This window comes from Sulfurimonas denitrificans DSM 1251 (assembly GCF_000012965.1).
In the GTDB taxonomy this organism is placed as follows: Bacteria; Campylobacterota; Campylobacteria; order Campylobacterales; family Sulfurimonadaceae; genus Sulfurimonas; species Sulfurimonas denitrificans.
Genome location: NC_007575.1, coordinates 922,747 through 980,417, shown reverse-complemented (window position 1 = coordinate 980,417; position 57,671 = coordinate 922,747). Strand labels below are relative to the sequence as shown.

General features: G+C 34.8%; 48 protein-coding genes (2 of these 48 only partly in view). 10 read left to right on the top strand and 38 right to left on the bottom strand.

Annotated elements, in window-relative coordinates:
• The 18 genes from SUDEN_RS04925 to SUDEN_RS04840 all read right to left on the bottom strand — a co-directional run.
• Window positions 1-1,120, bottom strand: partial view of a type II toxin-antitoxin system HipA family toxin gene (locus SUDEN_RS04925; protein ID WP_011372569.1) — the 5' portion only. It extends 464 nt beyond the left edge of the window; only the first 1,120 of its 1,584 coding nucleotides appear in the window; it begins with the start codon at window positions 1,118-1,120; the stop codon falls past the left edge of the window.
• A gap of 266 nt (window positions 1,121-1,386) precedes the next feature.
• The gene (locus SUDEN_RS04920) at window positions 1,387-2,568 is read right to left on the bottom strand and encodes a tyrosine-type recombinase/integrase (protein ID WP_011372568.1); all 1,182 of its coding nucleotides are present in this window, start codon (window positions 2,566-2,568) and stop codon (window positions 1,387-1,389) included.
• Window positions 2,561-2,821: a hypothetical protein gene (locus SUDEN_RS04915; protein ID WP_148153539.1), complete on the bottom strand. Its 261-nt coding sequence runs from the start codon at window positions 2,819-2,821 to the stop codon at window positions 2,561-2,563. The genes SUDEN_RS04920 and SUDEN_RS04915 overlap by 8 nt, the downstream gene beginning before the upstream one ends.
• A gap of 59 nt (window positions 2,822-2,880) precedes the next feature.
• Complete coding sequence (locus tag SUDEN_RS04910; protein WP_158301040.1) at window positions 2,881-3,207, bottom strand: hypothetical protein; 327 nt, start codon at window positions 3,205-3,207, stop codon at window positions 2,881-2,883.
• A 545-nt stretch (window positions 3,208-3,752) separates the two neighbouring features.
• Window positions 3,753-4,451: a LytR/AlgR family response regulator transcription factor gene (locus SUDEN_RS04905; protein ID WP_011372565.1), complete on the bottom strand. Its 699-nt coding sequence runs from the start codon at window positions 4,449-4,451 to the stop codon at window positions 3,753-3,755.
• Entirely contained in the window at window positions 4,432-5,442 is a 1,011-nt protein-coding gene (locus SUDEN_RS04900) for a sensor histidine kinase (RefSeq protein ID WP_011372564.1), read from the bottom strand. The genes SUDEN_RS04905 and SUDEN_RS04900 overlap by 20 nt, the downstream gene beginning before the upstream one ends.
• Entirely contained in the window at window positions 5,435-6,856 is a 1,422-nt protein-coding gene (locus tag SUDEN_RS04895) for a phytoene desaturase family protein (protein ID WP_148153535.1), read from the bottom strand. Before SUDEN_RS04895 ends, SUDEN_RS04900 begins: the two co-directional genes overlap by 8 nt.
• A 75-nt stretch (window positions 6,857-6,931) precedes the next feature.
• On the bottom strand, window positions 6,932-8,476 hold the full coding sequence (locus SUDEN_RS04890) for an ABC1 kinase family protein (RefSeq protein WP_011372562.1): 1,545 nt from the start codon (window positions 8,474-8,476) through the stop codon (window positions 6,932-6,934).
• Between the two features lie 4 nt (window positions 8,477-8,480).
• Window positions 8,481-8,747, bottom strand: coding sequence for a hypothetical protein (locus tag SUDEN_RS04885; RefSeq protein ID WP_011372561.1), 267 nt, complete (start codon window positions 8,745-8,747; stop codon window positions 8,481-8,483).
• Between the two features lie 146 nt (window positions 8,748-8,893).
• Window positions 8,894-11,284 carry an HD domain-containing phosphohydrolase gene (locus tag SUDEN_RS11555; RefSeq protein ID WP_011372560.1) on the bottom strand — a complete coding sequence of 797 codons (2,391 nt, stop codon included), beginning with the start codon at window positions 11,282-11,284 and terminating at the stop codon, window positions 8,894-8,896.
• 1 nt (window position 11,285) lies between these two features.
• Window positions 11,286-13,502: a CHASE2 domain-containing protein gene (locus SUDEN_RS04875; protein ID WP_011372559.1), complete on the bottom strand. Its 2,217-nt coding sequence runs from the start codon at window positions 13,500-13,502 to the stop codon at window positions 11,286-11,288.
• Window positions 13,503-13,506: 4 nt separating this feature from the next.
• On the bottom strand, window positions 13,507-14,802 hold the full coding sequence (locus SUDEN_RS04870) for a porin family protein (protein ID WP_011372558.1): 1,296 nt from the start codon (window positions 14,800-14,802) through the stop codon (window positions 13,507-13,509).
• On the bottom strand, window positions 14,799-18,545 hold the full coding sequence (locus tag SUDEN_RS11025) for a FecR domain-containing protein (protein ID WP_011372557.1): 3,747 nt from the start codon (window positions 18,543-18,545) through the stop codon (window positions 14,799-14,801). The genes SUDEN_RS04870 and SUDEN_RS11025 overlap by 4 nt, the downstream gene beginning before the upstream one ends.
• A 139-nt stretch (window positions 18,546-18,684) precedes the next feature.
• Window positions 18,685-19,557, bottom strand: a complete 873-nt coding sequence (locus SUDEN_RS04860; RefSeq protein WP_011372556.1) for a sulfate/molybdate ABC transporter ATP-binding protein — start codon at window positions 19,555-19,557, stop codon at window positions 18,685-18,687.
• The gene (modB, locus tag SUDEN_RS04855) at window positions 19,554-20,234 is read right to left on the bottom strand and encodes a molybdate ABC transporter permease subunit (RefSeq protein ID WP_011372555.1); all 681 of its coding nucleotides are present in this window, start codon (window positions 20,232-20,234) and stop codon (window positions 19,554-19,556) included. Before modB ends, SUDEN_RS04860 begins: the two co-directional genes overlap by 4 nt.
• A 19-nt stretch (window positions 20,235-20,253) precedes the next feature.
• Window positions 20,254-20,658, bottom strand: coding sequence for a hypothetical protein (locus tag SUDEN_RS04850; protein ID WP_011372554.1), 405 nt, complete (start codon window positions 20,656-20,658; stop codon window positions 20,254-20,256).
• On the bottom strand, window positions 20,655-21,401 hold the full coding sequence (gene modA / locus SUDEN_RS04845) for a molybdate ABC transporter substrate-binding protein (protein WP_011372553.1): 747 nt from the start codon (window positions 21,399-21,401) through the stop codon (window positions 20,655-20,657). The genes SUDEN_RS04850 and modA overlap by 4 nt, the downstream gene beginning before the upstream one ends.
• A 91-nt stretch (window positions 21,402-21,492) precedes the next feature.
• Window positions 21,493-22,404 carry a cation diffusion facilitator family transporter gene (locus SUDEN_RS04840; protein ID WP_011372552.1) on the bottom strand — a complete coding sequence of 304 codons (912 nt, stop codon included), beginning with the start codon at window positions 22,402-22,404 and terminating at the stop codon, window positions 21,493-21,495.
• Between the two features lie 56 nt (window positions 22,405-22,460).
• On the opposite strand from SUDEN_RS04840, the gene SUDEN_RS04835 reads away from it, so the two are divergent.
• A complete protein-coding gene (locus tag SUDEN_RS04835) occupies window positions 22,461-22,850 on the top strand; it encodes a hypothetical protein (protein ID WP_011372551.1) in 390 nt (129 codons plus the stop codon).
• Here the strand turns inward: SUDEN_RS04835 and SUDEN_RS04830 are convergent.
• The 13 genes from SUDEN_RS04830 to efp all read right to left on the bottom strand — a co-directional run bounded on the left by SUDEN_RS04830 (window position 22,839) and on the right by efp (window position 39,737).
• A complete protein-coding gene (locus SUDEN_RS04830) occupies window positions 22,839-24,083 on the bottom strand; it encodes a hypothetical protein (RefSeq protein ID WP_011372550.1) in 1,245 nt (414 codons plus the stop codon). The genes SUDEN_RS04835 and SUDEN_RS04830 overlap by 12 nt on opposite strands.
• Window positions 24,084-24,127: 44 nt before the next feature.
• Window positions 24,128-24,757 (bottom strand): HAD family hydrolase, encoded by a 630-nt coding sequence (locus SUDEN_RS04825; RefSeq protein WP_011372549.1) that lies wholly within the window; start codon window positions 24,755-24,757, stop codon window positions 24,128-24,130.
• Between the two features lie 8 nt (window positions 24,758-24,765).
• Window positions 24,766-25,716, bottom strand: coding sequence for a ferrochelatase (gene hemH / locus SUDEN_RS04820; protein ID WP_011372548.1), 951 nt, complete (start codon window positions 25,714-25,716; stop codon window positions 24,766-24,768).
• 2 nt (window positions 25,717-25,718) lie between these two features.
• Window positions 25,719-26,420 carry a DUF2461 domain-containing protein gene (locus SUDEN_RS04815; protein WP_011372547.1) on the bottom strand — a complete coding sequence of 234 codons (702 nt, stop codon included), beginning with the start codon at window positions 26,418-26,420 and terminating at the stop codon, window positions 25,719-25,721.
• Between the two features lie 11 nt (window positions 26,421-26,431).
• Complete coding sequence (ccsA, locus tag SUDEN_RS04810) at window positions 26,432-29,557, bottom strand: cytochrome c biogenesis protein CcsA (RefSeq protein WP_011372546.1); 3,126 nt, start codon at window positions 29,555-29,557, stop codon at window positions 26,432-26,434.
• Between the two features lie 76 nt (window positions 29,558-29,633).
• Complete coding sequence (locus tag SUDEN_RS04805) at window positions 29,634-29,921, bottom strand: hypothetical protein (RefSeq protein WP_011372545.1); 288 nt, start codon at window positions 29,919-29,921, stop codon at window positions 29,634-29,636.
• A gap of 55 nt (window positions 29,922-29,976) precedes the next feature.
• Entirely contained in the window at window positions 29,977-30,960 is a 984-nt protein-coding gene (locus tag SUDEN_RS04800; RefSeq protein ID WP_011372544.1) for a sensor histidine kinase, read from the bottom strand.
• The gene (locus SUDEN_RS04795) at window positions 30,960-32,219 is read right to left on the bottom strand and encodes a M18 family aminopeptidase (RefSeq protein ID WP_011372543.1); all 1,260 of its coding nucleotides are present in this window, start codon (window positions 32,217-32,219) and stop codon (window positions 30,960-30,962) included. The genes SUDEN_RS04800 and SUDEN_RS04795 overlap by 1 nt, the downstream gene beginning before the upstream one ends.
• A 24-nt stretch (window positions 32,220-32,243) precedes the next feature.
• Window positions 32,244-32,549, bottom strand: coding sequence for a DUF167 domain-containing protein (locus SUDEN_RS04790; protein WP_011372542.1), 306 nt, complete (start codon window positions 32,547-32,549; stop codon window positions 32,244-32,246).
• A complete protein-coding gene (locus tag SUDEN_RS04785; RefSeq protein ID WP_011372541.1) occupies window positions 32,549-32,860 on the bottom strand; it encodes a hypothetical protein in 312 nt (103 codons plus the stop codon). The genes SUDEN_RS04790 and SUDEN_RS04785 overlap by 1 nt, the downstream gene beginning before the upstream one ends.
• Window positions 32,861-32,869: 9 nt before the next feature.
• Window positions 32,870-36,430: a DNA polymerase III subunit alpha gene (dnaE, locus tag SUDEN_RS04780; protein WP_011372540.1), complete on the bottom strand. Its 3,561-nt coding sequence runs from the start codon at window positions 36,428-36,430 to the stop codon at window positions 32,870-32,872.
• A gap of 55 nt (window positions 36,431-36,485) precedes the next feature.
• Window positions 36,486-39,032 (bottom strand): putative bifunctional diguanylate cyclase/phosphodiesterase, encoded by a 2,547-nt coding sequence (locus SUDEN_RS04775; RefSeq protein ID WP_011372539.1) that lies wholly within the window; start codon window positions 39,030-39,032, stop codon window positions 36,486-36,488.
• 138 nt (window positions 39,033-39,170) lie between these two features.
• A complete protein-coding gene (gene efp, locus SUDEN_RS04770; RefSeq protein ID WP_011372538.1) occupies window positions 39,171-39,737 on the bottom strand; it encodes an elongation factor P in 567 nt (188 codons plus the stop codon).
• Between the two features lie 328 nt (window positions 39,738-40,065).
• Between efp and tgt the strand changes: the two genes are divergently transcribed.
• Window positions 40,066-41,184 (top strand): tRNA guanosine(34) transglycosylase Tgt, encoded by a 1,119-nt coding sequence (gene tgt, locus SUDEN_RS04765; protein ID WP_011372537.1) that lies wholly within the window; start codon window positions 40,066-40,068, stop codon window positions 41,182-41,184.
• A gap of 17 nt (window positions 41,185-41,201) precedes the next feature.
• On the opposite strand, the gene SUDEN_RS04760 is transcribed toward tgt, so the two are convergent.
• A complete protein-coding gene (locus tag SUDEN_RS04760) occupies window positions 41,202-41,438 on the bottom strand; it encodes a YdcH family protein (RefSeq protein ID WP_011372536.1) in 237 nt (78 codons plus the stop codon).
• Window positions 41,439-41,474: 36 nt separating this feature from the next.
• Window positions 41,475-42,674 (bottom strand): metal-dependent hydrolase, encoded by a 1,200-nt coding sequence (locus SUDEN_RS04755; RefSeq protein ID WP_011372535.1) that lies wholly within the window; start codon window positions 42,672-42,674, stop codon window positions 41,475-41,477.
• Window positions 42,675-42,742: 68 nt separating this feature from the next.
• Here SUDEN_RS04755 and SUDEN_RS04750 point away from each other — a divergent pair, with 68 nt between their 5' ends.
• From SUDEN_RS04750 to SUDEN_RS04730, 5 genes are read left to right on the top strand one after another with little or no spacing between them, the layout of a single operon-like run.
• A complete protein-coding gene (locus SUDEN_RS04750; protein WP_011372534.1) occupies window positions 42,743-43,105 on the top strand; it encodes a c-type cytochrome in 363 nt (120 codons plus the stop codon).
• Entirely contained in the window at window positions 43,102-44,148 is a 1,047-nt protein-coding gene (lpxB, locus tag SUDEN_RS04745) for a lipid-A-disaccharide synthase (RefSeq protein WP_011372533.1), read from the top strand. Before SUDEN_RS04750 ends, lpxB begins: the two co-directional genes overlap by 4 nt.
• A gap of 30 nt (window positions 44,149-44,178) precedes the next feature.
• Window positions 44,179-45,270, top strand: coding sequence for a DegT/DnrJ/EryC1/StrS family aminotransferase (locus SUDEN_RS04740; RefSeq protein WP_011372532.1), 1,092 nt, complete (start codon window positions 44,179-44,181; stop codon window positions 45,268-45,270).
• Window positions 45,271-45,273: 3 nt separating this feature from the next.
• A complete protein-coding gene (locus tag SUDEN_RS04735) occupies window positions 45,274-46,182 on the top strand; it encodes a Gfo/Idh/MocA family protein (protein ID WP_011372531.1) in 909 nt (302 codons plus the stop codon).
• On the top strand, window positions 46,182-46,934 hold the full coding sequence (locus SUDEN_RS04730) for an acyl-ACP--UDP-N-acetylglucosamine O-acyltransferase (protein WP_011372530.1): 753 nt from the start codon (window positions 46,182-46,184) through the stop codon (window positions 46,932-46,934). The genes SUDEN_RS04735 and SUDEN_RS04730 overlap by 1 nt, the downstream gene beginning before the upstream one ends.
• A 46-nt stretch (window positions 46,935-46,980) precedes the next feature.
• On the opposite strand, the gene metE is transcribed toward SUDEN_RS04730, so the two are convergent.
• Together metE and dsbD are read right to left on the bottom strand one after the other, a co-directional pair.
• Window positions 46,981-49,260 (bottom strand): 5-methyltetrahydropteroyltriglutamate--homocysteine S-methyltransferase, encoded by a 2,280-nt coding sequence (gene metE, locus SUDEN_RS04725; RefSeq protein WP_011372529.1) that lies wholly within the window; start codon window positions 49,258-49,260, stop codon window positions 46,981-46,983.
• A 306-nt stretch (window positions 49,261-49,566) separates the two neighbouring features.
• Entirely contained in the window at window positions 49,567-51,336 is a 1,770-nt protein-coding gene (gene dsbD / locus SUDEN_RS04715) for a protein-disulfide reductase DsbD (RefSeq protein WP_011372528.1), read from the bottom strand.
• 173 nt (window positions 51,337-51,509) lie between these two features.
• On the opposite strand from dsbD, the gene SUDEN_RS04710 reads away from it, so the two are divergent.
• From SUDEN_RS04710 to pdxA, 3 genes are all read left to right on the top strand, one after another.
• Window positions 51,510-53,444, top strand: coding sequence for a thioredoxin domain-containing protein (locus SUDEN_RS04710; protein ID WP_011372527.1), 1,935 nt, complete (start codon window positions 51,510-51,512; stop codon window positions 53,442-53,444).
• A gap of 132 nt (window positions 53,445-53,576) precedes the next feature.
• Window positions 53,577-54,359: a pyridoxine 5'-phosphate synthase gene (locus SUDEN_RS04705; protein ID WP_011372526.1), complete on the top strand. Its 783-nt coding sequence runs from the start codon at window positions 53,577-53,579 to the stop codon at window positions 54,357-54,359.
• Complete coding sequence (pdxA, locus tag SUDEN_RS04700) at window positions 54,356-55,279, top strand: 4-hydroxythreonine-4-phosphate dehydrogenase (RefSeq protein WP_011372525.1); 924 nt, start codon at window positions 54,356-54,358, stop codon at window positions 55,277-55,279. Before SUDEN_RS04705 ends, pdxA begins: the two co-directional genes overlap by 4 nt.
• Window positions 55,280-55,290: 11 nt before the next feature.
• Here the strand turns inward: pdxA and SUDEN_RS04695 are convergent, their stop codons facing one another.
• From SUDEN_RS04695 to SUDEN_RS04685, 3 genes are all read right to left on the bottom strand, one after another.
• A complete protein-coding gene (locus tag SUDEN_RS04695; protein ID WP_011372524.1) occupies window positions 55,291-56,340 on the bottom strand; it encodes an NAD-dependent epimerase in 1,050 nt (349 codons plus the stop codon).
• An 82-nt stretch (window positions 56,341-56,422) separates the two neighbouring features.
• Entirely contained in the window at window positions 56,423-57,052 is a 630-nt protein-coding gene (locus tag SUDEN_RS04690) for a YceI family protein (protein WP_011372523.1), read from the bottom strand.
• 53 nt (window positions 57,053-57,105) lie between these two features.
• Window positions 57,106-57,671: the 3' portion of a class I SAM-dependent methyltransferase gene (locus SUDEN_RS04685; protein WP_011372522.1), read on the bottom strand. Its footprint extends 79 nt past the window's final position; 566 of the gene's 645 nt are visible here — the last part of the coding sequence; its start codon lies off the right edge, out of view; it ends in the stop codon at window positions 57,106-57,108.

The following is a 57,671-nucleotide window of genomic DNA, read 5'->3' as shown; positions in this document are numbered from 1 at the left end:
AATAGTATTCTAACATTCTTAGTCTATCACTAACTCTTGGAAATATTTTTGCAGCAGTTTCAAAAAGTTTTTCAGAGCTTGTTTTATATTTGTTGTCACTATTTAATCCCATAAAAGTTGAAAACTCTTTTCTTTGAAATTTATAGCTTCCAACTCTATCAAAATACTTTATAAAGTAGTGATACTCTCTGTCTCTCTCTCTTTTAAAAATACCACTCATAGGAACATCAAAGCCTAGTTCATTTTTAGCAAAACTCATATGAAGATGTTCATTGATAGCGATATGTGGAAAGTAATATTCACTATTCTCATCAGCCTTTATAGGGTCATATGGCTTTATAAAAAAGTTTGCATCCTCACCGTTTTTTGGAGTTCTGATTGTATCCCCATCAACCACCACTTGAAGTTTGTGCTGATAACCAGATAAACTCATGGTTCGTACATGTTTTAATTCTTCGGTTTCATCCATATGAAGAGTAGGAAAAAGTGAAATATCATCAATATCTATGTCATACTTTAAAATATTTGGAAATTTGTTTTTACCTAGAATTTTCTCTTTGTTGACTAGATAACTTTGAGCTCTTAGCTCTCCTGTAAATATTAGAGGTTTAGAAGAAAAAATCAAATCATTTTTACTATAGTCATTGTGAGCCAATAAAAAAAACTCTGTGGCATTTCCAACTTTATCAATCAATATTTTTCTATCAATCCCCTCTGGAAGACACTCTTCAAAATCTATAAAACATGATTCTTGAACAAATGTTTCTAAGCTAAAGGGCATTTGAAATTTCGCGATATATTTGCCACTAGTTAAATAGTTGGTGTCGTAAGTAAAATAGTAAGCTTGATAATTAAATCCAAGATAACCAACTAAAATTTGATTTTGATAGATATAAAGAAGTTCCGGATACTCTTCATAATAAGCATTTGATATTTTATATGCTGTTTGTGAACTTTGTCCAACAATTTTGACTCTTTTTTGAGTAAGAAGAAGTTTTAACTCATTTAAAATAGCCCTTTTAGAAACTCTTTCTAATTTATTTTCTATATCGCTACGAGATATGTAAGTATCAACATTTGAAGCTAAAATCTGTAAAATATCAAGAGAGAGTTGTTTCAAGCTTAATCCTTAATATAATCTAAAATATATGCACGAGCTACACGAGAAGTATATTTGAATAAAACTTAATATAGTCTAAAATATATGCACGAGCTACACGAGATATGTTAAAGACCATTCGCTCTATTTTCGCTCCAAAATTAGATCTTAAATAGAGAAAGTAAAAGAAATTGAAAACGTTAAAAACCCTTTTTTAAAGGCTTTTTCTATAAAAAAAGTATAAGTAGCCTATTCGTAATAAACTCGTATCTGCACTTTCTAAACCCCTATTTATCGGTATTCTTATCATCGCTATTATCAAACTTGACCATAAACTTGTCCATTTGAGCGATTTTTTTCAATCTCGTTTCATCATCTTCTTGAATAAATTTTGTATAAATTTTAAGTGTGATTGAAACATCTTTATGACCTAGCATCTTAGAAACCCAAGTTATATCTGCCCCTTTACTAATCATCTGAGAGGCAAAAGTATGTCTTAAATTATACAGAGGCCTGGCTTTTACACCGCTTTGCTTTAAGATTTTTCTAAAGTTTACTCCGATGATATCGTGATTATAAAATGGCATATTTGATTGATTTAAAAAGATGTACTCACTATTGCTTGTAAGCTCCAATTGAGCCATCAATGAATCATGAGTTGCATTGAGCATATCAACAAAACGGTTACTGGACTTTATTTTTGTTAGCCCATCAACTATATCCTCTCCTTTTTTAGCTCGAAGCCTAGTTCTTTCTACTTTTATGGTTCTTTTTTCAAAGTCTATATCACTCCATTTTAGAGCAATGATTTCCCCTGGTCGCATACCTGTTGCTGCCATTAGTTTAATAAAATTTTTCATATATCCATTTGCATGTTCTATGATTTGATTGAGTTCTTTTTCGGTAAATGGATTAATCTCTTCTATTTTGATATTGTTTTGCACTTTTGGTGCCGTTACTTTTTCTAGTGGGTTTTTTAAAACAAGATCATTATGAAGCGCTTTATCATAGATAGAAAACAAAATAGATCGAAACTTTTGAACCGTTAGGTGTTTGTACTTTTGCAAAAGTTGATTTTGCCATCTTTCTATCTCTAAAGGTGTAATTCTTCCTAGTTCTCTTTTGCCAAAATATGGTGCGATATGATTATTATAGTGCATAATATTTCGTTCCAAAGTATGTGGTCTGATTTGTGTTTTTTGCAACTCAAAAAACTCCTCTGCAAAATCTTGTAGTGTCCAAGTTTTAGCCTCCTCTTCTATACCAATAGGCTCTTTTCCTAATCCTTCGTAAATATCAGGAATTACTTGTCGTTTGATGACTTTGAGATTTTCAGCAGTTGCTCGTAGCTTAGTCGTACCTCTTTGCCTTTCTCCAGATGGCAAATAAAAATCCAAATACCAATGACCAAATTGCTCTTTGATAGTAAATTTTAGTTCGCCATAAACATATTTGATACTTTTAGCCATTTGAAACAACCTTTCGATTATTCAAAAATTTTGAGGCAATTGGATTTAAAGTTTTTTCTACTTTTTTAACCTCATATTTACGGTGCTTCAACTCTTGCTTGAATTTTATAATTCCCTCTGGGATAAACTCCTCTTTACCATCATGGTTATAAAAATAGTCTATCTCCTCTGTGAAACGACCATCTTCGATATATTTTGATACTGTTGATGTAGATACACCCAAAAATTTTGCAACTTGCTTTTTTGTGCTCAATGTTGTCATGCTTAATGCAAAAAGTTATCTATAAAGGCTTAGTTCACTTCTAATATCTTTTAATGTGTTTTCAAGATCTTCAAACATATTTTTCCTCCAATTCTTTGTATATATTCATAATTTAAAAAAGTTTTAGCTCTTCGATTGGTCTTAATTCGAACTTTGGCAAGTTTTTCAGCTTCGCTCTCTAGTCGATAGAAAATTGCATTTTTTTCACTTGGTCTTTGCTCATATATCCATTTGCCTTTATCTCCCCACACTTGGAGCCATTTGATAGCTTTTTTCTGCCCTACTTTATACTCACTTAAAAACTTCACTTTTTCAAGATAGGATAAAACCTCACTTTGGTTCATCTCGCCATCTTCTAGTGCATCAAGTACATACATCACAAATTTTGATTCTCTTTGACTTATGTTAAAAGTGTCATAGTCCACTTCTTTGTCAATTTTTCTATTGTTTGTGAGATATGCTTTTCCCGTGATGTCATAATGACTCGCTTTTTGAGGATGAAGCAAGATACAAGAGTTAAATGTCAACGGCGGAGTTAAAATAGGCAGTATGAAAAGCTGCTAAAAAGTAGTTTTTACAACCAAAAGCTTAAAGAAACAAATTAATTTTGTTAAAGTCTTTTTTCAAAAAATTGGAAGGAGACAAGTGCTTAAAAAAGGTGAAGTAAAAATGATTCATAAAATGCTCAAAGATGGGCTTAGTAAAAGTGCTATAGCACGAAAGATAGATATTCTTTTGAGAAAACTAGGTGTGATATAAAATCATATTATTTGATTACTTAACTAAGTAACTCGTTATGTGCTAAAAGATAAAATGAAATATGAATTTTAATAACAGAATTAATCGATTATCATTAGCTTTAGTATTGTTAAGCAAAGGTCAAGACCCTGCTATACTTAGTACTACTCTCATTTTTTTTCTCCTATAAAAAGGCAAATTTTTCTCTAAAAGCTTTTGCTCCATCTTTACTAGACTCTATGGTATCAGAGCTATTTTTAAATGAAAAACGCAGTTTGCTCTGCTCTATGGTTTGTATATCTTTGATTTCATTGCTGTTTATAAGATATGAACGGTGAATCTGAATAAAACCAAAACTCTCCAGCTTTACATGTAGATTAGAAATCTTTTCTCCATAATAAGAAAACCCCTTGCTAGTTCGCAACATTACCTCAGATAAATCAGCTTTGACATAATAAATCTCTTGAGGCTTTAAAAGCAGATAGCTATCTCCAAATTTACTTAAAATTTTAAACTCTCTCTTTTGGATTAAAGGAGCTTTTATGCGTCTAATAGAGCCTTGCAGCTGCTCGATGCTATAAGGTTTAACAAGATAGGCAACCGCACCAATATCAAAAGCCTTCAGAGCATGCTCCTCGTAGGCTGTTTGAAATATTATGCCAACATCTGGGTTCAAATATTTCAACTCATAACCTAACTCTATGCCACTTACACGAGGCATATTTATATCTAAAAAAACTATATCAAAGCTATCTTTCTTAAAAATCTCTCTAGCTTCATCTGCATCCCAAGCCTCTTGTACCTCTGTATATTTCAGAGTTAAAAGCATACGAATCAACCTTTTTCTAGCTAACTCTTCATCATCAACGATTAATATTTTCACTGCAATCTCCTAAAATTATAAGAAAAGTCACTTCCTCACTATTTGCAACTTTAATACTTCCTCCGCACAACAGCTCTATACGCTGTTTTAGGTTGTTAAGCCCTACTCCAAATTTTGTAGATTTCATCTTATCTCCATCATTTCTAACGATGAGTGTTTTTGTCCTCTCATCAAAAGATATCCAAATATTAAGATCTACATTTAAGTTTTTAAAGCCGTGTTTTATGGCATTTTCAACAAGTAACTGAAGAGAAAATTTTGGCACTTTACATGCAGGTATATCTCTTTGTACATGTAGTTTTATTTTTTGAGAAAAGCGAATATTTTCAAGTTCTACATAGTCACTAAGATTACTAATCTCATCTCCTAAATTAAGAAGTGCTGTTTCGTTCATACTATTTCTCAAGAATGAAGATAGTTTTAAAACCGCCATCTCCGCTTTTTGTGGGTCTTGATGAATTAACTCGGCGATTGAGTTTAGTGCGTTAAATAAAAAATGAGGATTTAGTTGCGTCTCAAGTGAGCGAAGGCGACTTTGAACATACTCTTTGTCTATCACATCTTTTTGATTTCTCATTTTTACAAATCTATACAAAAGTGCACCAATAATATATGTCAAAATCCCAATTGCAACAGAGATAGTGCTAAGAGTGTTTTTAAATGCTGGGATAATTTCAATATTTATATTTTGGGCTACATATACACCAAAATAAGTTCCCAAAAATCCAGACAAAAAAGAGAATAAAATAGAAAGCGGCAGCCAGTAAAACTCTTTTACATTTGGCAATATTATCTTGTTCATATTTGATACAAAAATAAGTGAAAAAATAGTTATGCTAAAACCTAAAATAACTCCAAAAATAGCACCATCAAGAAGTGAGAACTCAAAAAGCCCATAACCTAAGCTTGAGAGTACCATTGCAAAAACAATCCCTATGGCTAAGATATATAACCAATCTTCTGTTTTTATGTGGAGTGCTACACTATACATGTAAGAGTCTTTGTAAGTTTTTTACACCAAGCATAACGCCAGGCCATCCTTGCGCTGCATAAACACTATCTCCGACATTGTAAAGTCCATTTATTTTAGTATCGTTTGATGGTAGAAATGGTAGAAAATTTTCCATACTGATTGCATTTCCTCCAAGTTGTGAACGATTTAGATAGCGATTAAAACTCTTTGGAGTTGCTGCAAAGCTTTGAATAACTTCCTCTTTTTTAATGCTGAGTTGATTTAAAATTGTATCTAAAAGCAGATTTTTAAGCTCTTTTTTTTGTGCTTTATATGTTTGTGGATTCTGCCAAAATTGAACATTTGTATGAATAGAAGCCGTGATGCTATAGTGTCCACTAGGAGCGAGATTCAAATCATCTATATCTGAGAACGACACAAAAAGGGCGCAAGAGAGAGTATTTGCAAACTTCTCTTTTTGAATAAGTTGATAATGGTGGTGAAATTTTTGCTCACTCTTTATGGTTAAGTAGAGCATAAAGGAGCTTTGATTGTTGTTTAGTTTTTCGTAATATTTATAGTACTCTTTAATTTTGGCATCACTAAAGAGCTTTGCACTATCATAAACTGTGGAGTTTAAAATCACTTTTTTAGCCCTAAAAATTTCATCTTTTGTATAAAGTTCAAAACTATCGCTCTTTTTTTCGATGCTTAGTATCTCACTATCTCTATAAATATTTTTTATATTTTTAGTCATATCATCAAATAGACGGCTAAAACCGCCAACTACATAGTGGTTAACATTAAAAGTGTAACCAAGAGAGAGTGCTGCTGTTAGAAAATTTATCTCTTTTGCTGGAGCTTGGGCTACTATGAGAATTTGAGACTCCAAAAATTGCAGATACTCTTCATCAATGCCACCAAAAAAATCATCTATAAAATGAGATGCACTTACTGCTAAATATTTAAAAAACGATAAGCCTAATGGAGTAAAGCTAGCTAATGAGCAAATTTTTGAAAATAGATTTTTATTTGAGTAGTAGTGTCCATTGTGCTTATAAAAATCGCTATTTATTTTATGTATCAGAGCCCAAAACTCTCTATTTTTTGGATGAGGATAGTTTGTCTCTAAGACGTTTAAAAACTTCTCAAAATCTTTATAGCGTGGTGTTGCTTTTTTATTTTGAATAACTACAATAGTTGGATCTGTTTGTATAAGTTTTGGACTAAAACCAATAGAGTCAAACATCTCTTTTACAACAAATCCATCTTCATACCCGCTAAGAGTTGTAGCACCTGTGTTATAGTTAAAATTTTTATGTCTAAAAGTTGAGCTACACCCTCCAAGATATGGCTCTTTTTCAAATAGTGCAACATCTTTTTTCTTAGAGTTCAAGTAAGATGCAATGGAGCTACCGCCTATTCCAGAGCCAACGACTGCGTATTCAAACATCATAAAATCCTGTAGTTACAATTTTAAAAGATTTTATGATTTATTTCATATTTTTGGTAGCGTATATTTGTCACTTTATCTGTAAAATATTCTAAGAGCGCCCAAAACAAAGAGAATTAAAGCTGCACTTTTATAATCTTTATCTAAAAGAAGTAAAAATATAGAGCCAAGCATCATCACAAAACTTAGCGCATAAAATTTCACAGCCTCCTTTAAATCTTTTTTTATCCATCCTAGTTGGTCGTTTGAAATCTCTACATGTAACTCATTTGAGCTAATTTTTTTAATAGCACTCTTAAAATTTTTTGCTAAAAACGGTATATCTTTTATCTCATCTATCAATGTTTCAATAATAGACTCTTTTGCTCCAAGTGCCTTTGGAATATTTTTTTGTAAAATTGGCAAAATATCTTTAACACCATTGAAATTTTCTATGTAAGTAGTGCCTAAACCTTCAATAATGGCACTTACACGTAAAATATATATAGCATCACTTGGAAGTTTAAAAGGCAGATTTCTTGTCGATTCTAAGACATCAAACGCCAACTGTTGCATCGACTCACTATTAAGATTATCATTTGAAAATATCTCAAACATTTTTTCACTAAACTCTGCAAGCTCAGCAGTTGGAGCCTCATAAGCAATAGTTCCTAGCTTTTTATTTGCAGCGATATATGATTCATAATCCTTCTCATTTGCTGCCTTTATAAGCTCAATAATTGCAACTCTTGAGCTGTTTGGAACACTCTTTAGCATCCCAAAGTCAAGAAGTATGAGCTCTGCTTCTTTTGAAACTAACAAGTTTCCAGGATGTGGATCTGCGTGAAAATAGCCTTTTATTAACATCTGAGTTGTATAAAAATCTACAAGTTTTGAGATTATTGCTCTAAAATCTATATCATATTTTAAAAGGCTCTCTTTATCATCAAAACGAAAACCCTCCATAAAACTCATAACTAAAGCATCATCACAACAGAGCTCTACAAAAGGCTTTGGAAACTTTATACCACTATCTTTGTAAACGCTTGAGAATTTTATGAGATTGTTTAGTTCATGAGTTAAACTAACTTCTTGAAGAATCATTTTTGAAAACTCTCCAATTACCGCTTCAATGGAGTTTTTTGTATAGTGCGAAAAGAGAGGACGAAAAAGAGCATTAAAAGCAGATATGATTTTTATGTCCGCTTTTACCTGCGCTTCAATTGACAAGCGACGAAGTTTTACAGCTACCTTTTTCCCCTCATGAGTATAAGCTACATGTACTTGTCCAATAGATGCACAAGCAATAGGTACAATCTCAAATGATGCAAAACTATTCTCATCAAACGCCCTATTAAAAACCTCATCAAAGTCTTTGTCGCTCATAGCTGGGAGTTGGTCGTGCAACTCTTTTAGCTCATCAAGATACTCTTTATCAAAAAAATCAGACCTTGTTGCTAAAACTTGAGCTAACTTTATAAAACTAGCTCCAAGATAAGTTATAGTCTCTTTTAACAAAATGGGAGACAAAGGCTTCATACCTAAGAGGCTCTTTCTTTTTTTTATAACTAAATAGATAGTGAGTAAAAAAGCAAAAACGCTATAGAGTCGTAGAGGTGTGTAGAAGCTTAGATTTTTCATAAGTTTATTTACTTAAATCATCTTTGAGCTTTTCTATATCTGCTTTTGTAGCAAGACCTAATTCATCTATAATCTCTCTAAGCGCTGCTTTGAGTTCATCTTTTACTCTTATATGTTCCTCTTGACCTTTTTTTTCAATCGATTCCAAAAAACTCTTAGCATCTGTTGTTTTAATCTTCCCCTGCTCCTGAAGTTTTCTAACCTCTTCTTCAACTTTGTCTCTCATAACAACCGCCGCACCAATACCTGCATATACTAAATCTTTTAACATTTTAAATCCTTTATTACGAGTAAGTTAATGTATTTTACAAAAAACAGAATTACTTTAGTACTTATTTAATGTCGTTTCATAATCATAAGCAATTATTTGAACTAAAAATAGCTCAAGTGAGTTAATAGGGTGTTAAGCAGGTAAAGTTACAGCGAACTAAAGTCCGTTGTAACCTCGTCTATGCTCTCTTTGGGGAGTAGTTTTTTTGCGTATTGGAGATATAGTCCTGAGTTGTAGAAAAACTTAACTATATCTCTATCTAAATCATCATCTTTTGCCATAAAGTAGAGAATTTTCATAGCGCTTGAGAGTGGATTTCCTTTCTTGTATGGGCGGTCACTTGCTGTTAGAGCTTCAAATACATCAGCCACTGCCAAAATTCTAGCCTCAAAACTTATCTCATCGCCACTTAACCCTAGTGGATACCCTTTTCCATTTATCTTTTCATGGTGATTTCCAGAGATTTGTGGAATCTCTTTGTACTTTTTAGGGAAAGGGAGCTTATTTAAAATATCGATGCTTATCTTTGCATGCTCATTGATAATAGCTCTTTCTTGTGATGTTAGTGTTCCCTTTTGTACACTTAAATTATACGCTTCATTTTCCGTTAGGATGAGATAACTTTTGCCATCTATCTCCCAATTTTGACTTGCTATATTTTGTATAATTGCAATCTGCTCATCGTTTGTAAACTCTGTGCCTCTGTTGCTCTTTTGGATTACTTCAAAGTAACTATCGAGCAAATCAGTTTTTTTACTAAATTCACTCTCAAGCTCTACATGTAAAGTTTTTCCACTCTGTAAAAGTGTTATTTTTTGATTTAAAAGTTCTATCTCAAGAGCCTTTTTAATAATTTCAATACGACCTTTAACAACTTCTATGCGATCAAAAATAGTTTCAAGTTTCGTAGATTTATCTACAACTTGTTCTGGAGTTGCAAGCTTGCCTATATCGTGCATAAGTGCTGCAAAATTTATCTGTTTTAGCTCTTGTGCACTAAAACTCTTGGCACTAAATACACCTTTGTCTTTATCGATTGCCTCAGCTATCATAACTGTTAACTTAACCATCCGCTCTATATGTCCAGCGGTATATGGAGATTTTTTGCCTATAGCAAAAATAATACTTTGCAAAAATGCTTCAAGAAGAGTTTCAAGTCCTTGGATAAGTGTTGTATTTGTAATAGCAATTGCGGCTTGTGATGCTAAAGATAGAGTCAGCTCTTCATCTTCTTTGTCAAAAGCGATAGTTTCATTGTTATCATCATACTTATTTAAAAGTTGTAGAACTCCTATTATTTCAGACTCATGATTTTTTAATGGAATAACTAGCATCGATTTTGAGCGATAACCAGTTCCCTCATCAAATTTTCTAGTCCCATCAAAGGAGAATCCTTCAGCTTCATAAACATCTGGAATATTTATAACTATATCGCTAAGCGCACATGTAGCTGCCACCATTTTATTGTTTGGTGTAGAATCTTGAAGATATAATGGAAGTGGTGGCCATGTTATAGCTCCGCTTATTCCGCCCATTTTTATACCTAAAGAGTCTGTTTGAGCTACTTTAAAGTGTAGATGTTTATCTTCTAAAATATAAAGTGTTCCAGCATCCGCATTAGAGAGTATCTTAGCTTCTGTTACTATAATCTCCAAAAGAGCATCTATGTTAGTCTCAGCTGAGAGCGCTGTGCCTATTTTATTTAGTTTTTGTATCTTCTGCTCAGTTGTGTATTGCATAGAGACTCTCTTAATAAGACCGTTTTTAAAACAAATTTCCTCAGAATCATTTAAAACTCTATCTCTAGAAATTCCAATCTCAAAAAGTTCTTCTATTATCTCTTCATGGTAGAAAGGTTTAAGATGATTTATATAAATCTTAACATCTTTGCGTTTTAGCAACTCTAGCTCTTCTCTTAAAAAGTGTGGGGTCAAATGTTTACTATGTTGTGCGATTTTAGTAAGTTTATTTGGAAAAGAGACATCGATTATAAGAGCTTTTATAGACTCATTACTATTTATAATATCCCACAGTTTAGGGTTTTTAAAAGTGTCTCCCGAGAAGAGAATCGAGCCTTTTTTACCCTCTATGAGATAACCACAGCACTCTACAGTATGATTTGCCTCCAGGGGAGTTAGAGAGACTCCCTCTTCTAGCTCATACTTTTTATAGAGCTCCAACTCTACATAGACAACAGAGGGGGTTTTAGTGTTTATTAGATTTATTTCACTAAAATCTGGCCAAATTTCAGAGTTAAAGAGATGCTTTTTTAATGCTTTTATGGTTTGTGGAAGTCCATATAGATAAAGAGGTTCCTCTCTTGTGGCAAAACTGTTATCTATCAAAAAAGCACTATCTACTATATGATCAAGATGGGAGTGCGAGAAGAAGATTTTATTTATATTTTTTGCATCCCTATCAAGTGCTTGCATAATATTTCCAGCATCAATAACTGTATTTTTTGTAACCATAATAGATGTTGTAAAGGAGTCTTTGCTTCTGCCGCCTTGTGCTCCTAGTACCTTTATTGTATCCATGTTATCCCTTGCTTGTGTGTTCGAACACACCATTAAAGTTGATTGGTGGCATCTCTATATAGTGATGACATCTCTCTATATAAATGCTATAGATTGTTTTATTTGTTTTATTCTCGTTTGCATCTAGTGTTTCAAATATTTCTAGTGCCTCACTAAATTTAGTATCTTTATAAAGAGCAATAGCATGATGATAGATTTTTAGCTCCTCTTCTAGCTCCTCTTTTGTCACATTATATAGAGGAGTCTCTAAAGCGTCATCATAATCATGAATCTGCCAAATCTCTATGGGAACACTCTTACCCTTTACAGTCACTAAATCTAAAAAGCGAAAGATATAACTACCTTTTAGTTGCTCTTTTGTAAAGTTTGAGATATTTAGTTTTGAAGAGTAGTATTTACAGAGTGATTCAAGGCGAGAGCCGAGATTTATTGGGTCGCCTATAACCGTATAATCACTTCTGCTACTAGAACCCATCTCTCCAACAATAGCTACCCCCGTATTTATCCCAATACCAATATCGATGATAGGAATCCCTTTTTTATCCGACATTAGCACTGCGTTTTTAAACTCTGGATTTAATCGTATCTGCTCATTTAACTCTCTTAAGGCATGGAGTTGGTCTAGCGCCGCAGATACAGCTACATCTGCATGATTTTCAACCTCATTTGGAGCATTCCAGTATGCCATAATAGCATCACCTATAAATTTATCAACAGTTCCTTTTGATTTTATAACAATATCCGTCATAGGGTCCATATAAGCATTCATAAGATGAATTAAACTTCGTGGGTCTCCCATAGCTTCTGAGAGGTTTGTAAAACCTCTCACATCAGAGAAAAAGATGGAAATCTCTCTCTCCTTTCCTGCAAATATATCCCCCTCTACAGAGAGCAAATCATCCATAACAGCCGAACTTACTTTACTTGCAAATTTGCCCTTTATCATCTCTTTTTGTCTTATTTCCAAAAAGTAGTTGATTGCTTGACCTAGAACAAAGAGTGCATTTACGCTCACAAGAAGAAGAAACGTATGAAGAATAGCTCCCTCATACACCATAAAATAGTAGTGAACTCCTATAATAATAGCATTTATAAAAACAAGAGAGATAAAACTAAGCACAGCTGAGGGAAGTAGTAAAATAGCAAAAGTAAGCAGTGCCAAAATGCTAAATGATGCCATATCAACACCAACACTCCAGATAGGTTTAGCTATGAAGTCTGCATTTATAATATTGTCAATCGCATTCGCATGTACTTCAACTCCAGCAAATACACTATCAAATGGTGTACTTCTCAAATCCATAAGCCCCGCAGCAGAAGTTCCAAGAAGTGCAATTTTCCCCGCTATATGAGAAGCATCTTCAGTTTTATTATAAACATCAACAGCAGAGATATAGCGATAACTATTTTGTTTACCTCTGTAGTTAATCTGCATGCGAGCAAAAAAATCTGTAGGTATCATAGTCTCACCAAGCTCTACATGTGAGGCTCCATTATCATCATATACGATTGTGATTTTTTTCTCATCTAGCATAATACGCACCATCTCTAAACTAAGAGATGGATAGAGTATTCCATCATATTCCATAACAAGCGGTATAGAGCGGACAACGCCATCATTGTCTGGAATAGTATTAAAATAGCCACTTGAATAAGCGCTCTCTTGAATCGCTTCAATGTTTAAAATAGTGCGATAAGGCTTTACTAGAGATGAGCTCTTTGGACGATTTTGCTCAACTATGATAGCGTTTGATTTTGGGGATGACTCTGGAGCGATTCCATCGTTTGAGAGAGCAAAAACATAACCAACTATAGTAGGTGTCTGCGCTATAGTCTCAGCTAAAAGAGCATCATAATCCACAACCCCTTGAGTCGAGAGTCCTAGTTTTTGAAAAACCTTTTTTGGTGAGCTGTTATCAGGCTCTGCAAAAACTATATCAAGCCCAACTATACCAACCTCATACTCTGCTAAATTTTGCAAAAGTTTAGAGACAACATCCCTGCTCCATGGCCACTGCCCTAGCTCTTTTAGGCTTTTCTCATCTATATCAATTATGATTATCTCTTTATCGCCTACAATCTCGCCTCTGGCTTTAAACATCAAATCTTTTATCTTATTTTCAAAAGGAAGATAAAATTCAGATGTGTACATGTAAGCCAAAGTACTCATAAAAGCTATAAGCAGAGCAACAAAGAGCTGAGCTAAGGATTTTTTCATAAGATTAAAAACTTATTATTGCATTTGTTATTGCTGTAATTTTGTCATAATTAAACGGATCTTGATTTGAGTTATTTTCTACATAAGAGAGCGTTGCATTTAACATAATGCTGTTACTGAGGCTATAGCCCAAACCAAACTCATACTCATGACGTTCATCCGATCTCTTTGCTTGAAAGAGTGGGTCAAATTTCTCATAATCCGTTTCATTTCTTGTATAACCGATAGATGTTCTTACACCATTTTTAAACATCTTGGCTATCTCACCTCCAACTCTCCAGCCGCTGCTCTCAACATCAGTTCTGCCACTATTTACCTCAGAGGTTTGCACATAGCTCGTATTTAGAGAGAACAAAATAGGGTCTTCACCAATTGCTCTTTTGTAAGAGGCACTAATTGTGTGGCTGTTGCTATCTTGAGTTTTATCCTCATCATAGTAGCCTCTTTTGTATGTATATCCACCCTCAAGAAAAGAGATTGAACTTAACATGTAAGTTGCTCTTATGCCTGAACTTAAATTATATAGATATCCATCGTTATCTAAAAATATACGGTCATATGTGAGTGGAAATGAGAGTTTATAGCTATTTTCACTCCAAGTTGGAGCCACACTTAGCGAGAAAAGTGAGAGGTCATTTTCACCATACTCTTTATATAGTTTTGTATATGCTACAAATGAGCTCTCAAGCATCCAACCTTTTCTATCTCCAAAATCATAGCTGTGATTTAGAACAAAAGTTGCAAAAAGATTTGTATCAGACACTTTTTCATTACCCTCAATAGGCATATTAAAGAGTGGAATAATGAACTCCTTGCGCCCAATATCATTGTTCGCATTGCTGTCATATCCCATACCGACTATAAACGCACCGCCAAAAGTGTGACGCTTCATCTGCTCACTGATTCTTGTTTTAAAAGCGAGTGCTACATCACGAATATTTTGAGGAAGGTTCTCTTTTAACACCAAATCCAACTCTCCTTGAGAGAGCTCAAGCTGCCCTGTCTCATAATAAAGACGTGCCAACTCCATGTGCGTTCTTGTGTGCGAGGGATTTAGCATAAGCACCCTATCAAAAGCTGTAAGTGCCTCATCATATCTCTTTAGCTCTAGTGCAGAGCGACCTAAAAAGAAGTTTAACTCCGCATTTGCTGGCGACTTTAGACTCAGCTCCTCAAAAACAGGATACGCCTTAGCAAACTCTTTTGCGTTATAACTCTGTATGGCATCTTTGTAACTGCTCTCATCTGCGAAGAGGTTTATAGATAGTAGTAATATAGCTGTGACATATGAAAATTTCATTCTTTAACCCCTTTAAATACGCCTGTTCCGCTCAAGGCTGCATTATTAAATGTTCCACTCCATGCACCGCCGATAGCCTCAGCAGCTGGTCCGAAGAATTTTCCTTTAAAGTCTAATGCTGTAGTTCCATTAGTATGTGTCCCTGAAAAAGTGTTGTCAATTATAGAATTTGATGGTGTTGTTGCTGTTCCAATTCCAGTTACAGCACCTAAATCTTTAGTATTAAATTTCATCTCTGTAATAGTTATAGGATTAGTTGCTCCAAATTGAATAGCTGCTTTAAAAGAGTTAGTTTCGTCTAGCAATATCGGACTAGCCATTGTTCCATGTGTTATGGTACCTAAAATATTTCCGCTGTAGTTATATGTTGTACTTGTTGGTATTGAACTAACTGGAGTTTCATATCCTGCAACCCAGTACCCTTGAGCGTAAGAACCGCCTGCTGTAGGTGCTTTTTCAGTTGCAACCCAATATCCCCATGAAGTGTAATCATTTTGATAGCTATACTTACCTGTTGCCTCTACCTTATCAGGAAGTGTAGCCATAGCAAAGTCATAAGTTTTTCCATTTACGGTTTTACTCTCAATAATCATAGCTTGCATATCTTCTCCAAGATAAGAGGAGCTAGGGATGGCTTCAGCGCTATTTGTTTGACTTAGGTCAGCCATAGAGATAGGCGTTGTAATTCCTAAGTTATTTGCTGCTACTGTAATATTCAATTCCCCTCCTTCAATTGGATTTATATTAAAAGTAGTAATATCTCCCATCCAAATATTTGGCGTAGTACTAGTGTCCGCACCTATGATAAAGCCCTTCATAGCTCCTGTAGCAAAAGAGGTGTTGTAGTCAGTAACGCCTTTAAAAAGATTTACATCACTACTATCAGTTACTTTTTTCATAAGTCCAACATTAAGAGTTTCTGACGAAGCTGCATTTACCTCTTCATGTGCTAACCAGTTGTATTTTTCTGTACCAGCTTTATTATTATCAAGTCCGCCATTATCTGCATTGATAAACTGAGCATTTTCATTAAAGAGATAGAAGTTATGATTGGTTACATCAACTGAATCTGACGTTGTTACACCACCCAAACTCTCAAAATGTTTGAAAACAATCTTATTGTCAGTACCATCAGCAACAACTCTTCCTGTTGTGATGGAGCCTGTAAAGTAGTTTTTTACAACGGTAGAACCACTTTTTTCTTCTAAAACATCAAAATAACTCTCCATCATAATGCCATTTCCGCTTGATGGAAATTTGATAAATGTTCCAGTGTTATATAGTTCATCAAAATCTCTATTTGCTAAATTTGTACCATAATCGCTATAAACATAAACCTTTGCATCTACTGGTTTATCACTCCATAATGCTTTTTCTATAGCTAATTTTCTATAATTAGCACCAACTGCAGGTGTAGTCATATTTAAATCATTAGAAAAAATACCGTTACCATAAGATATTGTATTATTCACATCTGTTGGCGTTGGAAATATCTCATTGTTCATAAGCGGATTATCAATTACGCCAAATGCAAAATCTCCAACAACCATAGTTCCATTATCAACAGTTGGTGTATGATAATTTGTATATACATGTAATACATTTCCTGTTATAGGATTTACCATTTTGCCATTTCTTGCATCTTCTACTAAAGTGCCATTATCATCTATCTTATAAAAGAGATAGACATTTTGTTGGTATTCTGGAGATAGATGAGTATAAGTAATATTAGACCCATCTACAGTTACATAATCAGTGTTTATTTCTAAAAAATGATTATTTACATAATTAAACATATCATTTGAGATACTATCAAAATTTTTGATGCTGTACATCTCTTTTGATCCAGAGCGATCTACGATATAAATCGGATAATCTGTTGTTGTTTGCATAAAAGGCACACTATTGCTATCAGATGATACAGCTACAGCGTCTGTTATAGGTAGAGTTCCATATACAGAAACAGTATTATTAAAGTCACTGTTGACATTATTATAAATAAAGTACCATTTTCCGCCATCTTGTAGGGTTCCATAGCTTTTAATATTTTGATTGGCTTCTGGTACTCCATGGATGTAAAAGTTGGCACCATTCATATAGTCCGACAGGGCGCTACTTAAAGAATTTTGATAGATAGTATCATTATTTGATATATCGCTATAAAGTGCTGCGTAGCTATTTATAGATGTCCAGTCATCTTCAATGTAATAAAGCTCATTAAAGATTTTTAAATTAGTATTATAATTCCATTTTCTTGTATCGTAATGACTATTTTCCTCATATTTTATAACATCAGAAAAATTTTGATTCATAACACCCTTAGCACTTGTAACTAACTCATGCCAAGTAGAAGCGATAGGTTTTAATCCACTAAGACCCTCTACATACCCACTTGCCCCTGAATCACTTGGAAAAGATTTAAACAAAACAGGATTTTCATAGTCTTGAGATTTAATATACATTTTTTGAGCATTAGCTAGTTCACTGTTAATATAGCTAAAATTTCCATCTACTGATGTTGTTGCTATATATGCGTTATCGCTTGATACCCATAGTCTATTTGTTGCATCAAAGAGCATTGTTTTTGTTACGTTCTCAGGGAACAGAACTGTTGAACTTGCACCATTTGAAGCAGACATATTTGAAAATAGTGTCGTATATGAAGCTGGGTGAGGTGGTGGAGTATAGCCTCCACCACTACCGTTTGATGGAGGAGTAACTACTGGTGGTGTAGTAGGTATAACTGGCGGTGGAGTTGGCTCAACAGGTGGAGGTGTTGGAACAACTGGCGGTGGAGTTGGCTCAACTGGCGGTGGAGGGGTAACAACAGTTGGAGGCGTTGGATTATTTGAAGCAATTTGTTGTTGAATCTGCCCTACAGGCACACCTAACCCTTGTGATAAATTTTCAACAACTCCACCTTGAGTTGAATTTTGCTGATTTGTCTGCTGTGCAGCTGCTGCAGCTGTTGGAGAGAATGTTTGTGGTGCTGCTGCTGGAGCATTACCAGCTGGAGATTGAAATCCGCCCTCATCACCTTGCGTAGCTGGAGCCCCATTTTGCGCTGCAGATGAACCGCCGCCATCTTGTGGAGAGTTTGAACTCTCCGCAGGTGAATTAGATGGAGGTGGCGTTCCTAAGCTTTCGTTAAACTGTGCTATATCCTGCGGCGTTGCCTGTCTTGGAGGCGAGGGAGGTCCACTCACTGGGACGACTGTTACTGTTCCAGTTGGCAGATTTACTGTAACTCCCGTTTGAAGTGATGTCGCTGTGATTCGTCCGCCTAAACAGATAATAGTATCAGGTGCTGATGATGATTGAGGAACATTTCCACCTATGACAGTTCCTCTAATTCCAATGGTAGCAGTTTTAGTTTCAAGCGTAAAGTTCTCTGGAGCACTTTTTCCAATGCGTCCAGTTATGGTTTTAAAAGTACCTTGATTAAATTTAAACTTTGCTTTAGGGTTACTTCCCTCACTTAGATACTCATCTACTTTAAAATGGCTCTCACTTCCTAGAGTGATAACTGTTTTATCTGTAAAAATAAGCTGTATCTGCGAGCCTTTAGTAGTTTTTATACTATCTCTCTCCTCAAGATTCATGCCATTTTTTACACCTAAAACTGTTCCCTCTCTCTCTAGTGAAGCTTCACCTTTAAGTAGTGAAACACTTCCTATTGATGCAAAGAGCAAAGAGTAGCCAAACAACAAAGATAAAATAAATATACGAAAAATAAAAGACATGATACGCCTCCTTTAAAATAACTACTTTTAACTCTATTATATAATATCAAACTTAACTAAAATAAAAAATAAATAGTTAAGAAATTAATGAATTTTATAACACTTACTCCATAAATAATAATTTATTATTACATGTAGTTTATATTTTTGTTAAAATTGGGTTAAATGCTTTGCTTGAGAGGAGTATTTTATCACCTACTAAGAGCTCTTTTATCTCATCTTTTATAGCTGTTACTTTGATGATTTCATTGTGTGCCAAGACTTCTACTATATATAAAATATCACTTTTTTTGATGCTTAAAACCTCGCCGAGTATTTTAAACTTTCCACTAATATTTTGATTTGCAAATACCTCACTCGGCGAGCCATCATGGGTTATCTCTCCACTTGAGATTTTAAAAACTCTACTTGAGAGCCTAAAAATCTCACCTATATCATGGCTGACAAGTAAAGAGATAATGCCAAATTTTTGGTGTATGAAAAAAAGTTCATCTTGGAGTTTTTGTCTCATTGTGCTATCAAGCGCTGATAATGGTTCATCAAGAAGAAGTATTTTAGGCTCTCTCATAAGTGCTCTAGCAACTGCTACTCTCTGTTTTTGTCCACCGCTTAAGTGCTGTGGTTTCATCTTAGAGAGATTTTGTATCTCCATTATTTTTAAGATATCATCAACTTTTTTAAACTTATTTTTATCTTGAAGAGCAAATTTTAGATTATCCTCCACACTCATATTTGGAAATAGTGCGTAGTCTTGAAAAACAAAGCCTACATTTCGTCTCTGCGGAGGTATGTTTATGCCTCTCTTACTATCAAACCAAACTTCATTATCAACTTTTATGTAGCCACTCTCTGGAACTTCTAGACCTGCAATTATTCGCAAAAGTGTTGTTTTTCCGCTTCCACTTTTTCCAAAAAGAGTTAAAAATTCACCATCTTCTATTTTTTTATCTACTGCTAGATTTATCTCTCCATCTGCTGTATTTAAGGGCTTTATTATATTTATCTCTATCATCTAAGCTCACTTCTTATCATATTTTTATTTATAGCATAAACAAGGAGCAAAATAGAGAATGTGATGATAAAAAGAGTAAGAGCATACTGGTTTGCAACTCCGTAGTTGAGGGCTTCAACCTCGTCATATATAGCAATACTAGCAACCTTTGTCTCTCCTGCAATGTTGCCTCCTATCATCAAAACTACTCCAAATTCGCCAACTGTATGAGCAAAAGTGATAACACTTGCACTAAGTAGAGATGGTTTAATATTTGGTAAAAGTACATACCAAAGAGTAGCCATTTTACTCTTTCCAAGAGTATATGAAGCCTCACTCAAAGAGCTTGATAGTGAGCTAAAACCACTCTGTATAGGATGAACCATAAAAGGCAAACTAAAGATGATTGAAGCGATAACAAGACCCTCAAAACTAAATACAAGCTTTACATCAAACACTCTATCAAGCCAAGCACCAAAAGCATTTTGAGGGCTAAAAGCAAGAAGCAGATAAAACCCTAAAACAGACGGTGGAAGAACTAGAGGCATGGAGACTAAAGCCTCTATCGCTGGTTTAAACTTTGATTTTGTTTGTGAGAGATAGTAAGCAAGAGGTATCCCAATAAAAAGTAAAATAAGTGTTGTAATACCAGCTAGCTCAAAGGTTAACTTCATAGTTTGAAAAAAACTCTCTTCCATATTCTCTCCTAGTTAACTTTTAGATTTCATCTGATTTTCCGAGTAAAATTGAGATTTCGTTTGATTTTACAAACCATCTTTTTTCGTCTCCAACTCTACATGTAAACTCTCTTAGTGCATCTTTTGTGATAATAGATGATATTTTTGAGCCATAAAAATCAAAAGTCACATTTGCTAAAATCTCGCCCTCCTCTATCTCTATTATTTTTGAGATAAAAGAGTTTCTAGCACTCACCATAGACTCTAACGTTGCTATCATCACCTCACTTTCTTTAAAGAGAAGATAAACACTTTGTCCGATTTTATAACTCTCATTACCACTCAAAATAAGGGCGCTAAAGAGTTCATTTTTAGTATCGATGATTAGATGTTCTATCTCACCACTCTTTTTTATCTCTTTAATTACCCCACTTACTCTGTTCATTTAACTCTACCAAATCCAAACTCTTCAAAAGTATTCTGCGACTCATCACTTAAAATAAACTCTGCAAACTTTTTTGCTAGAGGCTTGTCTTTTGCATATTTTGTTAGAACAAAAGCTTGCTCCATTGTTGAGTATTTTGTTTTATCAATCAACATGTACTCATCTGTGCTTCTTAAACTCTTAATAAGCGAGTATGCTACAAGACCTATCTCAGCAGCTCCAGAATCTACAAACTGAACACTTTGAGCTATATTGTCACCCAAAACAAGTTTAGACTTGGCAACATCTTCTAATGAGTAGTTTTTTATTATCTCCATTGCCGCAACTCCATAAGGGGCAAGGCGAGGATTTGCTATAGATATATGTTTTACTCTCTCATCTCTTAGAGCCTCTAAACCCTTTTTTATAAGCTCTTTATCTGTACTAAACAGTGCTACAGCTCCAAGTGCGTAAATCTCAGGTTTTGTGATGGCATTTTCATCCTCATCTATCTTAGCTGGATAGGTGCTATCTGCTGCCATAAAAATATCATACGCAAATCCATTACTAAACTGCGCATAAGCCTTACCTGTTGAGCTAAAGGTTATAACTATCTCATCATTTGGGTTTGCAATTTTAAATTTATCAATCACTTTTTGCATTGCGAGTTTGGTGCTCGATGCCGCAAAAACATTTATTGTATCTGCTAAGAGAGAGCCGCTCAAGCTTAAAAACAGTGCGACTACAGTTATGACTTTTTTCATCTATTTTTTCCTTATATATTGCATTTTTTAAAGTTAAAGACTTTAGCGTTATATAACTTAATATATAATGAAAAACAGTCCAATTATTTTACTAATGAAGAGCACTACATGTAGAGTTTTTAGCAAATTCTACGCTCTCTGGCTGAATTACAAAATGTGTAATTCCCTCATCACAGAGCCTCTCTCTAATAAGATTTGAGAGTTTATCTACCTCACTTAAGAGCAAATCATTTTTAAAAACTATATGAACAGAACCATAAAATTCTCTTGAACTTGGGCGGTATAGATGAAGGTCATGAATAGACAAAACTTCATCAAAGCAGAGTATAATAGCCTCAACCTCTTTAATATCATCAACATTTGAATCCATAAGTGAGTAGAACGATTTTTTAAGTAGAGGATATGTCTCTAAAATTATATATATACTAAAGAGAATTGATAAAATAGAATCAATTGCAACTATGCCAAAGAAGTAGATTAAAACACCTCCAACTGCCACACTAAAAGAGATTACAGCATCACTGAGCATGTGAAGATATGCTGATTTCATATTCATATCTTCATGGTCGTGATGATGGTGATGCTCATGCTCTATATTGCTTCTGCCCAAGAGCCACGAGCTAAAACCATTTATCAAAAGTGCAACAAGTGAAGCAACTATGACAACGGGAGCATCTATTGAATTTGGTGTAAAGAGGCGCTCAATTGACTCAAGCAAGATAAAAAGCATAGTGATTACTAAAAATATTGAATTTACAAAAGCTGCCATCATCTCAGCTTTTATATATCCAAAAGTCATAAAATCATCTGCCTTCTTTGTACCATAAACTACTGCTACAAGGGAGATAAACAGAGCTAAAACATCGCCTAGATTATGAAGTGCATCTGCTAAGAGAGCCATTGAACCGCTATATATACCAGCAAAAATCTCAGCAACTACGAGAAAAATATTTAAAAATATGACTTTTTTTAGTATCTTATTTTTTTTCTCATGTAAATTCATCTAAACTACCTCTTTTGTGGACTCATTTTTTAGCTATTTATAGTACCATTTTACCCATGATAGATGATTTAATTTTAAATTACATACTTCTTTTTGTTTTTCTTGAAACTTATGAAATTTGGTGGCAAAGAGCCTCAAGCATAATGGGCATGATTATTAAAATGCAGAGATATTACTCTAAGAGCATATTTCTCTTTTTACTTATGCACCCAACTTTTTACTTTGCTATAGGGTTTGCTCTACTAAGTGAGTATAACCTCTATGCGATGATTTTACTACTTTTAAAGACAGCCGACATTGCCACAAAAATACTCTTAATAGAGCAGATATTTACAAAGAAAAAGCTCTCTCATGAACTCTCTCTTGTACTTCTTGCCCCAATTGATAGTTTTTTACCATATATGGGGCTTTTTATCTACCCTTTTCTTATCTATCTAGCTATCTAAATCAGAGTATCTATTTTTAAGCTGAGCCTGTTTAGATAAAAATTTTAAATTTGAAGCTACATCTTCTGTCTGCGTGCTATGTGTGTTTAACTTTTGCATTATCGTCTCTACTTCGCTATTTAATTTAGATAAAAAATCATCCGTCTGCGCTTTATAAGCAGCTCTATCATCCTCTTTTATCTCTTTAAAATCATCTACAATTATACTAAGTTGAGATTGTGATTTTACATATTCGGACTTTATAATCTCAATATCTCTCATCAAATCTCTCATCATTGCATATATATCATGTAAAGAGCTGTTTTGACTTTGCAGCTCTTGCATCTTTTTAGAAGAGAGATTCATCTGATTCATTATAAGCTCGCTTCTCTCTTGAATATTGTGAAGTTTGCTCTCGCTCTCATATAGGGAAGTATTTACCCCCTCGGTATGTGATTTTAGTGAAATAATCTCTTTTTCAAAAGGTCTGATAACCTCTGATAACTGCTCATTTGTATGCTTTGTTACGCTCTTAGCTATAGTTTGAGAGATAGTGCTAATTGCATGTAAACTCTCTCTTAGCTCTTCGAGCTCATTTTTTATGCTCTCTCTACTCTCTATAGCTTTTGATAGTGTGGTTTTTACTTTGTTAAAGTGATCTTGCTCTGCTATGCGGAGTATATCTATATGTTTATGCACGACACTATCAAGGGAAGGGAGTTGAACCTCTGTAAATTTTTCAAACGATTTGCTTACATTTTTATACCAATCACGCATCTGTTCAAAATTTTCTAAAAATTTGTTTTGATTCTCAAGGATTGTATCTAGCATCTTTATATCATGTTTAAATTTCTCTCTAAGATGATCTTCTGATTCTCTCTCTTCATTTTGATTTTGAATCATCCTCCTCTCTAACTCTGCACTAAACTCTCTTAGATATGTAATCTGAGCTAGGAGACCTTTTGTGGACTCATCCTCTACTTTGGCATATTGAGCCTGTTGTGTCTGATGCAAAATATTCATAATAACGTATAAAATCAAAGAGACTAAAATAGGAAAGAGGCTCTCTTTTAAAACAAGAAAAGATTGAGTGGCTTCTGGATGAACTATGAAATGGATTGTGCCGCTAATAGAGCCAATGCCTACCATTAAGGGAGCGTAGTTTATCTTGTTTGGCTGTTTTATAATTGATATCTGTCTTAAAAATAGAAGTCCCATAAAAGCAAATGCAACAAGTAAATCAATATCAAACATCTCTTTATCCTCTAAATGGAATCAGAACATTCTAGCATAAATTTTTATAAAACTATCTCCAGCACGTCGGGTGGTTTTTTAGCGATTACCTTTTGTGCACTAAATGGTGTAAATCCCCAAGTAACGAAGATAGACTCTATTCCAGCTGCATTTGCACTTAGTATATCTTTTGAGTTATCTCCAACCATCCATGCTTTATGAGAGTTTTTATCAAATTTATAATATTTTAGTATATACTCAAGCATCTCAGGGCTTGGTTTTGAGTTTGTAACCATATCTGCACCGATGATTATGTCAAAGAGGCTTTTTACTTCCAAATGCTCTAACATACGAAGTGCAAACTGAGTTGGAGCATTTGTTGCAACTGATATTTTTATATCTCTTTGCACTAGCTCAAGAAGCAGCTCTTTAACGCCATCATAAAGATAGACACTTTTTATGCACTCGCTATCATAGTGGCTCTCAAAGAGTTCTCTATCTATATCTCTATAAATTGGAGTCTCATAAAAGAGTTCGGATAGATTTCTAACCTCCATATTTATAGCCTCAACAACATACTCTTCTGTTATCTCTGGGAGATTATGATTCATTTTTCTTACATAATTTACAGAGCTTGTTATATCCTTTTTGGAGTCAAGAAGTGTACCGTCCATGTCAAAAATAACTACTTTCATAATGCTTACTATCTCATCTTTGCGTATATGTCAACAAGTGCCTCTACAAAATACTCACTATCATTTGGACATCTGCAAACTCTATACTCTTCATAACCCATCTCATGAGCAACTTCACGATACTCAATCTCAAGCTCGTAATCAGTCTCAGAGTTATCTATCGTAAAAGCTATTGGAAAAATTATAACTTTTCTGTTTTTTATCTCTCTTAGTTTATCCTCTAAAGATGGCTTTAACCACTCCATAGGTCCTACTTTAGACTGATATGCAAGATGTATGTTTTTAAAAGTCATACCCTCTTTTTGCATCATCTGCTCTAAAATCGAGATATGTTTTTGTACATGTAGTTGATATGTGTCGCCTCTTTGAATCACTTTTAGAGGAAGTCCGTGCGCAGAAAATATCAGGTCAAACTCACTCATCTCTTCAAGCGAGACTCTCTCTTTTATGCGCTCTAAGATAGCCATGTTGTAGTTTTTATTTTGAAAAAAGTGCTTTATCTCAACTAAAATAGCATCTCCGCTACTCAAGTGATACTGCTCTTCAAAATCTTCTAGTGAAGATTTTGTAGTAGTTGTTGAGTACTGCGGATAGAGCGGTATAAGATAGATTTTTTCTATATTTTTATCACTAAGTCTCTCTATTGCCTCAGAAACAAAAGGCGGAGTATATCGCATAGCAAAATCAACTATAATATTCTCCCCTACTCTGTTTTGAAGTTTCTCTACTAGTTTTTTTGTATGCCCAACAATAGGAGATTTCCCGCCAATTTGATTGTATATCTCTTGTGATTTTTCTGTTCTGCTAAAAGTTATCAAAGTCGCTATAAGCTTTCTAAGAAGTGAGCTTTTTACAGTGATAATATTTTTATCATTAAACATATTTGTTAAAAAAACTTCAACCTCTTCTAGGTTGTTTGGACCACCCATATTAAGTAAAATTATCGCCTCTTTTTTCATCTTCACTCCTCTTTTGCTCTTTTGCTTATCTCATAAACTATCTTTTGAAGAGGTAGCATATCTTCATAAATTTTATATAGTGTATCCACCAACAAAACTCCATCTTCTATGGTTTTTGGAGGTAAAACTTTGTATGTTGCCATCCCTTTTTGAAGGCTTAAATCAACGCTTGGCATATCTTCACTAAAACCTTTTGGATATCTTTTATAACCTTGTTCTATGGTTGAATATCCCTTAGAGTTTAGGTTTTTTAGCAGAGTATCAAGTTCTACTCTTCGTCTTTCATCTCTTATATATTCACGATAAGCATCAAGCATGGGTTTGTTAAACCATCTAACACCAACCGCAACAAATAGTTCATCTGGTGAGAAGTGCATGTAAAAAGATGATTTTTGAAGTCTGCATCCATCCCAGCCATCTTGAGGTATGATGATGCCTACTTTTGACTTCATAGGCTCTTTATTTGCACCCATTCTGCGTATATCTCTATACATCTTAAAAAGAGACTTGTTTATCTTTGGCTCAGGAGTTACACGAGGCTCCAACGCCATTAAATGCTCACCCATCTCAACCACAAAAGCTTTTGAGGGGTTTAGTATAACTCTCTCATACTCATCTCTATTAGCCTCAAAAAACTCTCTAGTGTTGTTTTTACGAATAGCCTCCAAAAAAGGGATTGCCCCACAAAATCCTTGAAATTCCAAACCTATTTACCTCAAGCCAATTTTCTATTTCTCGAAGCAATTGCTATTGTTATAAAGAGTATCGCATAAGTTATCGGTACAAAGTCTGGGATTGGCACAGGGTCGCCTTTTGCGTATGAGTGCATTCCCGCTAGATAGTAGTTTACTCCAAAGTAAGTCATGATTACTGATGTATAAGACAGAAGCGATATTACACTAAAATTAAACTCGCTATATAAAGACTTGATAAATCTAAGATGAATTACAGCGGCATAAACTAAAATTGTAACTAGCGCCCATGTCTCTTTTGGATCCCAACCCCAATATCTACCCCAACTCTCATTTGCCCAAACACCGCCGATAAAGTTACCAAGTGTTAAAAATGCAAGACCAATCATTAGGCTCATCTCATTAATTGAGTTAAGCTCTTTGATGGAAGATGAGATATGTTTTTGATTATTCTCTGTCTTAAATACGAATAGTAAAATAGTAATAAATCCTAAAAGTGCGCCAAGCCCTAAAAAGCCATAACTCGCAGTAATTACCGCAACATGTATGCTTAACCAGTAAGAGTTTAAAACTGGAACTAGGTTTGTAACTTGTGGATTCATCCAGTTGAGATGCGCTACAAAGAGGATAAGCCCAGTTAGTACTGCAGTTGAAGCCATAGTCATAGATGAGCGTTTTGAGAAGATAAAACCAGCTAAAATAGTTGCCCAGCTAATATATATCATAGACTCATATCCATCAGACCAAGGAGCGTGACCAGAGATGTACCATCTAAGTCCTAAACCTACAGTATGGGCGATAAAGAGCAGAGTTAATGAAAACAGAGAGATTTTTGATAAGAGATTTATTTTAAGAGTTGGTTTTAAAATCTTTATAAAACTAGCAATTAAAAGAACAAATCCTATAAGAAAATATAGAGGGTAAATTCTCTCAAAAATATTTGCCTCGTTGTAAAACACCTCTGCTTTAATTCTCTCATCAGCTGGAAGAACAGATGAGCCGTAAAATCTTTGATAGTTCACAATTTTATCTATTGCTCTGTTTGCTTCAGTCCAATCGCCGCTTTTAAGTGAATTTTCTATAGCGCTAAAGTATTCAAAAGCAATATCTCTAATTTTTTGAGATGTTTTAGGATCAAAATCTTGAAGCGCTTCCATAGTCTCATGCCATTTGTTGTTTACATCATTTGGCTTTGGCCATATTTTTATTAACGCTCCTGAAAATACAGCATACGAGATATTTACACGCTCATCAACTTCTAAAACAGCTTTGTCAAAAAGGTCTCTATGCTTAGGCTCTTTTCTTACAGCTTCATCTACTGCCACTGCTATTTTGTACCCTTCTAAGGTTTCTGGACTTGTAAAAAACTGAGAAAAAGAGGCATATTTTGCGCTATTTTCTACACCAATCATTTTATTGAGTTCTTCATTTTTTGTAGAGATAATTTTTAAGTTTTTATAGATATCTGGTTTACTCATCATTCCAAGAATAACTTGGTTTGCGTTTAACTTCTCTTCGCCTACATTTACATAAGCTTTTTTATGTATCTTTGCAACTATCTCTGTTGAGAGTGTGTCAAGAGGCTTCATTCTTCCGCCACTATCTTGAATAATCAACTCGCCAAATTTTGCAGCATGCTCTTTATCAAAAGCTAAAACAGTTTTTATAGCTGGATTTAAATCCTCTGCATAAGATGGTGCAACGCTAAAGAGCAACCCTGAAGCAAATAGTAGGCTAAGTGCTCTTGTTGAGCTTGCCTCTCTTGCTTTTTTAGAGAGTTGAGAAAATCTGTTACCTCTTGAAAATATTGACCAGAACATACCGATTCCTAGAAGTATATAACCTATGTAAGATGGCAAGGTTCCTGGATCATTGTTTACAGAGAGAACTGTTCCCATCTCATCTTGATCATATGAAGATTGGAAAAATCTATAACCACGGTGTTCTAAAATATTGTTCATAAAAATTCTATATGGCATATGTATATTTTTCTCCTCATCTACAAGTTCAACTTCACTAGCATAAGATGCTGGAGACATAGACCCTGGATATCTATCAAGCTGAAAATCAAGTAGTTTTATGCCAAAAGGGAGATTAAGCAGTTTCGCTCCGTATGAAATATCTACATGTACTCCATTTATATCATAGTGATTCTCTTTTGCCATTCTTCCAGCTTGAGCAAAAATCATCGCCTCTTGTGAAATGTCTCCAACTTTTATATTAAACACAAATGCGTCTTTAGATGGTTTCATAGCTGAAGCGTTAGGGTTTGAAACTATTTTAACTGTTGCATGCTTGTAATGTTTACGAACAACAAAATTACTACTTTGAGTACCAAAAAGAGTTCTTAGCTCTAACTTGCTCATTGGCGAGGGAGTAATTTCTCCCTGCTCTTTGCTATCCATCTTAAGAAATTTTAGAGTCATATCATGTTTCATATATACTTCACCATCTTTTGAAAAGATAGAGATTGTTGGTCTTAAGAAGATTTTTCCTGATTCGAAATCTATTGCGAACTCATCATTTTCATAAAATTCACCTTTTTTTAGCCTAATTGGTTCACTAGAATCATTTGCAGCAACCATCATATCAAGAGCTTCAACTCCACCCTCAGTTGACTCTTCAAGCATCTCAATGGCATCTGGAATATATTTAATCAAATCAACTTCAACTTTTTTTGAATCAATCTCCAAGTTTGAGGAGAGAGTGTTTTGGCTCTTTTTTGATAGAAAAATAGGCTTTGAGGTTGATTCAACTTTATCGCCTACTTTAGCAGATACGTTGAAATAATTTTCCATACTTATCATAGTAGTTGCAACTTCGCCCTCACGGATGTGCATAGTTCCCTCATATCCTGCATATCTAGTTATTGCAGCACCAAGAAGAATGATTAAAAAAGAGAGATGAAAGATAAAAATAGGGGCTTTTTTAACGCTAAACATTTTAAACTTGTACATGTTTATCATTAGGTTTATGGCTAAGAGTGCCATTAGCACCTCAAACCAAAGGGCATTAAATACTTCTGCTTTTGCAGTCATTGTCCCATAATCGTTCTCTATAAAAGTAGCATAACCAATAGCTGCTGCAAAAATGAGCATCATAATAACCATGCCATTCATAGAGCCAAAAATCGAAAGAAATTTCTTCATATATATCCTTAGTTTAAAAAGGATATTCTAGTAAAAGTAAGATAATAGAAGATTAAATAACGACTAAAGCCTAAATTTACTCTTCTAGCTTAAATGTAATCCTAAAATCTCCGCTATCAAGCTGCTTTGCTTCATGTGAAATTGTTAAAGGGATTCTGTCATAAAGTGGAAATGGTTCGTGAAAAAATATACCTACGAGTCTATCATTTTTGCTCTTTAAAAGAGACAATCCTACCATAGTATTTACCATTGGTTCAGGCGGTTGACACTTTGTAGCATCATACTCATAGATGGTTAGACCATCCTCTTCATATTTGTAAAAATCTAGCGTTGCTCTAGCAACTGTTATCAACTCTTTTTGCATTTTATTCTCCTTTTTTAAAAACTTATTTTATCACTCTTAAACGCTTAAAAACTTGTCATATAGCAAGTTTTATCTCAAAGCCTTTTCTATCTCCAAGAAGAAATTCCACACTTCCTCCATGTGCAGATGCTATCTGGCGTGAGAGTACTAAACCTAAGCCATTTCCTTTTACTTTTGTACTTTTAAATGCCTCAAAAAGCTCTTTTGTATTCTCTATCATGATACCGCTGTCATAGATGCGAAACTTATGAAATTTTTCATCTCTATCATAAACCATCTCAACCTCTCCACTCTCGTTATCATCGAGTTCTATAGCATCTATGGCATTTGTTAAAAAGTTAGAAAAGAGCATCTCAAGAAGATCCTTATCTGCATTTATCTCAAAATTTTTCTCTGGAAATATAAATGTTATCTCTTTTGTATAACCATAATATCCCACCGACATGTTAAGTGCATCTTGAAGCTCGCCCCACATGAAAGATGCTTTATTTGCATGTACACCTTTAGAGAACATAAGAGTAGCTTTTATAATACGCTCAATTCTAGAAACCGATTTTTGTATCTCTTCTACAATAGCGATATTCTCTGGCATTACTCTTTTTTTTAGAGTTGAACTAAGAAGTGAAATAGAGCCTATTGGATTGCGTATCTCATGAGAGAGATGCGCTGCCATCTGCCCCATAATAGCTAAGTTCTCTTTTCTTTTTTGCTCTGTTATATCAGTGGCACTTAGCATTATCTTCTCTTTGTAAGAAGAGCTTTTAACCAGATAAGATTTTGTGTTAAAAGTGACCTCATAATCATTTTTTTTAGACTCTAAGAGCAAAAAAAGTTTACCAAGTGATTTTGCTTGAGAGTTTTGTAAGAATATATCTCCGTTTTTATCCAAAATCCAAATCGCATTTGGCAGAAATTCTACAACCTCTTCAACAGTATCTTGAAGATGCATGTAAGAGGCCCTTAACTCACTAAACTCTTTTTCAACCTTGTATGTCTGCTCTATTAAAAGATTTAACTCTTCTGAAGAAATCGCAGACATTACTCACTAAATCCTAAGATAATTTTATAAAGACTATAAGCATCATAACTTCCGCAAAGCTCACGAATTGAGTGCATAGCGTAAGTTGGAAGCCCAATATCTATGGTGTCAATTCCAATCCTTGAAGCGGTTATTGGTCCGATGGTAGAGCCACATCCCATATCGCTTCTAGTTACGAAGTTTTGTATAGGTTCACCTAAAGATGAGGCAACATTCATAAACCTTGAAATCGTTTTAGAGCTTGAAGCGTAACGCTGATTTGCATTTACCTTTATAACAACACCACCATTTATAAGCGGTGCATGGTTTGCATCATGTTTACTCGCAAAGTTTGGATGCACTGCATGAGCGTTGTCCGCACTTATAAGTATTGAGGAACGAATCATCTGCGTATACTCTTCAAAATCGCTAAACATCCTCTTTAGAGTACTCTCTAAAAAGCTCCCACCTGCCCCACTCGCCGACTCGCTTCCAACCTCTTCATGATCACTTGCGATAAAAAGCATAGGAGAGAGAGCATCAACACTGCAAATAGACAGCATCCCAACATAACAGCTAAGAAGATTATCCAGCCTTGCACTGGCTATAAACTCACTCTCAAGCCCAATGTAAGAGGCATTTTGAGTATCATAAAAACTAAGCTCATTTGCGTATATCTCTTTTATATCCTCTGCTCCGCCACTCACTAAAAGCCATTTTAAAAAATTCTCAAAATTAAACTCTTTGTTAGTTGAGAGTATCGGGCAGATATCAGTTTGTGCATTAACGCTCTTCTTCTCATTTACTTCACGATCAAGATGAATCGCAAGAGAGGGGATAATTGCAATAGATTTTTTAGCATCTACAAGAGAATCTTTTATCATGTTTTGTGAATCCAGATAAGAGATACGCCCAGCCAAAGAGAGGTCTCTATCAAACCAAGTATTTAACAAAACCCCGCCATAAGGCTCAACCCCAAACTTTACAACTCCATGCTCTTTTATAACAGGATTTGGCTTTAGCTTCAGATTTGGCGAATCGGTATGCGCTCCAATCATCACATAGTTTTTACTTTTTGGATATGTAAAAGCGATGATAGAGGAGTCATTACGAGTAACATAGTACTTCTCGCCTTGCTTTAAGTTCCACTTTTGAACCTCATGAAGCCTTGTAAATCCAGCATTTTCAAACATCCCAGCCATATTTTGCGTTGCATGAAAAGGAGTCGGCGAAGCGTCCAAAAAGCCTAGTAAACCTTCATTAAAATCTTCTCTATTCATATAAATATCTCCTATCTCTTTTTTTCACTCAAATTCTATACTATTTGGAAGCTTTTTTGGTGCTTTTATGCGGAGTTGTTTGTGGATACTCTCTCGTCCATAAACTACCTCTATGCTTGAGACACTAACTCCAAACTCTTTTGCTAAAAAGCCTACCATATAGTCCGTTGCTTTTCCGCCCTCAGGTTGCGCCCTAACACTTACTTTTAGCTGGTTTGCTCTTACTTTGCCTATAACATCTCTCTTTGCTGATGGGGTTCCCAGTATATTTAAAACCAAAACATCACCATCCCACTCATAAAAAAGATGCTCCAAATCTCGTGATTTCATTAGAAAAAAAGCCAAATAAAAAGCACTATGCCAATGAGAAGATTTATATAACTCATCCCATCTTCAAAGAGCATTATTAGCATCTCAAAGTACTGTTTATCTAAAAAACTTTCTGCTACTAAAAGCTCTCTATTTGCATATAAAGTAATATCCGCTCCCCAGATATAGGCAATAATTTCTGGAAGTATAAGAAATATAACCACACCGCTAATTCCCCAAAAATTCTTCTCTGGCTTCATTGAAAGAAGTGCCTTTTTTGTGTTTGGATTTGAAGCCATCTCTTTTGCTTTTCTTTTAATTTTCTCTCTCATATCTATCCTCTATGAAACTAAAATATCAACACTCTCATTGCCCTCTAAGAGAGTGATAATTTTTGAATCAACTCTTATTGCTGATTCTATAACTATGTTTTGGAGTTTTGATATTATCGTGATTTTTAGTTCTCTGTTTCCTGAATTTTGTCTAATTAGTTGGTACAAATCTTCTAAAACTCTCATGTTTGTATCTAATCTTATTGCAAGGTTTATCGGCTCTTGCGGTTCAAGCGGCGCTTCTCGTACCTCTTTTTTTGTCTTTTGTGTCTCTTTTTTTGCCTCTTTAAGAGTCATAATTTTGCTCACACTTGTTCTTGTAAACATATCTGTGTGAGTTACCTTTACCTTAAAGGCTATTGGCTCGTTTAAGTTCATTGATTGGAGTTCATCAACTTTGTCTGAAAACAGCATAAGCTCAATATTTCCATGAAAATCCATAAGATTTACTATGCCAAATTGAGACCCTTTTTTAGATGTTTTTTTAACTATCTCTTCAATTTTGCCTATAAAAATAGCATAGGTACCATCTTTTACGCTCTCAAGTTCTGAGGAGAGCGTATAATCCAACTCATCTAATTTATCTCTAAACTCATCTAGCGGATGACCTGAAATATAAAAACCGATAGTCTCTTTTTCAAACTCTAAAATCTCTTTTAGCTCATACTCTGGCGAATTACTCAGTTTTAGCTCAACGCTTGTTATCTCACTATCATCTCCAAAAAGACTTCCAACTGCATTTTTTTTAGCCATAGAGGCATCTTTTGCAGTGTCAACTATCTTTTCTATCTGATCTAGCAGAGCTTTTCTTGAGAATCCAAATCTATCAAAACCACCAGCTTTAATTATGGACTCAACTACTCTTTTATTTACCTTTGATGGCTCAATTCTATTTACAAAATCTTCTAGTGATTTAAACTCTCCGCCATCTGCTCTTGTCTCGAGAATGGATAAAACTGCTGCCTCACCAACACCTTTTATAGCACCTAAACCAAAGAGAACTATCTCTCTATTATCTTTTGTAATTGCAGAAAACTCAAGTTGTGAGTCACAAATGTCTGGAGGCGATAGCTCAATACCCATTCTTTTTGTTTCATCAATATAGCGCACAACCTTATCGGTGTTATCTTTGTCTGATGTAAGAAGTGCCGCCATAAACTCGTTTGGATAGTATGTCTTTAGCCATGCAGTCTGAAATGTAATCATCGCATAAGCAGCAGAGTGAGATTTGTTAAAACCGTACCCAGCAAACTTTTCGATTATATCAAAGAGTTTTGAAGCCTCAGCGTAGTCAAGTCCTTGACTCTGCGCTCCCTTTGCAAATTCGTCGTTATAAACAGACATATCTTTTTTCTTACCCATGGAACGACGAATAATATCTGAGTAACCAAGAGAAAATCCGCCCACAGTTTGAACTATCTGCATTACCTGTTCTTGATAAACGATGACTCCGTAAGTATTTTTAAGAATAGGCTCCATACTATCAAAAGTATATTCTATCTTCTCTCTGCCGTGCTTTCTTTCTATAAAACTTTTAAGCATTCCAGACTCCATCGGTCCAGGTCTGTAAAGTGCTAAAACCGCAATTAAATCCTCAAAACTATCTGGTTTTAGCTGCTTATTTAAATCCTGCATACCAGAGCTCTCTATCTGAAACATTCCAACCGTATTTCCACCGCGAATCACATCATAAACCTTAGGGTCATTCTCATCTATCTCGTGCCAAATCACATCTTTGTTGTAACGAAACTTTATAAGCTTGATAGCGTTATCGATTACATCAAGAGTTTTTAAACCCAAGAAGTCAAACTTGATTAAATCAACATCTTCAAGGTAGTTTAGAGAGTACTGAGTTACAAAAACATCCTCGCCTGAGGGCTTATAAATAGGCGTTTTTTTCCATAACTCTTCGTTTGATATAACTACTCCAGCGGCATGAATACCAGAATTTCTCTTTAATCCTTCAAGTTTTTTTGCAAACTCCCAAACTCTTGCAGCATTTGCATCACTATCTATTAACTCTTTTAATTTTGGCTCTTTTTGAAAAGCTCCAGCTATAAACTCTCCATTTTTTGTTCTTCCATTTAGCGTGATTCCAAGCTCATCGGGAACGAGTTTTGCCATTTTGTCAGCCTCTGAGAGTGGCATATCCAAAACTCTAGCAACATCACGGATTACTCCTTTTGCCAAAAGTGAACCAAAAGTGATAATTTGCGCTACTTGATTTCGTCCATATTTCTCTACCACATAATCTATTACTTCACCTCGACGAGCCTGCATAAAGTCCATATCGATATCGGGCATACTTACACGCTCAGGATTTAAAAATCTCTCAAAAAGCAAATCATACTTCATCGGGTCAATATCTGTAATCTCAAGCGAATAAGCAACCAAACTCCCAGCCGCACTTCCTCGCCCTGGACCAACGGCAATGCCCTTCTCTTTGGCAACTTTGACAAAATCCCAAACGATTAACATGTAACCAGGAAACTTCATAGAGTTTATGACATTCATCTCAAAATCTAATCTATCTCTATACTCTTGATGTTTCTCCTCGGCTACATGTGCTAAACGATGCTCAAGCCCTATTTTGCAGCGGTAAACAAAATACTCAGCATCAATCTCATTCTTATCACTACCATTTATCTCTAACCCATCATTTCGTGCATACTCTGCAGAAAATTTAAAGTTTGGAGGAACTGGGTCGCCCAATTTTAGCTCTAAGTTGCACTTCTCAACTATCTCTTGTGTATGTTCAATAGCTTCAGGAATATCTGCAAAAAGCATCGCCATCTGTGCTGGGCTCTTTAGATAAAACTCATGAACAGAGTGACGCATACGGTTTGGGTCGTCGTAGAGTTTATTCATTCCTATACACATAAAAGCTTCATGATACTGTGCATCTTCTGCAAATGTATAGTGTGTATCATTTGTAGCTACTACTTTTATATCTAACTCTTTAGATAGTTTTAACACCTGCTCATCTATAAAGAGCTGATCGCCAATCCCATGACGCATAAGCTCTAAATAAAAATCATCCCCAAATATCTCTTTGTACTCCAGAGCAACGGCTTTTGCACCATCATATCCAAGAGCGCCGTTTTTAACATTTCTCTCATTTGATAGGTTTAGGTGCCAATTTACCTCGCCTTGAAGACATGCAGAGGTGCATATAAGCCCCTCACTATGCGCTCTTAGCTCATTTTTATTTATACGTGGGAAGTAGTAAAAGCCCTCTATGAAAGCTTTTGAAGAGAGGTACATGAGATTTTCATAACCTTTTTGGTTTTTTGCAAACAGACAGATATGAAATCTCTGCTTTGAGCTTTTATCATCCATGCTCCCGCCATTATGAATGTAACCTTCCATCCCGATAATAGGCTTTATCCCAGCGGCTCGCATCTGCTGATAAAAATCAATCGCTCCAAACATATTGCCATGATCTGTCATAGCAACACTCGTCATACCAAGCTCTTTTACCTGCTTTACCAAATTTGTTAGTTTATTTGCACCATCAAGAAGAGAGTATTCTGTATGAAGATGGAGATGGGTAAATGGTTGAGGACTCATTTTTATAACCTTTTTTACTTATTGTTTAAAGCTTATGATTATAGTAAAAATGAGTTTAATCTCTGATTGTAAAGCTCTTTTGCGGTCTTCCTATGTGGAAACCTTGAAGATAATCAACACCCATTTCTCTTAGTGTTTTAACTATCTCTTCATCCTCAACATACTCTGCAACAGTCTTAACATTTAGCTCTTTTGCAAGAGTTAAGATACTATTTACAAAAGCTCTGTCTTTTTTATCTTTATTGATATTGATAATAAACTCACCATCAATTTTAAGATAATCAATAGGAAACTTCTTAATATAGTGAAACGATGAAAATCCAGATCCAAAATCATCAATAGCAAATTTATAACCAGCCATTTTAAGATTTATTACAAATTTTTCTAAAAGTGAGAAGTTTTTAACAGTCTCTCTCTCAGTAATTTCAAAAACAATATTGTCTTTTGAAATATCATACTCTTTTATAAGCTTAGTAATAGCATCTGCATAATTGCCAACAACCAAAGATTTAGGAGAGAGGTTTATAAATAAGATACCACTGTAATTCTCTTGTTTAATTTTAATAAACGCATTTTCTATAACCATTAAATCCATACGGTTTATGATACTCATGCTCTCAGCAACCTCTATAAACTCATAAGCAGATACAACCCTTCCATCTACTTCTATTCTCATAAGAAGTTCATGAATTTCATTTTTGCCGCTCGCTGTGGTTTGAATAGGTTGAAAATATGGAACTATACGATTATTTGCAACAGCATCCATCAGAAGTACACTCTTTGCTTTTTGCTCTTTTACTACAGATATAATATCATCGCCTGATGGAACTCTTATGCTGTTTTTGCCATCCTCTTTAGCTTTGTACATCATTCCATCAGCTATTAAAAATAACTCTTTTTGAGTTTTTGCATGTTCTGGATATATAGATATTCCAATAGAGACAGTAACTCCTGTATAGTTTCCATCCGCAGTCAATAGTTTAAAATCCTCTATAGCTCTTGCAATTTTATGTGCGACAGCAAGAGCGCATTCCAAACCGCATTCAGGTAAAATCAAAGTAAACTCATCACCGCCATAACGAGATAGAATATCCTCATTTCTTTTTGACTCAAAAAGAACTCTTGAGAACTCTTGTAAAAATTGGTCTCCAAAAGCATGCCCATATTTATCATTTATCGGTTTAAAGTTATCGCAATCTATAACCATAAGAGCAAACTCATAGTTATGTGACTCTGCACGCTTTATCTCATACTCTAAAAAGTCTATAAAAACTCTCTGGTTAAAGAGAGATGTTAGCGGATCATGCGCAGCATAATATTCCAAATCGTTTGTATATTTATTTATGGCTTTAACGCTTCCAACAAGATTTGCCATAGTTGTCAAAATACTATCAATTACTATATGTTTTATTGGATCTGATGCCATCTCTGATTGGACACTCAACCCAACTATACCGCCTATTTTAGGAGTATCTAAAAATAACGATTTTGTTCTATGCGCAAATTTTTCATAATCTTTTATATCTATATGCATCTTGTATTCAGATATGTTGTGACGAATTGTATAGTCTGTATATCCTAAAAAGTGGTTGCTACTCTCAACCGATACCCTTACATACTCTTCAAACTTCTCTTTGACATCTAAATCTGGTATTCCATGCCAAAAAATATCAACTTCAAACTGATCGTCTCCAATTCTAAAAATAGTCATAAGAGTATATGTCTGCATAACTTTATTTATATCAATTAAGAGCTCATTTATAAAATCACGCCAATCCCTTACAACCTCTGAGGTGATTATAAACTTATCCAAAAGCTGTACCTCAAACTCTAAGAGGTCTTTATCAACTGCAATTGTTCTTAGTTTTTTAGCCAGTTCATTGACATTAATTATAATTGCATTAACTTCATCAAATCTAAGGTCAATCTCAGTAGGATCAAACTCTTTAAAATCATTAAGTGAGTTAATTCCCTCCACTTTTGCGTTAAAGAGTTTGAGTGAATCAGTTATCTTTGAAGTAGTATATCTAGAGCTAATATACGCTCCTAAGATAAATATAGGCAGAACAATAAGGAAAAAATAGACATAATTTAAAAATGTCTCTTTTATGATTTCAACGAAATCCTGCTCAACATCAATAACACCTAGCGTATCTCCCTCTTTTGCATTAACATGACAGCTTAAGCACTCTGTTTTTGCAATTAATGGCAAAATATTTCTAAGTTTCCCCATATCGCTAGATGTAAATTTTTTACCACTTTTCATTACAGAAGCAGCTAGATCATCTTTTTGTTTCTCTTCAACTTCACCAAAGAGCTCTTTGATTTTATCTCCACGATAGATATTAACAGAGTAACTATCATCAAAATTCTCTTCTATAGAGTACATAAACTCATTTAAATCTTCTCTGCTCCACCCTTTTTTCATAACTTGATACATAGATGAGAATATCTGATTTGAAACTATATTTGAGTGTTTTATTGCATTTTCTTGTGCTAATTTAGTATGAAGATATGAGGTAAAGAGTAAAACAACTATAAAGAGGGACGAGAGCAAAACGATGTTAATTGAAAATATAAAATTTTTTAATGTTTTAGGCATATTAAAATCCAAATATAAAATTATTTAAGAAAAAATTTATTATATCTATTAATTATTTTTTTTTACTTAATTTAAGTTAAATTAGAGATTTTTAGATACTGATACGAAAGTTATCGTATCAGAACTATATAAAAGTAGTTATTTTACTTTTTCTAGATATTCACAATCAACAGTATTTACTCTGATTGTGTCGCCCTCAAGAACATGGTAAGGTACTTGAACAACTGCGCCAGTCTCTAGCGTTGCAGGTTTCTTACTTCCACTTGAAGTATCACCTTTGAAGTTTGGAGGAGTATCTGTGATAAGTAGTTCCATAACTTCAGGAGCACTTACAGAGATGGCATTTCCTTTGTAAAAAATCATATCAACTTGGATTCCATCTTTAAACCATTTTGAAGCGTCATCGCACTGCTCATAGCTAAGACCAATCTGCTCATAACTATCATTATCCATAAACTGATACTGCTCGCCATCATCATAAAGATACTGCATAGTTTTAAAAGTTATCTCAGGAACTTCAAACTTATCCCCAGCATGGACAGTCTTCTCAAAAACTCTTCCATTAAGAAAACTCTTCGCTTTCATACGAACAAATGCAGCACCTTTACCTGGTTTTACATGTTGAAACTCAATAACTTTACAAGGTACTTCACCAATAATAAGACGAATATTCTTTTTGATATCACCCATTCCAATAGTTGCCATAAATAGACCTTTTAGAAAAATTTTCGTGGATTTTACCCTAAGTGTACTTAATCTATTTTGTTACTATATTCCTCGTTTGCTAAGTTCTACTTCTCCTCGTTCTAAAGTTCTTTCACTGTCTCGCAACTTGGGAGCGAGGATAGTTAAAAAATTACACTCTGATAATATATTAGCATAATAGTTTCAATGCTATAAAAAAAAATAGTGTCAGCGATCTGTCAGAACAAAATAATAAACCAAGACATACTATCCCAAGCAGAGCATAGAAGCCAGAAATTTCAGTTAATGTTATAATGTCAAAAAATTATATGCTTTAGGAATAATATTTATGGAATTTACTTTAGAAGCTACTTCAAAAAATGCTCGTGCTTGTACCATTAAAACTGCTCACTCAACTATTAAAACTCCTGTTTTTATGCCTGTTGGGACTCTTGGGAGCGTGAAGGCTCTTGATATGGAGGATGTTTTAGATCTCCTTGGTGCTGAGATAATTTTGGCAAATACTTACCACATGTATCTTCGCCCTGGGGATGAGACGGTTGCGAAGATGGGCAAGCTTCATGGCTTTACTACATATCCAAAGAGTTTTTTAACAGATAGCGGCGGTTTTCAGGCGTTTAGTCTTAGTGATATCTCTAAAGCATCAGAAAATGGGATAGAGTTTCGCTCACACATTGATGGCTCAAAACACTTTTTTACTCCAAAAAAGGTTATAGATATTCAGCACAATCTAGGAAGCGACATCATGATGATTTTAGATGACTTAGTGGCACTTCCAGCAACTGGGGAGCGCATTGCTCTTAGCATTGAGAGAACTACTGCGTGGGCAAAAGAGAGCATTGAGTATTTTAGAAAAAAACAAAAAGAGGGAATCGGTGCAGAGCAAAATATCTTCGCAATTATTCAAGGCGGAACAGACAAAGCATTTCGTACAAAGAGTGCGACTGAACTATGTGCGCTTGATTTTGATGGTTTTGCTATCGGTGGTCTTAGTGTTGGTGAGTTAAATAATGAGATGTACGACACAGTAGAACACACGGTTAAATATATGCCTAAAGATAAGCCGCGCTATTTGATGGGAGTAGGAACTCCTGAGGATTTAATAGAAAATATAGAGCGTGGAATAGATATGTTCGACTGCGTTATGCCAACTAGAAATGCGAGAAACGGAACGCTCTTTACATCATTTGGTAGGTTAAACATAAAAGGGGCAACTTATAAAGAGGATGCACAACCTGTTGATAGTGAGTGTGAATGTCTTACATGTAAGAGATATTCAAGAGCTTATCTAAACCATCTTTTTCGCTCTCGTGAGATAGCATACTTCAGACTTGCGACTATACACAATTTACACTATTATTTAAACTTAATGAGAGAAGCTAGAGAGGCGATTTTAGAAGATAAATATGCAGAATTTAAAGCAGAATTTTATAGAAAAAGAGGCTAATCCATCATAATGATGGATTATAGATTGTGCTCTTTTTTGTATTTTACAAGAATAGAGTAAGCCTCATCTTTAAGCATTAGTTTCTCTTTTTTAAGAGTCTCAATTTCCAAATCTGTAAGTATAATTTCATTTTTTTCAGCTTTTATTATCTTGTCATCTAGTTCATTATGCTTGTTGAAGATTCTTAAAAAATGAGCATTTTCATTTCCACTCTCTTTCATATGAGTTATGATATCACGGTATTCATGTAGCATTTTATTTCCTTGTATTTTTTTTGGAATATTATCATATTAGTCGTTAAAAACTTCTCTAATTTCTCCATAAAGTTCCTCGCCATTATATAGAGAGAGTTTTTCATCTATAATTACCTTTTTATTTGGGTCAAAAAGCATAAAAGAGGCCTTTGCTCCAACCTTTATCTCTGAGCCATCTTGCCCTATCGCTTGGAGAGGATTTATCACACACAACTCTAGTAGTCTGCTCATTGTTATCATCTTACTCTTTACAAGCTTGGTATAGTAAAGACTCATAGCATGTAAAAGCCCATCGCACCCGTAAGCAGCGTCATAAAAAGCGACCTCTTTTCTTAGCGGAGAGCTTGGTTGATGAAGTGTTGTCAGTATGTCAATTTGAGAGTTTTTAAGTGCTTCTTGAAGAAGTAACATATCTGTTTTTGAAGCTAGTGGCGGATTTAGTTTTGCTGTAGTGTTAAAGCCTTTACAAGACTCATCAGAGTTTAAAATATGATGAATAGAGACTTCACATGTAACGTTTACACCCTCAGATTTTGCTTTGTTTATAAGATATATTGAGCGTGGAGAAGCTATAGCTTTGAAAAGTATCTTTATCTTAAAGTGTCTTGCAATCTCAATCATACGAGATACATGTAACACTTCACTCAAATCAGGAATTCCAGCAAGACCTAACTTAGAGCTAACATCGCCATCTAGCATAACTCCGCTTGAGATTAGCGAGTTATCTTCGGCTTTACAAAAGATAGTTACTCCATACATTTGAGCATACTGTGCTATCTTTATAGCTACATCATTTTTTGCAATTGTACTCATATAAGGCGAGATGGCTCCACGTTTTAGTAAAATTGCAATATTGCTAAGTGTTGTATCCTCTTTTAGTGTGTTAATCATCAAATCAACTTTTGCACCACGTAGCTCATGGAGTCCATTTTGGGCAAACTCTAAAACTATCTCATTGTCAATTGCAGGAGTAGAATCTGGATTTAGTACAATATGCCCTATTCCACCAGCTAATGCTTCGGTTGAGACTATTTTTATATTTTTAGCATTTAGATTAGAATCTGGTGTTTTTATATTTATATCAACCAAAAGCGGTAGAAGATAGCAGCCTTTTGCATCTACTATATTTTCGCCTTTTATATCTGTGCCAATCTCTGCAATAATCCCATCTTCTACTCTTACATCACAGACTCTCTCGCCGTTAGCCTCGCATATAGTTGCACTCTTGAAAATCATAAACACTGCCCTCTTTAAAAAAATGGATTTGGTATAATGCTAAAATTATAAACAACAAAGGCTTAGAATTGCGTTTTTTATTTTTTCTTCTATTCCTTATCTCGTTTACAAAAGCTTCAACGCCATACGAGCTAGGAAAAAATGTATATCTAAAAAATGGGTGTTTTAGTTGCCATGGAAGAGATTTGGAGGGGATGCACAACTATCCATATCTCGCCAACCGTGCAAAAGGCTACATGTCATACAAACTAAAGAGATTTCGCTCAAAAATATCTGAAAATCAGCAACAAGATATGATGATTCCTTTTGCTCTGAATTTAAGCGATGAAGATATAGAAAATCTTACAACGTATATGTATGAGTTCGTTAAAGAAGAGAGTAAAAAAAAGTACGATGACAAGTTTTATAGAGAGGGAGATGGTGGCTCATGAAGATTTTAGTAAGTGCGCTTGAACACTCCGCAAATATTCATCTAAAATCTCTAAAAAAAGAGTTAAGCAGTGATGTAGAGTTTATCGGGATTTTTGATAGAGATTTGGGCGAGAGCATAGTTGATTTAAGAGCACTAGCAATCATGGGATTTGTAGATGCAATAAAGAAGCTCTTCTTTTTTATAAAACTAAATAATGAGATGCTTAATTTAGCTAAAGATGTTGATAAAGTTTTGCTGATAGACTCTTCAGGGTTTAATCTCCCACTTGCTAAAAAAATCAAAAAAAAATACCCCAACAAAGAGATAATCTACTATATCTTGCCTCAAGCGTGGGCTTGGAAAAAAAAGCGGATTCCTATCTTAGAAAAAACCATAGACCATCTTGCTTCTATCTTACCATTTGAAAAAGATTACTACTCTAAAACTGCGCCAATTACTTATGTTGGACATCCGCTACTTGATCAGATATGTGAGTTCAAAGAGACTCTAAGAGAAGAAGTAAAAAAAATAGTCTTTATGCCTGGGAGCAGAAAAGCAGAGATAAAAAAGCTTCTTCCTATCTTTAGAGAACTTCAAAAAAAACTTGATGCAGAGTCAATTATCATTATTCCAAAACACTTTTCTAAAGAAGATATAAAAGAAGTTTATGGTAATCTTGCAGGTTTTAAAATAGCTTACGAGACGCATGAGACGCTCCTTGAAGCTGATTTTGCTTTTATATGTAGCGGAACGGCAACGTTGGAAGCATCACTTATTGGTACGCCTTTTATCTTGACATTTATTGCTAAGGGGCTTGATTATTTTATTGCAAGCAGACTTGTTAAGTTAGAGCATATCGGGCTTGCAAATATTATGTTTTCAAAGTTTAAAGACGGAGTGCTTCACCCTGAATTTATACAAAAAGATGTAACGCTAGAGAATCTATTAAAATCGTACAATGAGTATGATAGAGAGAAATTTTTGAGTGATTCAAAATCTCTCAGAGGTTATTTGAAACATGGCAGTTCAAAAACAGTTGCGAAAATCGTCGAAAAATCTTAAATAGATTTAATTATTAGGATAAAAAACTAAATGAAAATAAACTTTATAGACCTACAAGCACAATACAAAAAATACGAGACAGAGATAAACAGTGAAGTTATGGAAGTCTTTAATTCAGCGCAGTTTATCGGCGGAGAAAAATTAGACAAATTAGAGAAAAATTTAGCAGCTTATACTGGTGCAAAACATGCAATTGGTTGCAGCAGCGGAACAGATGCGCTTCTTTTGGCTCTTATGGCTCTTGATATTGGCGATGGCGATGAGATAATTACAACTCCATTTACTTTTATCGCAACTGCTGAAGTTATTGCTCTATTGGGTGCTAAGAGTGTTTTTATTGATATTGATGAAGAGAGTTACAATATAGACCCTTCAAAAATTGAAGCGGCTATAACTGATAGAACAAAAGCAATTATTCCAGTTTCACTTTATGGTCAATGTGCAGACATGGACAAAATCAATGATATTGCAAAAAGACATAACCTAATAGTAATCGAAGATGCTTGTCAAAGCTTTGGAGCATCATATTTTGATAAAAAATCATGCAACCTCTCAACTATCGCATGTACAAGTTTTTTTCCTTCCAAACCGCTTGGAGCTTATGGCGATGGCGGAGCCATATTTACAAGTGATGATGAATTAGCCTTAAAAATGAGAATGCTATTAAATCATGGTCAAAATGAGAGATATAAGCACAAATATATAGGAATAAACGGTCGTCTTGATGCAATTCAAGCAGCAATTTTAAATGTTAAACTGAAACATTTTGAAGAAGAAGCGAACCTAAGGGATGAGATAGGCAGCAGATATAGTGATTTACTTGAAGATGCAGATGTTATCACTCCTAAAATCTCAGAGGGAAACATAAGCGTATATGCGCAATACTCAATCAGAGTAAAAGATAGAGAGGCGATGGTTGCAAAATTATCTGCTCTTGGAGTTCCAACTGCTGTTCACTACCCTGTACCTCTTCATCTTCAAGAGGCTTTTAAACATTTAGGCTATGGCGAGGGTGATTTTCCTATTAGCGAATTAATCTCTACGCAGATTATGTCACTTCCTATGAGCGCTTTTTTAAGTGAAACGGAACAAGATTTTGTTGTTCAAGCTATCAAAGGTTAATAATTGAGAAAAATTGCAATTCTCGGACTTGGTGTAATGGGGAGAAACCACTACAACACGCTAAAGCAGATGCCTTTGACAAAAATAGTTGCTCTTTGTGATGTTGTTAAAAATGGCGACTTTGAAGAGCCGTTTTACTATGATTTAGATTTGATGTTAGAAGAGATAAAGCCCGATGCTCTCATCATTGTAACACCAACATTTCTGCATAAAGAAGCAGCTCTAAAGTGTGCATTACGTGGTGTTGATATTTTTATAGAAAAGCCAGCAGCTTCTAGTGTTGCAGATGCAAAAGAGATACTACATGTAGTAAAGAAGAGTGGCATAAAAAGTTGTGTAGGACATATTGAGAGATATAATCCTGTTGTAAAATCTCTTATAAATGAGATAAAAGAGCATGAAATTTTATCTATCTCCATTGTTAGAAGTGGCTCTTTTCCAGAACGTATTGCTGATGTTGGAATTTTGACGGATTTGTCTGTTCATGATAGCGATTTGATTAGATTTATCACAAAAAAAGAGATAGTAAAAAGTGCTGTTTTTAAATCTCAAAAAATTCATAAAACTCATGAAGACAATGCCATCTTAGCGTTTGAACTAGATGGAAATATCATCGGAGACATATCCACAAATTGGCTTACACCGTACAGAAAAAGAGCCATAAGTGTTACATGTAGAGTTGATGAACATAGTAAAATCAAGTTTTTTGAAGCTGATTTACTATCACAAACACTCACTGAGCGTGTAAATATAAATCCATCTTCACATATAACTAAAAGCTGTTTTGTAAATAGAAGCAATGCTCTTAGTGATGAGCTTGAAGCGTTTATAAACTACTTAGAGAGTGGAGACAGAGGCTCTTTAGCCTCAATTGAAGATAGCATAATTACATTAGAAATTGCGAGCAAATAATGTCACAAAACCAAAATAACATACACTCTAGCGTTATCATTGAAAATGGTGCAAAAATAGCTTCTAACGTAATCATAGGTCCATTTTGTCATATAGGCAAAAATGTAGAGCTTAAAGATGGTGTCATCTTACAATCAAACATTATATTAAGAGGAAAACTAGAGGTTGATGAGGGTGTAAAAATTTTCAGTTTTTCAACTATTGGAAGCGATATTTCAGATATCAAAATAGGTGAAAAAACTCATATCAGAGAGTTTACACAAATAGGCGCTCAAGAGAGCGAAGATGGAAGCAACAAAAAAATCATTATCGGTGCAAATAACTTTTTGATGGGCTATGTTCAGGTTTTTAGCGGAGTAGAGCTTGGTGATTTTTGTATCGTAACAAATGCGGTAAGACTTTATGAAAACGTGAAATGTCAAGATAGAGTTATTCTTGGCGGATTTAGCGTGATAGAAGCAAACAACACAATAGGAACAGGAGTTATGATTGGCGGTGCATCTGTTGTAGATAGTGATATTCCACCATTCATGCTAGTTGAGGGCAACAAAGCCACTATAAAAGGCTTAAACGCAATAGGTCTTAGACGCAGACTTGAAAACAGAGGCGATATAGAAGATATTAAAGCCGTGTTTAAAAAGATACTCGGTGATGGAGCAGATAAAATTCTAGCCCAAGAGATAGCTGACACTAATCCTAATGAATTTATCAAAAAACTAGCCTCTTTTGTGGCTTCTAGCAATATAAAATAGATAAAAGTCTCTTTGCTTTTTTTACAAAGAGACTCTTTTTTTAAAGTTAAACGCTTAACTTTTTTCTTATGATACTAACAGCTTCAACCATATTTTTTAAACTTGGTTTTACCTCTTCCCATTTTCTTGTTTTTAATCCACAATCAGGATTTATCCAAAGTTGTTCTTTTGGCAAAACCTCAAGCAGAAGTTCTATTTGTGACACAATCTCCTCTACACTTGGGATTCTTGGGCTGTGTATATCATAAACTCCTGGACCTACCTCTTTTGTATATCCTACTTTTTTAAAGATTTTAAGCAACTCATTACCACTTCTTGCAGTCTCTATTGTTATTACATCTGCATCCATATCTTCTATGGTATTTATGATATCGTTAAACTCGCTATAGCACATGTGAGTATGGATTTGCGTCTCCTTTTTTGCACTGCCAACGGCTATCTTAAAGTCTCTTGTTGCCCACGCTTCATATATTTTTATCTTCTCATTTCTTAGCGGATACCCCTCTTTAAATGCCGCTTCATCAACCTGTATGATTTTTATACCTGCTCTTTGCAAATCATCTATCTCATCACTAAGAGCAACAGCTATCTGCTTTGAAACTTCTCCTCTTGGCATATCATCTCGCACAAATGACCAGTTAAGTATAGTCACAGGTCCAGTTAACATTCCCTTCATGATACGCTCTGTTTTGCTTTGCGCATAAGTTGTCCAATCCACAGTCATAGGCTTAGGTCTGCTAATATCTCCATAGATAAAGGGCGGTTTCACGCATCTGCTTCCATAGCTTTGAACCCAGCCGTTTTGTGTAAATCCGTATCCACTTAACTGCTCACCAAAATACTCAACCATATCGTTTCTCTCTGGCTCACCGTGAACTAAAACTTCAAGTCCGCACTCTTCTTGAAACAGCACACACTCATCTATATATTTTTTTATCTCTTTTTCATACTCATCCCTTGAGATAAGAGAGTTTTTAAAATCACTTCTCGTACGTCTAAGTTCAGGCGTTTGAGGAAACGAGCCTATAGTCGTTGTGACTAAATCTTTATATCCAAAAATCTCTCTTTGAAGTGCAATTCTTTCGCTAGATATACCATCTCTTTGAAATTTAGTATGATTTTGCACTCTCTCTTGCACAGCTCTATCATGAATAAGAGGCGAGTTTTTTCTACTTTTGTTTGCCTCTTCATTATTTATCAAAGCTTCTTTTTCTCTCTCGTTTATGCTACCCTCACCATCAAAAAATATTTTTGAGATAAGTGAAATTTCAGAGAGTTTTTCAAGAGCAAAGCTTAACCACTCTTTTATATCTTTATCCATTTTATCTTCATACTTTAGAGTAAAAGGTGTGTGAAGAAGCGAACAAGATGAGCTAAGCAAAATATTCTCTTTTTTTACAATTTTTGAGATATTTTGTAAAAGTGCAATGGTTTTTGCTATATCACATCTCCAAATATTTCTTCCATCAACCACTCCAGCTATAACCTTTTTACCACTTGAAGCGATAATTTCAAGTGAGTTTAGATTTTCATCTCCATATAAAAAATCAAGCCCTAGTGCCCAGATAGGCGTATGAACTAAAACTTTTGTCGCTTCGTTTGAGTGCTCAAAATATGTAACAACCGCAATTTTTATGTTTGGTGAAACTGCGCAAAGTCTATCGTAAGTAGGTTTTATAAGACTAAGCACTTTTGTGTTTGGCTCTTTTACAAAGATAGGCTCATCTATCTGAATAGTAATCTCATCATCAAGAGTAGCTATAGTTTTAACAAGCTCCTCATAAATCGGGACTATTTTGCCCCAAAGCTCATAAGTGTCGCCACCATCTGCTCTTTTACTAAGCCCAAGATATGTTATAGGTCCGATGATATTTATCTTTGTTTTTATGCCTAAGCTTTTTGCTTCATTGTACTCATTTACAATCTTTGAGGCATCAAGTTTATAACTATCACTTGGCTCAAGCTCTGGAACTATGTAGTGGTAGTTTGTGTTAAACCACTTTGTCATCTCCATAGCTACGCTTGAAGCATTGCCTCTTGCCATTGCAAAATAAAGCTCTTCATTTTTTAAGTTTTTAAATTTTTTTGGAATCGCACCTAACATAACAGAGGTGTCGAGCATATTGTCATAGAGAGAAAAATCGTTTGAACTTATAAACTCAATTCCAGCATCTCTTTGATACTCCCAGTGTCTCTTTTTTAGCTCTTTTGCTACTGTTTGTACATCTTCAAATGAGCATTTTTTAGCCCAAAACTCTTCTAAAACCTTTTTTAACTCTCTTTGCTCCCCAATTCTTGGAAAACCAACTATGTAATTTTTTGACATGTAAATATCCTTGTACTACTATTTTTTTATTTTGTTTTTTATGATGATTTTGAAAAAAAAGATATTTAAAGCGGGGGATGTACGCCAGTGCGTCTAAACGCAAAGTAAGTTGTGTAGTATGGGCAACGAGGGATAAAATGATTTATCAAAAGAGAGAGTCTTGTTTTTAAAGCAAAAAATATATTGCAATAACAAGGCTTAGAGAGTAAAGAAAGTTTTAACACTTTAAGGTCACAAACATTTTCAACTTGCTTCATATCTCTTCCTTTTCATAATTTTTTGGTAATTCTAGCACATATTTTATTTTTAGATGTTATTTAAATGTTGTAAAAACTTATCGGCTTCTATAAAACCAACTACTGTTTTTGAGCTTATTACGTTTGATTCTTTATCAAAAAAGATGATTACAGGTGGACCAAAAACACCATATTTTTTACTTAGCGCTTTTTGTTCATCACTATTTTGTGTAACATCAGCGCGGATAAGTACAAACTCACTCATCTTTGCTTTAACCGCTTCATCTGAGAATGTTTTTTTATCTAGCTCTTTACAAACAGCGCACCACTCGGCACTAAAATCAAGAATAATCTTTTTACCAATATTTTTATTTAAGAGTAAATCTAACTCAGAGATAGTGGTTACATTTTTAAAATCTAAATGTGCAGATTTAACGCTTTGAGCGCTACCATTAGAAGAAGATTTTAAAAACTCTAAGGGCTTTTGCATATTTACAGCTCCTGCCATTAAGCCAACAAACAGAGATACTGAATAGATAAAAACAAGGATAGAGATAGTTCTTCTAAATACATGTGCTTCTTTGTCAAAAGCTCCAAAATAGGTAGCAAAACCAATTCCAAGCATTACACTAAGAAGTGCGATTATACTCTCATCTACAACACGCTCAAGCATCCAAATAGCAACACCAAGCATCATAACACCAAATACAGCGCTAACCATAGTCATCCATGCGCCAGGGCGAGGCATAAACTTACCAGCGCTCACACCAACTAAGATAAGTGGAAGTCCCATCCCGATACTCATAGCAAAAAGAGCCGCACCACCAAGTAGCGCATCGCCTGTTTGCCCAATATAAACCAACGCACCTGCAAGAGGAGCAGCAACGCAAGGTCCAACGATAAGTGCTGATAAAAAGCCCATTATAGCTACACCTACATACCCGTTGCGGTTTGAGCTACGGTTTGAGCTTATCTTTGCAACAAAAGAGTCAGGTAGCTTTAACTCGTAAAAGCCAAACATACTAAGTGCTAAGGCTACAAAAATTGCAGAAAATGTATATATTGCCCATGGTGCTTGAAGAGATGCTTGAAGATTAGAGCCAAATAATCCTGCTAAAACTCCAGCTATTGTGTATGCTGCCGCCATTGCTAGAACATAAACTAAAGAGAGCATAAAAGCTTTTTTTGTAGTTATTCCCTCTCCTTGGGAGATGATAATACCAGAGATGATAGGAATCATCGGGAAAGTACATGGAGTAAGTGCCAAAAGAAGCCCAAAACCTAAAAATGTTGCTAAGATAAGAGCGATACTTCCATCTTTTATAGTATCTGCTATTGAGTCACTCTCTGAGAGCTCTTTTTTCTCTACCTTAGCTTCTGTTTTTATCTCTATTTTTGAGAGATTATCTTTATCCACCTCAAGCTTTGAAGAGTCTATATCAAAAGTAAAAGATTTTGTATCTGGCTCATAACAAAGCCCCTGCTCTGAGCATCCTTGAAATGATAAATCAAGTGTAATATTTTTTATTCCGCTTACATGTGAATCTTTGCTTAGAGTTATTAAAAAAGTTGGAGATTCAAGAAAGACCTTATCGCCGTGATGCTCAACGCTCTTGGGAGATACAATATCTTTTATCTTTATACCATCTGAGTTTTTTAGCTCAAGCTTGATAGCTTCTTCATAAAGATATATATCTTTTCCAAGCTCTATTCTCGCCTCTAGTTGGGTCTTTTCATTTAGAGTAGCCGATGGCGCAAATGCCTCATCAGGCATTAAAAATTTAGGTGATACTGCTAGGAGTGCAATGGATGAGAGTAGAAACAGAATGATTTTTTTCATGAATTAATTGTCCAAATTTGTAAATGTGAGTAAATTATAACATTTTAAGTGTAAACTTTATGAAAATTCCAAATTTGGTACTAAATTCTTATCATAAAACTTAAGCTCATTATTTAAGCGCAAAATTAGCAATATTTATCTAATCTACAAAAAATTTAAAAATAGAGATAATCATGTCAAACAGATTACAAAAAGAGGACTCCCCTTACCTACAACAGCACAAAGACAACCCTGTTGATTGGTATCCATGGTGTGATGAAGCCTTTAAAAAAGCAAAAGATGAAAACAAAGCTATTTTTATCTCCATTGGCTACTCTTCATGCCACTGGTGTCATGTTATGGAGGAGAATGTTTTTGAAAATCAAGAGTGCGCAGATATATTAAATAAACACTTTATCAGCATAAAAGTTGACAGAGAAGAGCGCCCAGATATTGACAAACATTATCAAGAAGTTTACATGTTATTAAACCGACGTGCAGGCGGATGGCCAACTTCTATCTTTTGTACGCCACATAACAAGCCATTTTTTGCAGGAACATACATAGCTCCCCAAACAAGAGAGGGAAGTATCGAGGGGATGGGGTTTATTGAACTTACAAAATTAATAGCAGATAAAATCTCTAGCAACGATGAGCAACTTTTTAAAAATGCAGATGAGATAGAGAACTTTTTAAATAATAAAGAGCACCCAAAAGAGGCAACAGTTTTAAAAGAGGATTTTGTAAAAAACTTTATGCTTCAAGTTAAAAATAACTATGAAACAACTTATGGTGGCTTTTCTCACTCGCCAAAATTTCCTCATGTTAGCACTTTAGGTACTCTACATGTAATAGATAAGCTTTACGATGACAAAGCTGCAAAAGCTATATTTTTGCACACACTGCGTATGATGAAACAAGGCGGCATGTACGACCTTGTTGATGGCGGATTTTGCCGATACAGCGTTGATGATAAATGGTTAGTACCGCATTTTGAGAAGATGCTCTACGATAACGCCCTGCTTTGTGAAATCTACACAAACGCTTATCTCTCTTATAACGATGAGAGTTTTTTACATATTGCCAAAGAGTGTGCTGATTTTTGGCATAACTTTATGAGTGAAGACAACCTTATGTATAGTGCTAGTGATGCCGATAGCGAGGGCGAAGAGGGAACTTACTTTGTATATAGTTATGAAGAAATTTACAACCTTTTAAGGGAAAATAACTACTCAAATATAGAGGTTATTTTAGATGCACTGAGTGTCACAAAAAATGGAAATTTTGAGGGAAAAAACATTATAAGATTTATAGATGAAGACGGAATTGAAGGTTTTAGTGAAATAAAAAGACTTCTTCAAACTCTAAGAAGCAAAAGAGAGTACCCTTTTATTGACAAAAAAATCCAAACATCATGGTCAAGCATGATGATAAAAGCGCTCTTTAACTTGGGTAAAATCGACTCCAGCTATACACAAAGAGCTATAAACTCGCTAAATGCACTCTTAGATACAATGCTCATTGAGGGTAAGCTTTACCACACAACACTTATTCATAAAAGCCCTAAAGTTGAGGCTTTTTTAGAGGATTATGCTTACCTCTCTCTTGCTCTTATTGAAGCATATAATGCGACTCAAAATGAACTATATCTTATCCGTGCACAGCACTTAACAAACATAGCGCTTGAGAAGTTTTATGATAAAGGAACATGGAGATTTAGCGTTGGAGAGTTTGAGACAAAAGCGGAAATATCTGACAATACTTACACAAGTTCAGTTTCCATAATAGTTGACGTTCTGCTCTCTTTAAGCACTCTTTTAGAAGATGAGAAATATAACCATTTTGCCTTTAAAACGCTAGAATACAACTCATACGAGTTAGGAAGAAGACCTGTTATCTACCCTTACATGTTACGCCAAATGTTGCGCTACTTAAGGGGTGATAGAGTTGTAAAATCAGAGCAGAAAAACTTAGAGTCAAACGCCCTAAAAATAGCCTCTTTAGACTATCCTTTTATATTTAAAAAAGTCTCTGAAGATAAAGGTTTTATGATATGTGGAGATAAGAGTTGTTTTGCCAATACAGACGATGTAAATAGTATCAATGATATAATTGGGCAAACTTTTTAAAGGATTTATAATGAAAAAAATTATTTTAATGGCACTTTTAGCGCTTGGCGTTATGAGTACCTTTAGTGCATGTGAGAGAAATGATTACCAACATCCTCTTCATAGAAAATAGGTAGGTTTAATTTGAACAGTATGAAATTAGGCGTAAACATAGACCATGTAGCGGTTTTAAGAGAAGCTAGAAAAGTAAATGACCCAGACATCTTAAACGCTCTTTATGTTGCCACACAAAACGGAGCAGACCAGATAACTATCCATCTCAGAGAAGATAGAAGACATATACAAGACGCTGATGCGTACGCTATCATGAAATACTCTAACGTAGGTGTAAACCTAGAGTGCTCCATAAACAGAGCTATTTTAGATATCGTAACTGACTTGAAGCCTCACCGCACTACTTTAGTTCCTGAGAAGAGAGAAGAGGTAACAACCGAGGGTGGACTTGATGTTGTAGGGCATGAAGATGAAATAGCTTATGCGATAGAGCTTTTACATGACTATCTTATACCTGTATCACTCTTTATAGACCCAACCATAGAAGCTGTTGAGAAGTCAAAAGAGCTAGGCGCTGAGATGGTTGAGCTTCATACTGGGGCTTTTGCAAATCTCTATGCGATGCTTAGCTCCTCACTTCCGCACTCCAATCACTCCATAAAAGAGTTAGAACTCCCTCGCCATGAGCTTTCCATCAGACTTGAGAAGTCCATCTTAGCAATAGATGAAGCCGCAAAACATGCAAAAAAAATCGGTCTTGAAGTTGCTGCTGGGCATGGACTAAACTACCATAATGTTCATGAGATGATGAAAATAGCTGAGATAACAGAGCTAAATATCGGTCAAAGCATAGTTGCCAGAAGTATATTTAGTGGTTTAGGCGAAGCTGTAAAAGAGATGAAAAGATTAACAAGCCGATGAGCAAAGTGCGCATTGCTATAAGTGTTGGAGATTTAAACGGCGTCGGAATTGAGATAGCCATAAAAGCACATGAAGAGGTCTCAAAACTCTGCGCTCCTCTTTACTGCATAAACTCTTACATGTTAAATCAAGCATCAACTCTTTTAAATTACAAAATACCATCAAATTTTGAAATATCAGAGGTTGGCGGAGAGTTTGCTGTAAAAAAAGGGTGCGTTGATAAAGATTCTGGCAGATACTCTTATGACTCTTTCATTCATGCCATATCTTTGTGTGAGCAAAAAAAAGCCGATGCTGTTGTAACTATGCCTATTCACAAAGAAGCTTGGATGTTAGCTGGACTCAAATACAAAGGTCACACCGACTTGCTTCGTGAGCACTTCAAGAGAGATGCCATTATGATGCTTGGATGCCAAAAGATGTTTGTCGCTCTTTTTAGCGAACATATCCCGCTAAAAGATGTCGCTTCATCCATAAAATATAAAAAGTTAAAACAGTTTTTTTTAGATTTTAATAACTCAGTACCAAATGAGAGAGTAGCCGTTCTTGGATTAAACCCACATGCTGGAGATAATGGAGTTCTTGGAAATGAAGAGCTGATAATCACAAAAGCTATAAAAAGTGCAAATAAAAAAGTATGTTTTGAGCAATTTATAGGTCCATTAGTTCCAGATATAGCTTTTACTCCACACATAAGAGAAAAGTTTAAATACTTTATTGCCATGTATCACGATCAAGGATTAGCACCGCTCAAAGCACTCTATTTTGATGAGAGTATAAATGTCTCACTAAATCTACCAATCATAAGAACCTCAGTAGATCATGGAACAGCTTTTGATATCGCTTATGAGAAAAAAGCTAAAACGCTAAGCTACATAAACGCCATAAAGAGCGCAATTGCACTTGGAGAGAGACTTTAATCTACATAGTTCTATTTGTAAAATTCTCTATACCACTTCACAAACTTCTCTATTCCAACCTTTAGTGAAGTCTCTGGTTTATAACCAAAATCATTCATCAAATCGGTTACATCCGCATAAGTTGAGACTACATCACCATCTTGCATTGGAAGAAAGTTTTTTTGCGCCTCTTTACCTATGGCATTTTCAAGAGTTTTAATAAAGTCTAAGAGCTGAACTGGAGAGTTGTTTCCAATGTTATATATTTTATATGGAGCTGATGAAATTGATGGATTTGGAGTTGCTGCATCAAATTTTTGTGATGGTGTTGATTGGTTATCTATAACTTTTATAACACCCTCAACTATATCGCCAACATAAGTAAAATCTCTGCTCATATTTCCATGATTAAACACTTTTATAGCTCTATCATTTAGTATAGCATCAGCAAAAAGCATAGGTGCCATGTCAGGTCTTCCCCACTCTCCATAAACTGTGAAAAATCTCAGACCTGTGCAGTGCAAACCATAGAGGTGCGCATAGGTGTGAGCCATCATCTCATTACTTTTTTTAGTTGCTGCGTATAGTGACACTGGATGATCGCTATGATCACTACTCTTAAATGGCTGAGACTTATTTAATCCATAAACGGATGAGGATGAGGCAAAGGCAAAATTTTTCACATCATAGTTTCTGCAAGCTTCTAAGAGGTTTAAAAAACCAACGACATTACTTTGAATATATGCGTGAGGATTCTCTATGCTGTATCTAACTCCAGCTTGAGCTGCAAGGTTGCAGAGCGCATCAAATTTTTCTTCTTTAAAAAGTCTATTTATTGTCTCTGCATCTTCAAGATTTGCTTTAATAAATTTATGGTTTGGATAAGTTTTGGATTGGGTAAGTTGATTATCTTTTATATCATCTTTGTCTATTCCAAGCTCTTTTAGTCTGGCATACTTTAGCTTTACATCATAGTAATCATTTATGTTATCAAGTCCAACTACTTCATCTCCTCTTAAGAGAAGCTCTTTAGCTAGATGATAACCTATAAAACCTGCTGTTCCTGTTACTAGTATCTTCAAATTTTAATCCTTACAACTCATACTCTTTATTATTTTTAGAGATGAATTGTATAGTATAAAATCTTTTAAAATAGTTATCTGCTTATTTTATAGCTTTAACCTGACAAAGAGTTGCTTCTATTTTAGTTTTAAAACCAATTCCTACATCACTCCATGTTTTGCCCTCATGAAGATCATAACAAGCTTTATTTATCCCAGCTAATGCTTCGTTTGCGCTAAATTCTAATAAATCGATTGAGCCTTTTGCCTCAAAAATTCCATCACTAAAACTATAAGTCATAGGAGTAATTTTTTTAACGCCATTCATCTCTATCTCTACATTTAACTGACCTGTTCTTGGAGCATCTTTCACTCTTTTATCTGCTTTAATATCTAATATTTTTGCATTAATATTTTTATCACTCATAAGTCCAAAGAAAAAATTTGCAAGCTTTGAATCTCTATCTTCATGCTTTGAATTTACACTCGATGAGTCTATAACAACTGATGAACCAACCAATATAGAGCGAAAATCTTCACCACTTGGAGCTACTCCAACGTAAGTTACTTTGTCAAAAGTTCCATTAACTCCAACTTTTTTTGGGGTTTTATACCCTGTCCAACTTACCTCTACATTACCATTTTGAGCTAGAGTACATCCGCTTTTTTCACTTGCATTAACATTAAATGCGAAAGATAGCACCACAAGAGCTGAGAGTATTACATTTTTCATTTTTATTCCTTGACATAATTTTGACAAATTATAGCCTCTATTTTCTTTTTATTTCACTTTTTTTTAAATAGGATACTATTCTTAAAGTTATGCTTAACTATCTCAAGTTCAAACTTCTCTGACAGGTAAGAGAGTGTATTCAAATCAAAAAAACCTATATGAGTGATATCTCTAATATACCACCACTTTAAAAACTCCTCATCACTACTAGGATGAAATGCACTCATAAGCAGAAGATAACCACCTTGCCTTACATGTAAGAGTAGTTCAGCAAAAAGCTCAAGAGGGTTTTGTAAATGCTCAAAAACTTCTGTTGAGAGAATTAAGTCATACTCTTTGTCTTTATATATTTTTTTAGGAAAATAGTGCAAATCATATCTATCACAAAAGATGCCTTCTCTCTCTAAAACAATGGGTAAAACCTCGCCCTCTCCACATCCAAAATCTAATGAAGTTTTTATCTCTTCTCTATATGGCAGAACAAACTCACAAACTAAATCTTCAAACATTTTTACATAACCAAGGGACTCAAGTGTATTATGATGCTTATCATAATGAGCCCTCTGGCGCACTTCATCGACGTAGAATCTCTCATCAAGCGCTATATAATTACATGTAG

What these genes read in the sequence shown, in the direction of transcription:
- SUDEN_RS04920 (WP_011372568.1), bottom strand. Translation starts at nt 2,568, where the DNA reads ATGGCTAAAAGTATCAAATATGTTTATGGCGAACTAAAATTTACTATC.
- SUDEN_RS04910 (WP_158301040.1), bottom strand. Translation starts at nt 3,207, where the DNA reads ATGTATGTACTTGATGCACTAGAAGATGGCGAGATGAACCAAAGTGAG.
- SUDEN_RS04900 (WP_011372564.1), bottom strand. Translation starts at nt 5,442, where the DNA reads ATGTATAGTGTAGCACTCCACATAAAAACAGAAGATTGGTTATATATC.
- SUDEN_RS04895 (WP_148153535.1), bottom strand. Translation starts at nt 6,856, where the DNA reads ATGTTTGAATACGCAGTCGTTGGCTCTGGAATAGGCGGTAGCTCCATT.
- SUDEN_RS04890 (WP_011372562.1), bottom strand. Translation starts at nt 8,476, where the DNA reads ATGAAAAATCTAAGCTTCTACACACCTCTACGACTCTATAGCGTTTTT.
- SUDEN_RS04885 (WP_011372561.1), bottom strand. Translation starts at nt 8,747, where the DNA reads ATGTTAAAAGATTTAGTATATGCAGGTATTGGTGCGGCGGTTGTTATG.
- SUDEN_RS11555 (WP_011372560.1), bottom strand. Translation starts at nt 11,284, where the DNA reads ATGGATACAATAAAGGTACTAGGAGCACAAGGCGGCAGAAGCAAAGAC.
- SUDEN_RS04875 (WP_011372559.1), bottom strand. Translation starts at nt 13,502, where the DNA reads ATGAAAAAATCCTTAGCTCAGCTCTTTGTTGCTCTGCTTATAGCTTTT.
- SUDEN_RS04870 (WP_011372558.1), bottom strand. Translation starts at nt 14,802, where the DNA reads ATGAAATTTTCATATGTCACAGCTATATTACTACTATCTATAAACCTC.
- SUDEN_RS11025 (WP_011372557.1), bottom strand. Translation starts at nt 18,545, where the DNA reads ATGTCTTTTATTTTTCGTATATTTATTTTATCTTTGTTGTTTGGCTAC.
- SUDEN_RS04860 (WP_011372556.1), bottom strand. Translation starts at nt 19,557, where the DNA reads ATGATAGAGATAAATATAATAAAGCCCTTAAATACAGCAGATGGAGAG.
- modB (WP_011372555.1), bottom strand. Translation starts at nt 20,234, where the DNA reads ATGGAAGAGAGTTTTTTTCAAACTATGAAGTTAACCTTTGAGCTAGCT.
- SUDEN_RS04850 (WP_011372554.1), bottom strand. Translation starts at nt 20,658, where the DNA reads ATGAACAGAGTAAGTGGGGTAATTAAAGAGATAAAAAAGAGTGGTGAG.
- modA (WP_011372553.1), bottom strand. Translation starts at nt 21,401, where the DNA reads ATGAAAAAAGTCATAACTGTAGTCGCACTGTTTTTAAGCTTGAGCGGC.
- SUDEN_RS04840 (WP_011372552.1), bottom strand. Translation starts at nt 22,404, where the DNA reads ATGAATTTACATGAGAAAAAAAATAAGATACTAAAAAAAGTCATATTT.
- SUDEN_RS04835 (WP_011372551.1), top strand. Translation starts at nt 22,461, where the DNA reads ATGATAGATGATTTAATTTTAAATTACATACTTCTTTTTGTTTTTCTT.
- SUDEN_RS04830 (WP_011372550.1), bottom strand. Translation starts at nt 24,083, where the DNA reads ATGTTTGATATTGATTTACTTGTTGCATTTGCTTTTATGGGACTTCTA.
- SUDEN_RS04825 (WP_011372549.1), bottom strand. Translation starts at nt 24,757, where the DNA reads ATGAAAGTAGTTATTTTTGACATGGACGGTACACTTCTTGACTCCAAA.
- hemH (WP_011372548.1), bottom strand. Translation starts at nt 25,716, where the DNA reads ATGAAAAAAGAGGCGATAATTTTACTTAATATGGGTGGTCCAAACAAC.
- ccsA (WP_011372546.1), bottom strand. Translation starts at nt 29,557, where the DNA reads ATGAAGAAATTTCTTTCGATTTTTGGCTCTATGAATGGCATGGTTATT.
- SUDEN_RS04805 (WP_011372545.1), bottom strand. Translation starts at nt 29,921, where the DNA reads ATGCAAAAAGAGTTGATAACAGTTGCTAGAGCAACGCTAGATTTTTAC.
- SUDEN_RS04800 (WP_011372544.1), bottom strand. Translation starts at nt 30,960, where the DNA reads ATGTCTGCGATTTCTTCAGAAGAGTTAAATCTTTTAATAGAGCAGACA.
- SUDEN_RS04795 (WP_011372543.1), bottom strand. Translation starts at nt 32,219, where the DNA reads ATGAATAGAGAAGATTTTAATGAAGGTTTACTAGGCTTTTTGGACGCT.
- SUDEN_RS04790 (WP_011372542.1), bottom strand. Translation starts at nt 32,549, where the DNA reads ATGAAATCACGAGATTTGGAGCATCTTTTTTATGAGTGGGATGGTGAT.
- SUDEN_RS04785 (WP_011372541.1), bottom strand. Translation starts at nt 32,860, where the DNA reads ATGAGAGAGAAAATTAAAAGAAAAGCAAAAGAGATGGCTTCAAATCCA.
- dnaE (WP_011372540.1), bottom strand. Translation starts at nt 36,430, where the DNA reads ATGAGTCCTCAACCATTTACCCATCTCCATCTTCATACAGAATACTCT.
- SUDEN_RS04775 (WP_011372539.1), bottom strand. Translation starts at nt 39,032, where the DNA reads ATGCCTAAAACATTAAAAAATTTTATATTTTCAATTAACATCGTTTTG.
- efp (WP_011372538.1), bottom strand. Translation starts at nt 39,737, where the DNA reads ATGGCAACTATTGGAATGGGTGATATCAAAAAGAATATTCGTCTTATT.
- tgt (WP_011372537.1), top strand. Translation starts at nt 40,066, where the DNA reads ATGGAATTTACTTTAGAAGCTACTTCAAAAAATGCTCGTGCTTGTACC.
- SUDEN_RS04760 (WP_011372536.1), bottom strand. Translation starts at nt 41,438, where the DNA reads ATGCTACATGAATACCGTGATATCATAACTCATATGAAAGAGAGTGGA.
- SUDEN_RS04755 (WP_011372535.1), bottom strand. Translation starts at nt 42,674, where the DNA reads ATGATTTTCAAGAGTGCAACTATATGCGAGGCTAACGGCGAGAGAGTC.
- lpxB (WP_011372533.1), top strand. Translation starts at nt 43,102, where the DNA reads ATGAAGATTTTAGTAAGTGCGCTTGAACACTCCGCAAATATTCATCTA.
- SUDEN_RS04740 (WP_011372532.1), top strand. Translation starts at nt 44,179, where the DNA reads ATGAAAATAAACTTTATAGACCTACAAGCACAATACAAAAAATACGAG.
- SUDEN_RS04730 (WP_011372530.1), top strand. Translation starts at nt 46,182, where the DNA reads ATGTCACAAAACCAAAATAACATACACTCTAGCGTTATCATTGAAAAT.
- metE (WP_011372529.1), bottom strand. Translation starts at nt 49,260, where the DNA reads ATGTCAAAAAATTACATAGTTGGTTTTCCAAGAATTGGGGAGCAAAGA.
- dsbD (WP_011372528.1), bottom strand. Translation starts at nt 51,336, where the DNA reads ATGAAAAAAATCATTCTGTTTCTACTCTCATCCATTGCACTCCTAGCA.
- SUDEN_RS04710 (WP_011372527.1), top strand. Translation starts at nt 51,510, where the DNA reads ATGTCAAACAGATTACAAAAAGAGGACTCCCCTTACCTACAACAGCAC.
- SUDEN_RS04705 (WP_011372526.1), top strand. Translation starts at nt 53,577, where the DNA reads ATGAAATTAGGCGTAAACATAGACCATGTAGCGGTTTTAAGAGAAGCT.
- pdxA (WP_011372525.1), top strand. Translation starts at nt 54,356, where the DNA reads ATGAGCAAAGTGCGCATTGCTATAAGTGTTGGAGATTTAAACGGCGTC.
- SUDEN_RS04690 (WP_011372523.1), bottom strand. Translation starts at nt 57,052, where the DNA reads ATGAAAAATGTAATACTCTCAGCTCTTGTGGTGCTATCTTTCGCATTT.